This window comes from Methylophaga sp., assembly GCF_009711715.1.
Taxonomy (GTDB): Bacteria; Pseudomonadota; Gammaproteobacteria; order Nitrosococcales; family Methylophagaceae; genus Methylophaga.
Genome location: NZ_VENF01000012.1, coordinates 57,672 through 106,682, shown reverse-complemented (window position 1 = coordinate 106,682; position 49,011 = coordinate 57,672). Strand labels below are relative to the sequence as shown.

At 50.9% G+C, this 49,011-nt stretch carries 54 protein-coding genes, 1 rRNA gene, 1 pseudogene and 1 riboswitch (1 of these 57 cut by a window edge); of the genes and pseudogenes, 10 read left to right on the top strand and 46 right to left on the bottom strand.

The window, feature by feature from the left end; all coding sequences use genetic code 11:
• Positions 1 to 9: 9 nt before the first annotated feature.
• Positions 10 to 124 (top strand): 5S ribosomal RNA (gene rrf, locus FH755_RS10130).
• 273 nt (positions 125 to 397) lie between these two features.
• A protein-coding gene (locus FH755_RS10125) for an IS3 family transposase (RefSeq protein ID WP_292440999.1) occupies positions 398 to 1,647 on the top strand; the annotation gives its coding sequence in 2 pieces (ribosomal slippage) (positions 398 to 758 and positions 758 to 1,647; 1,251 coding nt in all).
• A gap of 706 nt (positions 1,648 to 2,353) precedes the next feature.
• On the opposite strand, the gene FH755_RS10120 is transcribed toward FH755_RS10125, so the two are convergent.
• Positions 2,354 to 3,127, bottom strand: coding sequence for a methyltransferase domain-containing protein (locus tag FH755_RS10120; protein WP_292440998.1), 774 nt, complete (start codon positions 3,125 to 3,127; stop codon positions 2,354 to 2,356).
• Positions 3,128 to 3,313: 186 nt separating this feature from the next.
• Positions 3,314 to 3,877, bottom strand: coding sequence for an HPF/RaiA family ribosome-associated protein (locus FH755_RS10115; RefSeq protein ID WP_292440997.1), 564 nt, complete (start codon positions 3,875 to 3,877; stop codon positions 3,314 to 3,316).
• A 183-nt stretch (positions 3,878 to 4,060) separates the two neighbouring features.
• On the opposite strand from FH755_RS10115, the gene FH755_RS10110 reads away from it, so the two are divergent.
• A complete protein-coding gene (locus FH755_RS10110; RefSeq protein ID WP_292440996.1) occupies positions 4,061 to 4,495 on the top strand; it encodes a hypothetical protein in 435 nt (144 codons plus the stop codon).
• A gap of 3 nt (positions 4,496 to 4,498) precedes the next feature.
• On the opposite strand, the gene FH755_RS10105 is transcribed toward FH755_RS10110, so the two are convergent.
• Positions 4,499 to 5,002, bottom strand: a complete 504-nt coding sequence (locus FH755_RS10105; protein WP_292440995.1) for a hypothetical protein — start codon at positions 5,000 to 5,002, stop codon at positions 4,499 to 4,501.
• Positions 5,003 to 5,093: 91 nt separating this feature from the next.
• On the bottom strand, positions 5,094 to 5,495 hold the full coding sequence (locus FH755_RS10100; RefSeq protein WP_292440994.1) for a cupin domain-containing protein: 402 nt from the start codon (positions 5,493 to 5,495) through the stop codon (positions 5,094 to 5,096).
• A 98-nt stretch (positions 5,496 to 5,593) separates the two neighbouring features.
• On the opposite strand from FH755_RS10100, the gene FH755_RS10095 reads away from it, so the two are divergent.
• Positions 5,594 to 6,319: an alpha/beta hydrolase gene (locus FH755_RS10095; RefSeq protein ID WP_292440993.1), complete on the top strand. Its 726-nt coding sequence runs from the start codon at positions 5,594 to 5,596 to the stop codon at positions 6,317 to 6,319.
• A 56-nt stretch (positions 6,320 to 6,375) separates the two neighbouring features.
• Here FH755_RS10095 and pqqA read toward each other — a convergent pair whose 3' ends face one another.
• The 27 genes from pqqA to FH755_RS09965 all read right to left on the bottom strand — a co-directional run bounded on the left by pqqA (position 6,376) and on the right by FH755_RS09965 (position 29,985).
• The gene (gene pqqA, locus FH755_RS13970; protein WP_366658753.1) at positions 6,376 to 6,447 is read right to left on the bottom strand and encodes a pyrroloquinoline quinone precursor peptide PqqA; all 72 of its coding nucleotides are present in this window, start codon (positions 6,445 to 6,447) and stop codon (positions 6,376 to 6,378) included.
• A gap of 128 nt (positions 6,448 to 6,575) precedes the next feature.
• Complete coding sequence (gene cysK, locus FH755_RS10090; protein WP_292440992.1) at positions 6,576 to 7,529, bottom strand: cysteine synthase A; 954 nt, start codon at positions 7,527 to 7,529, stop codon at positions 6,576 to 6,578.
• A gap of 104 nt (positions 7,530 to 7,633) precedes the next feature.
• Entirely contained in the window at positions 7,634 to 7,849 is a 216-nt protein-coding gene (locus FH755_RS10085) for a DUF2007 domain-containing protein (RefSeq protein WP_292440991.1), read from the bottom strand.
• Positions 7,850 to 7,953: 104 nt separating this feature from the next.
• Entirely contained in the window at positions 7,954 to 8,418 is a 465-nt protein-coding gene (locus FH755_RS10080; protein ID WP_292440990.1) for a CBS domain-containing protein, read from the bottom strand.
• Positions 8,419 to 8,436: 18 nt separating this feature from the next.
• A complete protein-coding gene (nqrM, locus tag FH755_RS10075; RefSeq protein ID WP_292440989.1) occupies positions 8,437 to 8,634 on the bottom strand; it encodes a (Na+)-NQR maturation NqrM in 198 nt (65 codons plus the stop codon).
• Positions 8,635 to 9,852, bottom strand: a complete 1,218-nt coding sequence (nqrF, locus tag FH755_RS10070; protein WP_292440988.1) for an NADH:ubiquinone reductase (Na(+)-transporting) subunit F — start codon at positions 9,850 to 9,852, stop codon at positions 8,635 to 8,637.
• Positions 9,852 to 10,460 (bottom strand): NADH:ubiquinone reductase (Na(+)-transporting) subunit E, encoded by a 609-nt coding sequence (gene nqrE / locus FH755_RS10065; protein WP_292440987.1) that lies wholly within the window; start codon positions 10,458 to 10,460, stop codon positions 9,852 to 9,854. The genes nqrF and nqrE overlap by 1 nt, the downstream gene beginning before the upstream one ends.
• Positions 10,461 to 11,123 (bottom strand): NADH:ubiquinone reductase (Na(+)-transporting) subunit D, encoded by a 663-nt coding sequence (locus tag FH755_RS10060; RefSeq protein ID WP_292440986.1) that lies wholly within the window; start codon positions 11,121 to 11,123, stop codon positions 10,461 to 10,463.
• A gap of 3 nt (positions 11,124 to 11,126) precedes the next feature.
• Positions 11,127 to 11,951: a Na(+)-translocating NADH-quinone reductase subunit C gene (locus tag FH755_RS10055; RefSeq protein WP_292440985.1), complete on the bottom strand. Its 825-nt coding sequence runs from the start codon at positions 11,949 to 11,951 to the stop codon at positions 11,127 to 11,129.
• Complete coding sequence (locus tag FH755_RS10050; RefSeq protein ID WP_292440984.1) at positions 11,944 to 13,164, bottom strand: NADH:ubiquinone reductase (Na(+)-transporting) subunit B; 1,221 nt, start codon at positions 13,162 to 13,164, stop codon at positions 11,944 to 11,946. The genes FH755_RS10055 and FH755_RS10050 overlap by 8 nt, the downstream gene beginning before the upstream one ends.
• Before the next feature lie 2 nt (positions 13,165 to 13,166).
• A complete protein-coding gene (locus tag FH755_RS10045; RefSeq protein ID WP_292440983.1) occupies positions 13,167 to 14,516 on the bottom strand; it encodes a Na(+)-translocating NADH-quinone reductase subunit A in 1,350 nt (449 codons plus the stop codon).
• Between the two features lie 122 nt (positions 14,517 to 14,638).
• A complete protein-coding gene (locus FH755_RS10040) occupies positions 14,639 to 15,808 on the bottom strand; it encodes an MFS transporter (protein ID WP_292440982.1) in 1,170 nt (389 codons plus the stop codon).
• Positions 15,809 to 16,903, bottom strand: coding sequence for a chorismate synthase (gene aroC, locus FH755_RS10035; RefSeq protein WP_292440981.1), 1,095 nt, complete (start codon positions 16,901 to 16,903; stop codon positions 15,809 to 15,811).
• 13 nt (positions 16,904 to 16,916) lie between these two features.
• On the bottom strand, positions 16,917 to 18,275 hold the full coding sequence (mgtE, locus tag FH755_RS10030; protein ID WP_292440980.1) for a magnesium transporter: 1,359 nt from the start codon (positions 18,273 to 18,275) through the stop codon (positions 16,917 to 16,919).
• Between the two features lie 158 nt (positions 18,276 to 18,433).
• On the bottom strand, positions 18,434 to 20,182 hold the full coding sequence (ptsP, locus tag FH755_RS10025) for a phosphoenolpyruvate--protein phosphotransferase (protein ID WP_292440979.1): 1,749 nt from the start codon (positions 20,180 to 20,182) through the stop codon (positions 18,434 to 18,436).
• Positions 20,179 to 20,448, bottom strand: a complete 270-nt coding sequence (locus FH755_RS10020) for an HPr family phosphocarrier protein (RefSeq protein WP_292440978.1) — start codon at positions 20,446 to 20,448, stop codon at positions 20,179 to 20,181. Before FH755_RS10020 ends, ptsP begins: the two co-directional genes overlap by 4 nt.
• Complete coding sequence (locus FH755_RS10015; protein WP_292440977.1) at positions 20,445 to 20,852, bottom strand: PTS mannose transporter subunit IIA; 408 nt, start codon at positions 20,850 to 20,852, stop codon at positions 20,445 to 20,447. Before FH755_RS10015 ends, FH755_RS10020 begins: the two co-directional genes overlap by 4 nt.
• A 149-nt stretch (positions 20,853 to 21,001) precedes the next feature.
• On the bottom strand, positions 21,002 to 21,514 hold the full coding sequence (locus FH755_RS10010) for a serine kinase (protein ID WP_292440976.1): 513 nt from the start codon (positions 21,512 to 21,514) through the stop codon (positions 21,002 to 21,004).
• A gap of 3 nt (positions 21,515 to 21,517) precedes the next feature.
• On the bottom strand, positions 21,518 to 21,979 hold the full coding sequence (locus FH755_RS10005) for a PTS sugar transporter subunit IIA (RefSeq protein WP_292440975.1): 462 nt from the start codon (positions 21,977 to 21,979) through the stop codon (positions 21,518 to 21,520).
• Positions 21,980 to 21,999: 20 nt separating this feature from the next.
• Positions 22,000 to 22,326, bottom strand: a complete 327-nt coding sequence (raiA, locus tag FH755_RS10000; protein ID WP_292440974.1) for a ribosome-associated translation inhibitor RaiA — start codon at positions 22,324 to 22,326, stop codon at positions 22,000 to 22,002.
• A 35-nt stretch (positions 22,327 to 22,361) separates the two neighbouring features.
• Complete coding sequence (locus tag FH755_RS09995; protein ID WP_292440973.1) at positions 22,362 to 23,816, bottom strand: RNA polymerase factor sigma-54; 1,455 nt, start codon at positions 23,814 to 23,816, stop codon at positions 22,362 to 22,364.
• 139 nt (positions 23,817 to 23,955) lie between these two features.
• The gene (locus FH755_RS09990) at positions 23,956 to 24,948 is read right to left on the bottom strand and encodes an ATP-binding cassette domain-containing protein (protein WP_292440972.1); all 993 of its coding nucleotides are present in this window, start codon (positions 24,946 to 24,948) and stop codon (positions 23,956 to 23,958) included.
• Positions 24,945 to 25,637 (bottom strand): ABC transporter permease, encoded by a 693-nt coding sequence (locus tag FH755_RS09985; protein ID WP_292440971.1) that lies wholly within the window; start codon positions 25,635 to 25,637, stop codon positions 24,945 to 24,947. Before FH755_RS09985 ends, FH755_RS09990 begins: the two co-directional genes overlap by 4 nt.
• A gap of 20 nt (positions 25,638 to 25,657) precedes the next feature.
• The gene (gene metF, locus FH755_RS09980) at positions 25,658 to 26,512 is read right to left on the bottom strand and encodes a methylenetetrahydrofolate reductase [NAD(P)H] (protein ID WP_292440970.1); all 855 of its coding nucleotides are present in this window, start codon (positions 26,510 to 26,512) and stop codon (positions 25,658 to 25,660) included.
• A gap of 60 nt (positions 26,513 to 26,572) precedes the next feature.
• Positions 26,573 to 27,883 carry an adenosylhomocysteinase gene (gene ahcY, locus FH755_RS09975; protein WP_292440969.1) on the bottom strand — a complete coding sequence of 437 codons (1,311 nt, stop codon included), beginning with the start codon at positions 27,881 to 27,883 and terminating at the stop codon, positions 26,573 to 26,575.
• Between the two features lie 13 nt (positions 27,884 to 27,896).
• On the bottom strand, positions 27,897 to 29,060 hold the full coding sequence (metK, locus tag FH755_RS09970; RefSeq protein WP_292440968.1) for a methionine adenosyltransferase: 1,164 nt from the start codon (positions 29,058 to 29,060) through the stop codon (positions 27,897 to 27,899).
• An 85-nt stretch (positions 29,061 to 29,145) separates the two neighbouring features.
• A riboswitch (S-adenosyl-L-homocysteine riboswitch) is annotated at positions 29,146 to 29,222 on the bottom strand.
• Between the two features lie 70 nt (positions 29,223 to 29,292).
• On the bottom strand, positions 29,293 to 29,985 hold the full coding sequence (locus FH755_RS09965) for a SprT family zinc-dependent metalloprotease (RefSeq protein ID WP_292440967.1): 693 nt from the start codon (positions 29,983 to 29,985) through the stop codon (positions 29,293 to 29,295).
• Positions 29,986 to 30,062: 77 nt separating this feature from the next.
• Between FH755_RS09965 and dusA the strand changes: the two genes are divergently transcribed.
• Positions 30,063 to 31,046 (top strand): tRNA dihydrouridine(20/20a) synthase DusA, encoded by a 984-nt coding sequence (dusA, locus tag FH755_RS09960; RefSeq protein ID WP_292440966.1) that lies wholly within the window; start codon positions 30,063 to 30,065, stop codon positions 31,044 to 31,046.
• Positions 31,047 to 31,220: 174 nt separating this feature from the next.
• On the opposite strand, the gene FH755_RS09955 is transcribed toward dusA, so the two are convergent.
• On the bottom strand, positions 31,221 to 32,003 hold the full coding sequence (locus FH755_RS09955) for an ABC transporter permease (RefSeq protein ID WP_292440965.1): 783 nt from the start codon (positions 32,001 to 32,003) through the stop codon (positions 31,221 to 31,223).
• Complete coding sequence (locus FH755_RS09950; protein WP_292440964.1) at positions 32,000 to 32,920, bottom strand: ABC transporter ATP-binding protein; 921 nt, start codon at positions 32,918 to 32,920, stop codon at positions 32,000 to 32,002. The genes FH755_RS09955 and FH755_RS09950 overlap by 4 nt, the downstream gene beginning before the upstream one ends.
• A 74-nt stretch (positions 32,921 to 32,994) precedes the next feature.
• Here FH755_RS09950 and mutH point away from each other — a divergent pair, with 74 nt between their 5' ends.
• Positions 32,995 to 33,666 carry a DNA mismatch repair endonuclease MutH gene (gene mutH / locus FH755_RS09945; protein ID WP_292440963.1) on the top strand — a complete coding sequence of 224 codons (672 nt, stop codon included), beginning with the start codon at positions 32,995 to 32,997 and terminating at the stop codon, positions 33,664 to 33,666.
• Positions 33,667 to 33,709: 43 nt separating this feature from the next.
• Positions 33,710 to 35,041: a diguanylate cyclase gene (locus FH755_RS09940; RefSeq protein WP_292440962.1), complete on the top strand. Its 1,332-nt coding sequence runs from the start codon at positions 33,710 to 33,712 to the stop codon at positions 35,039 to 35,041.
• A gap of 6 nt (positions 35,042 to 35,047) precedes the next feature.
• Here the strand turns inward: FH755_RS09940 and prmB are convergent, their stop codons facing one another.
• The 7 genes from prmB to hxlA (FH755_RS09905) all read right to left on the bottom strand — a co-directional run bounded on the left by prmB (position 35,048) and on the right by hxlA (FH755_RS09905) (position 41,294).
• Positions 35,048 to 35,974, bottom strand: a complete 927-nt coding sequence (gene prmB / locus FH755_RS09935; RefSeq protein WP_292440961.1) for a 50S ribosomal protein L3 N(5)-glutamine methyltransferase — start codon at positions 35,972 to 35,974, stop codon at positions 35,048 to 35,050.
• Positions 35,971 to 37,380 carry a 3-isopropylmalate dehydratase large subunit gene (leuC, locus tag FH755_RS09930; protein WP_292440960.1) on the bottom strand — a complete coding sequence of 470 codons (1,410 nt, stop codon included), beginning with the start codon at positions 37,378 to 37,380 and terminating at the stop codon, positions 35,971 to 35,973. Before leuC ends, prmB begins: the two co-directional genes overlap by 4 nt.
• A 135-nt stretch (positions 37,381 to 37,515) precedes the next feature.
• Positions 37,516 to 38,055, bottom strand: coding sequence for a 6-phospho-3-hexuloisomerase (gene hxlB / locus FH755_RS09925; protein WP_292440959.1), 540 nt, complete (start codon positions 38,053 to 38,055; stop codon positions 37,516 to 37,518).
• An 11-nt stretch (positions 38,056 to 38,066) separates the two neighbouring features.
• On the bottom strand, positions 38,067 to 38,702 hold the full coding sequence (gene hxlA, locus FH755_RS09920) for a 3-hexulose-6-phosphate synthase (protein WP_292440958.1): 636 nt from the start codon (positions 38,700 to 38,702) through the stop codon (positions 38,067 to 38,069).
• A 169-nt stretch (positions 38,703 to 38,871) separates the two neighbouring features.
• Positions 38,872 to 39,864, bottom strand: a complete 993-nt coding sequence (locus FH755_RS09915) for a transaldolase (protein WP_292440957.1) — start codon at positions 39,862 to 39,864, stop codon at positions 38,872 to 38,874.
• Positions 39,865 to 40,013: 149 nt separating this feature from the next.
• Positions 40,014 to 40,307, bottom strand: coding sequence for a hypothetical protein (locus tag FH755_RS09910; RefSeq protein ID WP_292440956.1), 294 nt, complete (start codon positions 40,305 to 40,307; stop codon positions 40,014 to 40,016).
• A 345-nt stretch (positions 40,308 to 40,652) separates the two neighbouring features.
• Entirely contained in the window at positions 40,653 to 41,294 is a 642-nt protein-coding gene (gene hxlA / locus FH755_RS09905; protein WP_266237736.1) for a 3-hexulose-6-phosphate synthase, read from the bottom strand.
• Positions 41,295 to 41,488: 194 nt separating this feature from the next.
• Between hxlA (FH755_RS09905) and FH755_RS09900 the strand changes: the two genes are divergently transcribed.
• From FH755_RS09900 to FH755_RS09890, 3 genes and pseudogenes are all read left to right on the top strand, one after another.
• Positions 41,489 to 42,340: an HAD-IIA family hydrolase gene (locus FH755_RS09900; protein ID WP_292440955.1), complete on the top strand. Its 852-nt coding sequence runs from the start codon at positions 41,489 to 41,491 to the stop codon at positions 42,338 to 42,340.
• A 15-nt stretch (positions 42,341 to 42,355) separates the two neighbouring features.
• Complete coding sequence (gene dhaK, locus FH755_RS09895) at positions 42,356 to 43,345, top strand: dihydroxyacetone kinase subunit DhaK (protein ID WP_292440954.1); 990 nt, start codon at positions 42,356 to 42,358, stop codon at positions 43,343 to 43,345.
• Positions 43,305 to 43,793: pseudogene (locus FH755_RS09890) on the top strand (GxxExxY protein). The gene dhaK and the pseudogene FH755_RS09890 overlap by 41 nt, the downstream one beginning before the upstream one ends.
• Before the next feature lie 21 nt (positions 43,794 to 43,814).
• Here the strand turns inward: FH755_RS09890 and dhaL are convergent.
• The 6 genes from dhaL to FH755_RS09860 form a co-directional block, all read right to left on the bottom strand.
• Entirely contained in the window at positions 43,815 to 44,441 is a 627-nt protein-coding gene (gene dhaL / locus FH755_RS09885) for a dihydroxyacetone kinase subunit DhaL (RefSeq protein WP_292440953.1), read from the bottom strand.
• A gap of 305 nt (positions 44,442 to 44,746) precedes the next feature.
• Entirely contained in the window at positions 44,747 to 45,919 is a 1,173-nt protein-coding gene (locus FH755_RS09880; protein WP_292441001.1) for a porin, read from the bottom strand.
• Between the two features lie 24 nt (positions 45,920 to 45,943).
• Complete coding sequence (locus FH755_RS09875; RefSeq protein WP_292440952.1) at positions 45,944 to 47,155, bottom strand: site-specific integrase; 1,212 nt, start codon at positions 47,153 to 47,155, stop codon at positions 45,944 to 45,946.
• Positions 47,156 to 47,318: 163 nt separating this feature from the next.
• The gene (locus FH755_RS09870) at positions 47,319 to 47,501 is read right to left on the bottom strand and encodes a hypothetical protein (protein ID WP_292440951.1); all 183 of its coding nucleotides are present in this window, start codon (positions 47,499 to 47,501) and stop codon (positions 47,319 to 47,321) included.
• A gap of 66 nt (positions 47,502 to 47,567) precedes the next feature.
• The gene (locus FH755_RS09865; RefSeq protein ID WP_292440950.1) at positions 47,568 to 48,242 is read right to left on the bottom strand and encodes an AAA family ATPase; all 675 of its coding nucleotides are present in this window, start codon (positions 48,240 to 48,242) and stop codon (positions 47,568 to 47,570) included.
• A gap of 63 nt (positions 48,243 to 48,305) precedes the next feature.
• On the bottom strand, positions 48,306 to 49,011 hold the 3' portion of the coding sequence (locus FH755_RS09860; protein WP_292440949.1) for a hypothetical protein. It continues 86 nt past the right edge of the window; the window shows 706 of its 792 coding nt (coding positions 87-792); the start codon falls outside the window, past its right edge; the stop codon is at positions 48,306 to 48,308.

The following is a 49,011-nucleotide window of genomic DNA, read 5'->3' as shown; positions in this document are numbered from 1 at the left end:
CCGTTTATGCCTGGCGGCCATAGCGAGTTGGCACCACCTGATCCCATCCCGAACTCAGAAGTGAAACAGCTCAGCGCCGATGATAGTGTGGGAGTTCCCATGTGAAAGTAGGTCACTGCCAGGCTTTAATATAATAGAAAAGGCCACTCCGATAGGGGTGGCCTTTTTTATTATTTGAAGTTTAGAAAGTGTGACCTACTTGAACGAAGTGACAAGATTGCAGGAGCAATCTTGGACTGCCGGAGGCAGGTCGCGTAGCGATTTGCCCCAGGGATGGGGCAAACAAAGTAGGTCACTGCCAGGCTTTAATACAAAAAAAAGAGCCCATCCAATCGGATGGGCTTTTTTTTGTTCAAATGTCCCGTCCTGAAATACGTTGTCATCTGGAGTAAAGAAGATGAACAACGTCATTTCTACCCGCAGGAAACGCAGTCAGCGTGATTACAACCTTGGCTTTAAATTGGCTGTTGTCGAGCAAGTCGAAAAAGGCGAGTTGACATACAAACAAGCACAGAAAATTTATGGTATCCAAGGTCGTAGTACAGTTCTCAACTGGCTCCGCAAGCATGGTAAATTAGACTGGTCCTGTTCGAGGATCGCGTCAATGAATGATACTCAGGAAACACCCGAACAAAAGATCAAACGTCTGGAACGAGAATTGGCAGATGAGCGTGACCGTAACCTCCTGCTCAATGAGATGATTGATATTGTGGATCGAGATTACGGAGCCGGCCTGCGAAAAAAGTATTTATGCAGGGAGCACTCAATCTCCAAGCGCAAAGCAAAGTAAGCTTAAGCAAAAGCTGCAGACTCTTTGGTGTATCACGCCAAGGGTTCTATCAACGACTCCAGCGTCGAAGGCGGCGCCAGGTTCAGCTAGAGCCGGTCAAGGAGCTTGTGCAACGTGTTCGAAAGCGACTGCCGAGACTGGGAACCCGTAAGCTATATTACCTGTTAAAAGAGGAGTTCCAGCATCACGGCATCAAACTCGGCCGCGATGGTCTGTTTGACTATCTCCGCCAACAGCGATTACTGGTTCGTCCAAAGAAAAACTATACGAAAACCACAAACAGCCGTCACTGGATGAAGAAACACAGCAATCTTTATGCAGGGTGCAAGCTGTACCGGCCTGAACAAGCCTTCGTGAGTGATATTACCTACGTTGAAACGGATGAAGGCGTTCATTATTTATCACTGGTTACTGACGCATTCTCACGTAAGATTGTGGGTTACCATCTCAGTCACGAAATGAAGGCTGACGATGTGATTCCTGCCTTGAAACAGGCCATCAGCCAAAGAGCAGGTAGGCAGCCTTTGATGCACCACTCTGATCGAGGTCTTCAATACTGCGCTTATTCATATCAAAGTCTGTTAGAAAAGCATCAGATCCAACCCTCCATGACGGAGGGCTATGACTGCTACCAGAATGCCCTGGCTGAGCGGGTAAACGGTATCCTTAAACAGGAGTTTTTACTTTATCGTTGCAGTACTTTTGAGGAACTGAAGGTGTTAATAAGAGAATCTGTTGAAGCGTACAATGTCTTTAGGCCGCACCTGAGCTTGAATATGAAAACACCTCAAGAAGTGCATAATAAAGCCAGCGACATAATACCGCTGGCTGTGATGAATACTGTCAACGTATTTTAGGACGGGACAAAATGATTTGTAATGGCCTCACCCGAGCATGTGAACAACCCATGTGACAAAAACGCCGGGAGCGTTTTTGAATGAGCGAAGCGAACCCGAAGGGTCAGCCACAGGGATGTGGCTGATAAAGTAGGTCACCGATAACTGCATCCTGTGTTATCGGCATATGATGGACAGGATGTCCAAATGCCGCGATAGCAGGGATAGCGATAGCGGCCATTACATCCATGTCAATAACTGCCAGGCTTTTTATATCTAAAATCCTTGATTGTTCTATCTTGAATCGGGAAAGCCCCATGTGACAAATCTGTCTGGAACAGATTTGGACGCCGTCAGGCGCCCGAAGGGTGAGGTGCATGGATGCACCTCATCAAAGTAGCTCAAGAGACATGAAGATAGGCCTTCCTCAACGAGGGTGGCCTTTTTTATTATCTGAAGTTTAACCGTGAACTACTTGAACGAAGTTGCCGCCCATTGCGCCTGAAATGGCGGCATACGATGAACAGGAATATTCAAGTGTCGAACTGGCAGGATAGTGACAGCGGCTCGTTCCCATCCATGCACATAACAAAAACGTCTGGAACCTTTTTGAATGAGTGAGGCGAACCCGAAGGGTCGCCTATAGGGATGCAGGCGATAACGTAAGGTCATCACTATGCATAATCCCGGACAGGGTATGAACTTTACCCTGAATAGACTGGCGTATTCAGTCTAGAGGTTTTCTAAACCTCAGGGTCATGCGATCGCTCTCACCGATAGCCAGGTATTTCTCATTCTCCTGCTCACCCATACGTAAGGTTGGTGGTAGTGTCCACACCCCGGCAGGATGATTTTTACTGTCTTTAGGGTTACTGTTAATTTCTGATTTTTCTTCAAGAACAAAGCCAGCCTGCCGAGCAAGGTCAATGACAAGCTGCTCGGTGAGATAACCCGAAGCATTCATTGTGTCGATGTCTGCACCGGGCCTGGCCCGGTGATCCGTCAACCCCAGAATGCCCCCCGGTTTGAGTACATCAAACATTGCCTTAAAGACCCTGTCTGCATACTCCCCCTTGACCCAGTTATGCACATTCCTGAAAGTGAGTACTGCGTCAACGCTGTTATCTGGACCCAACCGCCAGTTTCCGGGGGGGCCAAACTCTACTACATCGACTTCATTGAACCTGTCTGGGAAACGATCTAACCAGCTTTCGTATTCTGCCTGCATATTTTGGCGCCATTCGGGGCCGGTATCCTGAGGAAAACCAGCCGCAATAAATTGTCCATCTCCCTGTTTGATCCATGGTGCAAGCACTTCTGTATACCAGCCTTTGCCTGGCCAGATTTCGATAACCGACATGTCAGCTCTGATTCCGAAAAACGAAAGGGTCTGTGCTGGATGGCGATACTTATCACGCAGGGCGTTGCTGGCATTACGATCAGGATGCTGGAGTATGCTTTGAATATCGGCACTGAAGCCTAATTGAGGAACGAGCGTCATAGTGACACTGAGAATAATGTATGTCAGTCGCTTCATTGGGTCATATCCTGTTAAGGCATCATCATTGACTGTATGTTAGGCAGATAGTTACTTAGTAAGGGAAGGAAATGCTATCGCTCAGCATTTTTTAACCTTGATAGCGATCGATATTTTGTCGGACATATTGATAATCATCGCTTCAAGTTGTTAAACCACATGATGCTTCCCAACCAGTTTCACGGTACTCGCCTGCGGTCCTTCCTCGCCCATTTCTTCGCTGAAACGGACTTCCATCCCTTCCTCAAGATCCTCAAAGTCGGCATCCAGCACGCTGTTGCGATGAAAATAAATATCGCGGCCATTGGGTGTCAGAATACGGCCGTAATCTTCCATCGGGAATAGGACACTGATGCGACCATGAGGGGGGATATCGTGAGTTTTAACCTCTCGACGCTGCTGCTTGGCATATGATTTCAGCTGGCGTTTGATCGCTTCAAAGGCATCACGAACAGCAACATAAGGATCTTCATGGGCGTGATTTTTGATTGGGTCGCGACTGACGACCAGTTCTTTGCCAGGTACACGCAGATCAATGCGGACATGGAACAGGTTACCTTGGTGATGATTACGGTTGCTTTGTTCGACAATGACATCACAGCTCATGATGCGATCGAAGAATTGTTCCAGCCCGGCTGCTTTTTCGCGGATTTTCGTCTCAAGTGCTTCGGAGGGTTCCATTTGGCGGAAGGTGATTTGGATAGGCAACTGCATAAGAATTAACCTCCAGTATCGTTTTCAGATAGGGCTGTCAGACATGTGTGGTGACTGAAGCAGTCACAATTTTATGATGCGCTCAAGCTTAGGCGATATGCAAGCATGGATGAGGGGGACACGGTAATAACCGGTCACGCTGTTTGTTATGATGGTGCAATATCTGTTACCGAGCGGGGAGTCATGGCGCATATTCAAAAGGCTGATCCTGTCGCGCGGCGCAAGGCGATTAAATCCATTCTGATTGGCCTGGCTGTGGGCGCGGTGCTGTTTCTGTTGTTCGACGGCCTGATTGGCAATGTGAATGTCTGGATTGAAGACAATGCCGAGCTGTTAGTTGAGCATCATTACCTGGCTTTCCTGCTCATGCTGATACCCGTGGCACCGGTTATCGGCTTTAGCATTTACCTGCTTCGTTATGCTGGCAGAATCGTCCAGGCTGAGCGATTCCCTCCTCCCGATACACAGGTGATACGCGATGTGCGCATCATAGAAGGAAAAGCCGCTGTCTGGCGCGGGCGAATCGCCCAGATATTGTGCTGGATTATCCTACTCGCTTCAGTAGCTATACCACTGCTGATCTGGATTATCTTTTACAGCGTAAGCTGTGTCAGCTGAATATCAATGATGGCGCGCCTGCTGGGCTTTTTCGATATTTTCTTTCCGGGCTCTTTGCTGCGCCGCAGTCGGTTTGTCTTTTTCCGGCACGTTGCGTCGCGGCTTGGATTCGAAAATATCACCCTTCACCCGCCGCGGCACGCTACGCAGGTTACGGAGCACTTTCTGCACAGGTTTTCTGTCACTGCGAAGATAGCCCTGATCATCGACATAGGAATCGTCTTTATGAATCAACCAGGCATGGGTGGCCCAGGAACCGCTGGAACGGTGGCCTGACAATCGCAGGGTATGACCGCCGCGTCCAACATCATGACTGCGAAAACTAGTGAACTGGTTCTTGGGACGTACAATAACCCGGTAATAGTCACCTTCACCTTTTGTACCCACGTCGGCACGTTCATCGCCTTCCGGCTGGGCGAGCGCGCGCTGGCGAGATGTCATCTCCTGCCAGGCTTTTTGTGCTTTTTTGATGTTTTCTCTGGCGGCTTGTCTTTGTTTCTGAGTCATGCTGACCTCCTTTAAGGATGTCTATCTAACCCTTACATATTCAGCCTAACAGATAATATTGATGGTTAAAAATGCGGCAGTCGTCAATCTATCAACTGTCAATATAATGCTTTTCCTGAAAACGCGGAGAACAGATAGCCAGGAAAATCAGATCTTTATCACCGGGATTACTGATTCGCTGTCTGATTTGGGGCGGAATAGTGACCACATCACCGGCTTTAACCCTTTTTGGTGCGCTATCACCCACTTCGACCTCGCCTTCGCCTTCCAATATGACATAACGTTCTGTCGTCCCGCTGAGCCGATGCCATGCGGTTGTGACACCCGGCGTCACCTTGACACGGGCAATCGACACATTCGGATCATGTGGGTCATTGGATAATTCGTTGATAAAGCAGCCTTCAACAAAGAAATACTCACGGCCCGGATCGAAGTATTTGATATAACTGGTCATGCGCTGATAGTAATAGGTTTTTACAGGGATGAGAATCAAAACTTCGCAGTCTGATTCTGTATCGTACTGATAGCACTGACAATGTTGGCATCAGTTATGCAAAACCTTGTACGACACAACTCTTTGAGAGGTGCGCTATGAGATGGTTTTTACTGCTCATGATCCTGGTTTTCCCCAGTGTGCATGCGGACGATTTCATCCCCTGGAGTCGGGTTGTTTTATCCGGAGGCGTTCACACCATGATGGGTTTTGCGCCGCCGGAACTGCGCCGTGCTGATGTGCTTAATATTTTTATTGAAGGCGACGGCATGCCCGGTGTTGCACTGAAACTGGCACAGGATATCGGTGGCAACAGTGTTTATATTGGCCGTCCCTGCCAATACCTGCGCGCAAACCGTATGAATACCTGTGGTAAGGATGTGTGGACCTCGCACCGATATTCCGGACAGGTCGTTCAGTCGATGAATCGCGCTATCTCAGCGATGAAAATCCGTTATCAGGCCAAGGAAATTCGTCTTATCGGTTTTTCAGGTGGTGGCACGGTGGCCAGTATCGTGGCGGCGATGCGGGGGGATGTGGATTTACTGGTGACCGTGGCCGGTAACCTAGATCACAAGCGCTGGACGGACTTTAATCAAATTGACCCGCTTGCAGGCTCACTGAATCCGATTAATTTCAGTGAGGCGCTGGAATCTGTACCTCAGATCCATCTCATCGGAGAACGCGATAATGTGGTGCCGGGATCGATCCTGATGTCTTATCTGGCACATATGAAGTCGCTGGATAATGTGCAGAGCTATATCGTGTTAGGGGCTGACCACACCTGTTGCTGGTCGCTGACGCTGGCAGACGTACTGGACTAGAAAAGAAAAAGCCCCTCGGGAAGGGGCTTTTTCAGGGTGAAAAGGATATGAAGTAATTAGCGGTTACAGATATACATGGTTACTTCGAAACCATAACGCATATCTGAGTATTCTGGTTTAGTCCACATGGTTTTCTCTCCTCCTAAGGTTAGTCTCAACGCCGGGTTGCTCCTCAAGCGCTGGATAAATTATGACGCGGACTAATAAGCAAGTCTAACGATTAAAAAAGATTAATATCATCGTTAAAGTCGATTGATTACTGACTGTTCAGCCAGTCATCATCTGATTCTTCATTCATGCCTTCAAACAGGTAGGTGGACAGATAACGTTCACCCGTATCTGGCAGCATGGCCAGAATGGTCGAGCCGGATTCGGCTTTTTCTGCCACCTTCATCGCGGCAGCAAGCGTACCGCCACAGGACAGGCCGACAAAAATCCCTTCTTCACTTGCAAGTCGAAGCGCCCAGTCTTTGGCTTCTTCATCAGTGACCGGATACAGCTCGTCGTGAAGGTTACGGTTCAGTACATCGGGAATAAAGTCCGGGGTCCAGCCCTGAATCTTGTGCGGGTTCCAGTCACCGCCAGCCAGCAGTGAAGCCGCAGCAGGTTCCGTGGCGACAATTCTGGTGTCAGGACGGGCCAGTTTGATCATTTCACCGGCCCCGGTCAGAGTGCCACCGGTACCCCAGCCGGAGACCCAGTAATCCAGCCGTTTGCCGGCAAAGTCACTTAAAATTTCGGGACCGGTGGTATTGCGGTGATAAGCGGGGTTAGCCGGGTTTTCAAATTGACGGGCCAGAAACCAACCGTGTTTGTCAGCCAGTTCTTGTGCTTTTTTCACCATGCCGGTGCCTTTTTCGGCGGCCGGTGTCAGGATCACTTTAGCCCCCAGCGCGCGCATGATCTTGCGACGTTCTACGGAGAAGGTTTCAACCATGGTGGCAACAAACGGATAGCCTTTGGCCGCACAGACCATCGCCAACGCGATACCCGTATTACCGGAAGTGGCCTCAACCACTGTCTGCCCCGGTTTGAGCACACCACGCTTTTCAGCATCATCAATCACCGCAAAAGCGAGCCGGTCCTTGACTGAGCCCATCGGATTGAAGGATTCGACCTTCACATACATGTCAACGTGATCGGGGGCGATGTTATTGAGACGGACAACCGGGGTGTTGCCGATAGTGTCGAGAATGCTGTTGTAGATCATAACTAAATTTTCTTGTTGGCAAGTTGAGTTGCAAGCTTACATCAATTTACGCCGTGGGAAAAAATGTCAGGCTTATCATCATGCCGATGACGGCTCCCGCGGACTCAGAGTTCGCCATTTTCATAATCTTCAATCAGTGTCTCAGCCCGCGATTGATCCGCTTCGTCGACAAAGACATGAGCAAAATCTGTAGCGGGCAAATCACCGACCGCTCCCTGAAGATAATGACCACCGACATGGCAGTCTATACCATGACTTTTAAGCATGCCTGCGACGATATGGGCTTCGAGAATATTGTTGGCACGAAATACCAGTTGCATGAAGAGCTCCGGTTATTGGGCCTGTGTGGTCAGTGTAGCGCGTCTTTCCATACAAAAACAGCTACCGGAGTAGCTGCTTTATGTCTTATGGGCCGATGCTGTATTCAGTTCGGGGTGCTGACATGAATCTGTTGCTTGGTGGATTGTTTGGCCGGCTTTTTGTGGCTTTCGATATTAGAGGTTGTTTCCAGTGCCTTGAGAATATTCTGGCGAGTGATGGAACCGACCAGACGGTTGTCTTTGACAACCGGCAGACATTTGAATGCGGTTTTCAGGAAAGTTTCAGCCACTTCGATAATCGATGCCTCAACATCAACGGTCTGGCAGCCTTCATGCATGAACTCGGCGACTTTGCCGGCTGCTTCGCCCTGGTAGGCGGCGTTGAGCGCCACCTGCATGCAGTCTTTTTCCGACAGAAAACCGATCAGGTTGCCGTGATGGTCGATCACCGGTGCACCGGAAATTTTGAATTCAATCAGTTGATGAATCGCACGCAGCACATCCATATCCGGTGTGAAGGTGATTTTGGTGCCATTCATATAGTCTTTTACTTTCAACGGTGCGAGCATGGCTTCTCTCCTGTGACCTTATTGTTGTTCTGCTTTACGGCGGGCACATTCCTCTTTTTCTTCAAGAGAACAGGCACCACCGCAGCTACCACCCAAGCCAACTTGGTTGAGACCGCCGCAGCTGCCCTTGATCGATGAACGACCGAAGATGACGCCGATGGCCATACCGGCAACGACTAGCAGCAGTATTAAAAAAGCGGCGATAAAGGTGGTCATTTAGCCTCCGAAGTCATCAAGCAGGATATTCTCGCGCTCGACACCCAGATCTTCCAGCATGCTGATTACAGCAGCATTCATCATCGGCGGACCACAGATATAAAACTCGCAGTCTTCCGGTGCCGGATGATCTTTCAGATAATTGTCATACAGCACGTTGTGTATAAATCCAGTGTACCCCTGCCAGTTATCTTCGGGAAGAGGATCGGACAGGGCGACATTCCAGGTGAAGTTGTCGTGTTCGGCAGCCAGCTGGTTGAAGTCCTCGGTATAGAACATTTCGCGCAGGCTGCGGGCACCATACCAGAAGGTCATCTTACGTTTGCTCTTCAAACGACCCAGCTGATCGAAAATATGCGAACGCATCGGGGCCATACCGGCGCCACCACCGATGAAGACCATCTCCTTATCAGTATCTTTGGCAAAAAACTCACCAAAGGGACCGGAAATGGTGACTTTATCGCCCGGTTTCAGATTGAAGATGTAGGAAGACATCTGACCCGGTGGAATATCGTCCTGATCCGGTGGCGGCGAGGCAATCCGGACGTTGAGCATGACGATGCCTTTTTCCAGCGGATAGTTGGCCATGGAGTAGGCACGAACCACATCTTCCTTGACCACTGACTTGTAACGCCACATATCGTAGCGATCCCAGTCACCACGATAGTCATCTTCGATGGTGAAGTTTTTATATTCAACCGTGTGTGGCGGACATTCGATCTGAATAAAACCACCGGCGCGGAATTTCACGTCTTCGCCTTCCGGCAGTTCCAGCACCAGTTCCTTGATGAAGGTGGCGACGTTATGGTTGGAGCGAACAGTGCACTCCCATTTTTTGACACCGAAGACCTCTTCCGGCACTTCGATTTTCATATCCTGCTTGACTGAGACCTGGCAGGAGAGACGCTCCCCATCCTGCGCTTCACGCTTGGTGATATGCGATTCTTCAGTCGGCAGAATAGAGCCGCCGCCTTCGAAAATCTTGACCTTGCACTGACCACAGGTACCACCACCACCGCAAGCGGAGGACACGAACAAATCCGCGTCAGCCAGAGCGCCCAACAATTTGCTGCCCGGCTTGGTTTTAATGGTCTTCTCGTCATTGATGATGATATTCACATCACCGGTGGAGACCAGTCGTGAGCGGGCGCCCAGGATCAGGAACACCAGAGCCATGATGATCAGCGTGAAGAGTACGATACCGAGTATGATTTCCATTACAGCTGTATCCCCGAAAATGACATAAATCCAAGCGCCATCAGACCTGCGGTGATAAAGGTGATACCCAGACCCTGCAGTCCGTCAGGTACGTCGGAATATTTGAGCTTCTCGCGAATACCGGCAATCGCGGTAATCGCCAGCGCCCAGCCGAAGCCACTGCCCAGACCGTAAGTGACACTCTCTGCGAAGTTGTAGTCGCGTTCGACCATGAACAGGGTACCGCCGAGAATGGCGCAGTTCACGGTAATCAGCGGCAGGAAGATACCCAGCGCGTTATACAAAGCCGGCACATATTTATCCATCGCCATTTCCAGGATCTGGACCATGGCGGCGATCACGCCGATGTAACTGATAAGACCCAGGAAGCTCAGGTCGACTTCCGGCAGACCGGCCCAGGCCAGCGCACCGTCTTTCAGCAGATATTGATAAATCAGGTTATTGGCCGGTACCGTGATGCTCTGTACCAGCACCACAGCGATACCCAGACCCAGTGCGGTTTCAATTTTTTTGGAGACCGCCAGGAAGGTACACATACCCAGGAAGAAAGCCAGGGCCAGGTTCTCGACAAAAATCGAGCGAATAAACAGGCTCAGGTAATGTTCCATTTACAGCACCTCCGTACGGTGAACCTGGTGAATCTGATAGTCCGGTTTTTCCACCTGCTCTTTCTTCCAGGTACGAATCGCCCAGATCATCAGACCGATAACAAAAAAGGCACTTGGCGGCAGCAGCATCAGGCCGTTAGGGATATACCAGCCGCCTTCACTGGCAACCGGGATCACCGTCATCCCAAACAGTTTGCCAGCACCCAGGAGTTCGCGGAAAAAGGCGACCGACATCAGGATAAGGCTGTAACCGAGGCCGTTACCCAGACCATCCAGGAAACTCAACAGCGGCGGGTTTTTCATCGCATAGGCTTCAGCCCGGCCCAGTACGATACAGTTGGTAATAATCAGGCCGACGAAGACCGATAATTGCTTACTGGCCTCATAGGCATACGCCTTGAGCACCTGATCCACGATGATGACCAGTGAGGCGATGATGGTCATCTGCACGATGATGCGGATATTGCCCGGTATATGTTTACGGATGGCACTGATAAAGGCGCCTGAGAAGGCGGTCACTGTGGTCAGTGCGATACACATGATCAGCGAGGCCATCATGTTGGTAGTCACCGCCAAAGCCGAACAAATACCCAGCACCTGAAGAGTGATAGGGTTATTGTCGATTAACGGATCGATAACATTGGTTTTTGCTTGACTAGCCATCTGTTACTTCCCCAATTCGGTACGCATGTTTTTCAGATAAGGTCCGAAGCCGTGATCACCCAGCCAGTATTGCAGCAGGTTGGTGACGCCGTTACTGGTCAACGTGGCACCAGACAGGCCGTCGACTTTATGTTCGGCATTGGCCGTTTTCTCATCCACATAACCGCGGATGACACGGATTTCGACATTACCCTGTTCATCAAAGACTTTTTTGCCATCCCATTTGGCGCGCCATTTCGGATTGTCCACTTCACCACCCAGACCCGGGGTTTCGGCATGTTCATAGAAACGCAGACCGGTAATGGTGTTGAAGTCACCCTCCAGGGCCAAAAAGCCATAGAGGGTGGACCAGAGACCGTAGCCGTGGACCGGCAGTACTACCTGCTTGATGGTATCGCCTTCAGTCAGCAGGTAAACCGGCGCCATATTGGCGCGGCGGCTGATGCCGGCAATATCCTGTCCACCGGGCAATTCTACGCTCATCATCGGGTCGGCAGACGCCTTACGCTGGTCATAGATGACCGGGTCAATATCAGTATGGGCATAGAGGCCGGTATCCAGATCAACCAGTTTGACTTCAAATTGGCTGAACAACTCATCCAGACTGCCTTCCTGATCGCTCAGGCCGGTCACAGCAAGAATATTACGTTTGATATCGTCTTTCTTGTTGCTGGTCTGTAACGGTTTCAGCGAGACCGCTGCGGTTGATACCAGGATCGAACACACCAGGCACAACAGGATTGCCACAAACAGGGTTTTCTTGGGATTGTCATTGGGCAGACTCAGAAAGCTGCCTAATAATCCTTTTTTCTCAGTTGACTCAGCCATTGACTTCACTTCGTTTCAATCTGCGTTTAATGTTGGCCTGCATCACAAAGTGATCGATCAGCGGTGCAAACATATTACCGAACAGGATCGCCAGCATGATGCCTTCCGGGAAGGCGGGGTTAACCACACGGATCAGCACCGCCATAAAACCAATCAGGAAGCCATAAATCCAGCGGCCTTTGTCGGTCATGGCCGCAGAGACCGGATCAGTGGCCATAAACACCATACCGAAGGCGATACCGCCAATCGTCATATGCCAGTACCAGGGCACACTGAACATCGGGTTGGTGTCGCTGCCGACCAGGTTGAACAGCAGGGTGGTGGCAACCATGCCAAAAAATACGCCGAAAATAATCCGGTAGTTAGCCACCCGGGTATAAATCAGGAACGCGGCCCCTATCATGATTGCCAGTGTCGAGGTTTCACCCAAGGAGCCGGGAATCATGCCGAAGAAGGTTTGTGACCAGGTATAGCCAGCTTCTTTAATCGCTTCCACGCCACCGCTTGCGGCGAGTGCCAGTGGTGTGGCGCCGGTGTAGCCATCAACGGCAGTCCAGACGGCATCCCCGGACATCGCGGCCGGATAGGCAAAATAGAGAAAGGCACGACCTGTCAGGGCCGGGTTAAGGAAGTTTTTGCCGGTACCACCGAACACCTCTTTACCTAACACGACACCGAAAATGATCCCCAAAGCGACCATCCACAACGGGGTGGAAGGCGGCAAGGTCAGGGTGTAGAGCATCGAGCTGACCAGGAAACCTTCATTGACTTCATGGTTCCTGACAGCGGCAAAAATGACCTCGAACAGCCCGCCGGCCGCCAGTGTGACGATATACATTGGCAGGAAGTAGAGCAGGCCGTGAAACATATTGGCGAACAGACTGTTGGGGTCGTAAGCGATACCCAGCGTGCTCATCAGCCATTGACGCCAGCCTTCAGTTTCGGTCATACCGATTTGCGCCATCGCCGAATTGGCCTGGAAACCAGTATTCCAGAGCATGAGCAGCAGCACCGGGAAGGTAGCGACAACGACATAACTCATGACCCGCTTGAGGTCGATGGCATCGCGTACATGCGGTGAACCGCGTGTGACATCTGCCGGCGTGTAGATGAAGGTATCGACCATCTCATACAGGGCGTAATACTTTTCGTATGGACCGCCTTTCTGGAATTGCGGCTCGATACGATCAAGGAAACGTCTTAAACGCGCCATGATTATCCTTCTTTCTCAATTTGTGTCAGGTTGGTCCGTAGCGCCGGGCCATAATCGTATTTGCCGGAGCAGACAAAGGAGCAAAGAGACAGGTCTTCTTCGTCCAGTTCCAGACAACCCAGCGCCTGGGCAGAGTCAGTATCCTTGACCAATAACGCGCGCAACAGTTGCGTCGGCAGAATATCCAGTGGCATCACCCGTTCAAACACCCCGACCGGCACCATGGCTCTCGGGCTGCCGTTCTGCGATGTCGTCAGCGCCAGATCTTTTTTCGGAAACAGGCTGGAAATAAATACATTCAGGGCCGAAAACTTGTTTTTGCCACCCGGACGAATCCAGCCCAGCAGTTCACGTTCAGTGCCTTCAGCAATCACCGACAACTGGTTATGGTAACGCCCCAGATAGGCTGCCCAGTTGTTAGCTGTATGGCCGTGCAATACCGAGCCGGAAATAATCCTTGCCTGTACGTTCTGGATTTCTCCAAAAACAATATCTTCAGTGCTTGCTCCGAGACGAGTGCGGATCAGACGCGGTTTATTTACCAGCGGACCGGCAAATGCAATGACCCGTTCGGTCCAGAGGCGGCCGGTAGTGAACAGTTTGCCGATGGCGATAACATCCTGGTAGTTGATGGTCCAGACCGTTTTACTCGCGCTGACCGGATCCAGGTAATGAATGTGGGTGCCCGGCAGACCGGCAGGATGCGGCCCGGAAAAAGTATGAATTTCAAGATTTTCACAATGGCTGGCCGGCAGGGCTGTATCCGGCGCCTGGCAGAGAAACAGTTTGCCATCGGTCAGTTGGCTGATGACCGTCAGGCCATGCTTAAAGTCATCCGGGTATTCATTGATAATCACGCTGGGATCAGCGGCCAGGGGATTGGTATCAATGGCCGTGACAAAAATCGAATGCGGGGTTGAATCAAGCGCCGGAGAGCGGCTGTAGGGACGGGTTCTGAAGGAGAGCCAGAGACCGGAATCGACCAGGTTCTGTTGAATGGCCTGCCGATCCAGCTTATCAAGGCCTGCGACATCGTATTGCTGGAAGCTGACCTCTTCATCGCCTTCCAGGTCAATCACGACGGATTGCAGGACCCGCTTGGCGCCGCGGTTGATGGCGCGGACCGTACCGGCCCCTGGGGCGGTGAACATCACCCCGGGATTTTTCTTGTCTTCAAACAGCGCCTGGCCCAGCTTCACCTTCTGGCCTTCCTCGACCAGCATGGTGGGACGCATGCCCACATATTCATTACCCAAGACCGCTACCGATTTGACAGGGTTGCCGTCAAAGATAGATTGTTCGGGTTTACCCGAGATGGGCAAATCCAGCCCTTTCTTAATCGAGAAATGCATGATTTCACCTGGTTGAGACAACGGACGTGTCTGCTGTCTGAATGTCGCTAATTTTTTCAGCCCAATAGTATAAGTAATGGGGGGTGTGAAGGGAAGTGAAAAAGCCGGAGAAAAAGAGGTATTTACAGCGCCGGATTTTTATGGCGGTCATCTTCCTTGAGCCAGATAAGAGAAATCAGTAGGGCGAGCAGGGTGAGGCCACTGGCCAGAAGATAGGTCCACATCGGTCCCGGTGTCTGCCACAGATAGCCACTGATAAGGCTGCCCAGCGCCCCCCCGGCTCCAAAGCTGACACTGCTGTAGAGTGCCTGCCCGCGGCCCTGGGTTTTACCGATAAAGTGCCGGTGCACCCAGGCAATGGCGGCCGCATGATAGGTGCCGTAACTAGCCGCGTGCAGCAGCTGGGCAAAGATAAGCACAGGCAGATTTTGCGGAAACAGGGCGATCAAAATCCAGCGTAGCGCACTCAGCAGTAAACTGACCAGTAGCACATAACGCAAGCCAAACCGTGGCAGCCAGCGATGCATAAACAGGAAAATGATGACTTCAGCAAACACGCCCAGTGCCCACAGCTGACCGATCAACCCGCGGCCGTAGCCATATTGTTCCAGATAAATGGTGTAGAAAGTGTAGTAGGGGCCATGGCTGGCCTGGGCCAGAAAGCACATGGCCAGAAAGGCGATAACGGCCGGTCTTTTCAACAAGGCTCCCAGCGACACCGGTTCCAGACTCATATGGCGTGAAGCCGACTCTGGCACCATCAGACTGACCAGCCAGATGCCGGTTGTACTGAGCAGCAGCGCGATGGGCACGATGCCCGGATCAAAGATTTCCAGCAGCCAGCCCAGGCTCATGACGATGACAATAAAGCCGACAGAGCCCCAAACCCGCACTTTGCTGTAATGATGACTGTGGTCGCCGAGATGCTGCAGGGTGGTGACTTCAAACTGCGGCAGCGAGGCGTTCCAGAAAAAGCTGAACAGCAACAGCGTGCCGGCGACCCAGAGATAGGACTGGTCAATAAAGATGCCGGCAAATACCAGCGTGGCAGCGAAACTGGCTGAGCGCACGATGCGCATACGCTGACCTTTATGGTCGGCAATCCAGCCCCACACGTTGGGCGCCACAATCCGTGACGCCAACAGGATGGCGGTCAGTTCACCGATCTGGCTGGCTGAAAAGCCTTCCCATTGCAGATACAGGCTCCAATAGGGAACCAGCACGCCCAGACAGGCAAAATAAAAGAAATAAAATCCCGACAGGCGCCAGTATGGAACTTGGGATAAAGGCACTTAGGGTTTTTGAGCCGGGATGATCGGTGTGTCAGTCTTTACATCCATGTTCTGGGCACGGTGACGCAGCACGTGATCCATCAGCACCAGTGCCAGCATGGCTTCGGCAATCGGTGTTGCCCGGATGCCGACACAGGGATCATGACGGCCTTTGGTGACAACCTCAATCGGCTTGCCTTCCTTGTCGACACTGCGGCCGGGAATGCTGAGGCTGGAGGTGGCTTTCAGTGCCATAGAAACCAGAATGTCCTGACCACTGGTGATGCCTCCGAGCGTACCGCCGGCATTATTTGTGAGGAAACCTTCCGGTGTGATTTCGTCGCGGTGTTCGCTCCCTTTCTGGGTCACGGCATCGAAGCCGGCGCCGATTTCGACCCCCTTGACGGCATTGATGCTCATCATCGCATGGGCGATATCAGCATCGATGCGGTCAAAAATCGGCTCACCGAGGCCGGGGGGGACATGGCGTGCCACGACATTGATACGGGCACCAATCGAGTCACCTTTCAATGACTTCATATAGTCTTCCAGGGCCTGTTCTTTATCCGGGTCCGGACAGAAGAAGGCGCTCTGGTCGATGTGGTTCCAGTCGATCTTTTCAATTTTGACCGGACCCAGTTGGGCAAGGTATCCCTGAATTTCAATACCGTAACGTTCCCGCAGGTACTTTTTGGCGATGCCGCCAGCGGCTACGCGCATCGCGGTTTCACGGGCCGAAGAACGGCCACCGCCACGATAATCGCGGACGCCGTATTTCTGATGATAGGTGTAGTCCGCATGGGCCGGGCGGAACTGATTCATGATATTGCCGTAATCTTTGGAGCGCTGATCCGTGTTTTCGATCAACATCCCGATTGGTGTGCCGGTGGTTTTGCCTTCAAAAACACCGGACAGGATTTTCACTTCATCGGCTTCTTTCCGCTGGGTGACATAGCGGGTCTTACCGGGCTTGCGACGATCCAGGTCGTTTTGCAGATCGGCTTCGCTTAGTTCCAGTCCCGGCGGGCAGCCGTCAACGATACAGCCGATTGCCGGACCGTGGCTCTCGCCAAAGCTAGTGACAGTAAAAAGTTTCCCAAAAGTGTTACCAGACATAAATAGTTCCGAGCTAGATAATAAACAGCGTGGCAAAACCGAGGAAGGCCATAAAACCGACCACATCAGTCACGGTGGTGAGCAAAACGCTGCCCGACAAAGCCGGGTCGATGCCAATCCGTTTCAGAGCCAGCGGAATGGTCACGCCGGCGACGGCAGCAGCAAATAGGTTAATGATGATAGCAAGTCCAATCAGGATAGCGATCGATGCCTGCTGAAACCAGACATAGGTGACCAGCGCAATCGCAAGTGCCCAAATCACCCCGTTACTGATCCCGACCAGAATTTCCTTGCGCAATAGCCAGCGCTGGTTTTTGTCATTAAGCTGACCCAGTGCCATTGAGCGGATTACCAGCGTCAGAGTCTGGCTGCCGGCGATTCCCCCCATGCTGGCGACAATCGGCATCAATACCGCCAGTGCCACCACTTTTTCGATAGTGGTATCAAACAGCCCAATGACCCAGGAGGCCAGAAAGGCGGTCAGCAAATTGACGCCCAGCCAGACCGAACGGCGATTGACACTGCGTTTGACGCCCGCAAAGGTGTCTTCGTCTTCGCCCAGACCGGCCATGCTCAGCATCGAATGCTCGGCATCATCACGGATAACGTCAACCACGTCATCGATGGTGATACGACCGAGCAGGTGATTATCCTTATCGATAACCGGCGCTGAAATCAGGTCATGTTTCTCGAAGCGACGGGCTACATCGCGATCCGACATATTGGCCGGAATCGGCTCCACCTGATGCGACATTACTTCACTGACCAATAAAGAACGGCTGCGACTGACCACCTGTGACAGCCTGAGAGTGCCCAGATAATGATCATTATGATCGACGACATACAGGCTGTCGGTATTTTCAGGCAGCTCCCCCAGCATGCGCAGGTAACGCAGCACCACTTCCAGTGTGATATCGGTACGCACCGTGATAACGTCGGTGTTCATTAAACCACCGGCGGTGTCCTCCTCGTAGCCGAGTACGGCTTCAACCCGACGTCGGTGCTGACTGTCCATGGCGCGCAGCACTTCATGCACGATGTGATCGGGCAGATCCTGCAGAATATCGGCCACATCGTCCGTATCCAGATCTTCGGTGGCGTTGATGAGGTCGGCGGTGTCCATTTCCGTCATCAGATCGGTACGGACTTCCTCGCCCATATAGGACAGCACGTCACCACGCAGATCGGGGTTAATCAGCGGCCAGCAGATTTTACGTTCGTTGGGGGGAAGCGACTCCAGCAAATGCGCCGTTTCCGCCGGGTGCAAACCGGCCAGCAATCGACGCATGCGCACAAAGCGACCGCTCTGCAACGCATCGGCAAGGGTATCGATTGAATGGTTCAGCGTGTGATGTTGGTCCAGCTCTGACATTTCCAGGTCTCAACGGCGGCGGTGATTCGGATCCGTGCTTCGGCCGCTATTTTAGCCTGCTTGCCGGCAACTGAATAGCGCCGGCCCCGGATTAGATTTAATACAGAGCGATGTCAGAACAAGGTAAGCCGGCTTCGGGAGAGGTCCCGAAGCGGTCTTTAGTGGTCGGGGCCGTTGATTTGCTCCAACAGCATGTCGACTTCGAGCGGATCCGTCGCGTTCATGATTTCCAGCGTATTGATCGGTAACTGGTTCAGGTCGGTTTCATTGATCACCTGCTTGACCTCCAGCAGGGCGTTGGGGTGCATACTGAAACTTTCCAGTCCCATGGCCAGTAACAGGCGGCTGTAGCGGGGGTCACCGGCCATTTCACCGCACATCGATACCTCGACATTATGTTTCTTGCCGGCGCGCAGCGTCATGTGGATCAGACGGAGCACAGCTGGATGCAAGGGATCATAGAGATAGTTGACGTGATCATCGATACGGTCGATCGCCAGTGTGTACTGAATCAGGTCATTGGTGCCGATGGACAGGAAATCGACATGGCGCGCGAACATTTCAGCGCAGACGGCGCTGGCCGGAATTTCGATCATCGCACCAATCTTGATGTGATGATCGTATTCAAGATGCTCCATATCGAGTTCATGCTTGCACTGTTCCAGTATGTGCCGCGCCTGTAGCAGTTCGTGCATGGTTGAGATCATCGGAAACATGACTTTGATTTTGCCGTAGGCCGATGCCCGCAGAATGGCCCTCAGCTGGGTGCGGAACATGGCAGGTTGACTCAGGCACAGTCGAATTGCCCGCAGACCCAGTGCCGGGTTAGTGACCACAGTCTGGTTCAGGTGACGGCCGCCATCGACCGTTTTATCCGCACCCAGGTCAAAGGTCCGGATAGTTACCGGCTGGCCGTTCATGCCCTCGACCACATCGCGGTAGGCGGCGAGCTGTTCTTCCTCTTCCGGCGGTGCCAGCCGGTTCATATATAGAAACTCGGTCCGGTAGAGACCGATGCCCTGCGCGCCGGCTGCACTGATAGTCGTGATATCTTCCGGCAGCTCAGCGTTGGCCAGCAAAGTAATCGGTTTGCCGTCCCGCGTTTTGGTCGGCTGCGATTTATAGCGGCTGAGTGAAGAAATATGTTCGCGGAAAGCAACCAGACGACGTTCGTATTCTTCCTGGGTGGTTTCATCGGCGCCCAGCAACATAATGCCGGTTTCACCGTCAACAATCAGCGGTTCGTTGTCCTGCACATAACGGCGGACAGACTCGACACCGACGATGGCGGGAATACCGAGGCTACGCGCCAGAATCGTGGTATGTGACGTCGCGCCACCATGTTCGGTGACAAAGGCGACTATGCCCTGATGTTGCATCAGCACCGTATCGGCCGGGGTTAAATCCTCGGCAATAATGATATGGCCCTTGAGACGACCATCCGGGATTTCATGATCTGCCACTTCCTGGTCTGTCAGGATGCGGTGGATCCGGTTGACCACATGATCGACATCATCGCGGCGGGTCCGGAGATAGGGATCATCCATCTCATTAAAGACGTTGATCAGGGCATCCCGCTGGAGCTGCAAAGCCCATTCGGCATTACAGCGGCGCTGACGGATCATATCCACCGGCACCTTGTTCAGGGAGGAGTCACCGAGCATCAACAGATGCGTATCAATAAACGAGGTGACGTCGGCCGGTGCATTGGCCGGGATATGGTTACGAATCGATTTGAGCTGTTGCCGGGCCTGCTCGATGGCGTCCTGAAAGCGATCGACTTCCTGTTCGATGGCAAAAGCCGGAATCAGATATTCGCGGACATCGGGCTGGTTGTGAAAAAGAATATGGGCGCGGCCCATCGCAATGCCACGAGAGACGCCGATACCCTGCAGCTCAAGTGTCATTCCCCTTCTCCGAAATAATCATTGATGAGGGTGCCGATGGCAGCCAGTGCGGCTTCTGCATCATCACCGACCGCATTGACCCGGATTTCCGTGCCTTTAGCAGCGGCCAGCATCATCACGCCCATAATGCTTTTGCCATTGACGCTGCGGCCATCGCGCGAAACGGTAATTTCTGACTGATAGGCCGAGGCTGTGGTCACAAATTTAGCGGCAGCGCGGGCGTGCAGTCCGAGTTTATTAATAATTTTATATGTCTGTTCCATCATTTACTTGAGTATCCCGAGTGATGACAGCGGACCACACCTTCCTGGCCGCCACTCAGTGCTTTTACTTCCAGTTCATCCAGACTCAAAGCCGGGTAATTCAGTACCCGAATCAGCATTGGCAGATTGAGTCCGGAAACCACGCGGATATCAGTGCGATCTGACACCGCACAGGCGATATTACTTGGCGTCGAGCCGAACATATCGGTAAGAATCAAAATGCCATTACCCTGGTCCAGGCCCTTCAGGTCTTCATCCAGTTCCAGCCGAATGGCTTCCGGCCGGTCTTTGGACTCAATCGACAGTACTTTGGTGGGCAAAGGACAGCAGGACAGCATCTGGCGTGCCGTGTTGATCAACTCGGTGCCGATGTTGTTATGTGATACGAGTAAAATGCCTACGGTCATCTCATCTCTCTGTAAAAACAGCTGCTGCAGTTGTCAGTTCTGGCACAGCGACAGCCTTATGACGGCTTTGAATGTAATGGATATCCTCTGCACAGGCAAATATTAACGGCCTGCAGAGTCTGATAGCGCGGTCCAGCCATGAGCAGGATTCATGATTGCATTCGTGCAGCCTGACGGCGGCGGAGTTCCTCATTGGCATCAGCCTGGTGCTGCAGTTTGAGCCAGGTCAGCAGCCGCGATGCGACGCTGGCGGCAGAGCGGGGGTTAAGCCTGATACTGGTGACGTTTTGCTGCATGAGCCTGGTGGTCTGTTGCTGACCTTCCAGTTGAGTCGGCAGCGGACTTTCGTTGAGTTCGACGATATATTGCAGTGGCGCTGATTCAACCGTAGCGCTGATGCCGAACAGCTTCTCAATATCAATAGTGCCCAATTCGCGGCTGTTGAGCAGGCCCTTGAGCATATTGGGGCAGTGACCGAAGAGCTGATTATCACTGCAACTGACTTCAATCACATCATCAGCCACCAGTTGATGGCCTTCGGCGACCAGCTCCAGCGCCAGGCTGCTTTTGCCGATCCCGGCTTCACCGGTAATCAGCACACCCTGGCCATGAATACAGACCATGACACCATGACAGGATTGGGTATCGGGATGCGGAATCATGGCTTAATCATCATCAATCGACAGCAGCAGCTCGAAAATCGCTTCAGCACTGTCGGCGTGGCGGATTTTGTCGCAGATCTCCGGATCGCGGAACAGGGCGACCAGACGGGAAAGATGCTGCAAGTGGTGGTCGGTATCTTCTTCCGGTACCAGCAGACCGAAAGCAATATCGATGGGCTGATTGTCGGCAGATTCGAAGGCGACCGGCGTCTCCAGGGTGAGCATGGCGGCGATGGTATGCGTCAGACCGGGCACACGGGCGTGGGGAATCGCCACGCCCTTGCCCAGTCCGGTACTGCCGAGCCGTTCACGCTCGAGTAGAACCTGGAAGATTTTCTCTGCCGTTGTCGCGGTTGTGTTGGCAGCCAGTTTCTGACTCAGGTTTTCCAGCACTTTTTTCTTGCTGGAGGCCGGGTCGCGATAACTGATGCTGTCAGCGTTAACCAATAAGGCGGCAATGAGCATAGAAAGTCCTGTGAATAGAGTTAATTGCTTCTGTGCTTCATATCGGCACCGACCGCCTGATGGTGATCAGTGATTTTATCTTTATGCTTGATGATTTGACGATCCAGTTTGGCGACGAGGTTTTCGATCGCGCTGTACATGTTTTCGTTTTCATCGGAGGCGAACAGATCCGCGCCACTGACGTGGACTGTGGCTTCTGCTTTCTGGCGCAGTTTCTCCACAGAGAGAATCACGTGAACATTGGTCATATTATCGAAATGACGAGTCAGTTTTTCGAATTTTTTGTTGACGTGATCACGCAGGCTGTCAGTAATTTCGACGTGTTGTCCGCTTAAATTTAATTGCATAACTTAAGACTCCTTTTAGAGTGGTGATGACTGGATCAGACCAGTCGTTTTCGCTCGTTCGATGGCGCGATGGCCAGCGTCTCGCGATACTTTGCAATCGTCCGTCGAGCGACGTTGATACCCTGATCGCCCAGAATAGCGGCGATCTTACTGTCACTCAGTGGTTTGCGCGGATTTTCGGCCGCGACCAGTTTCTTGATGATAGCGCGGATTGCCGTGGCTGAACATTCACCCCCGGCCTCAGTGCTGACATGGCTGGAAAAGAAATACTTCAGCTCGAAAATACCACGCGGTGTATGCAGGTATTTGCGGGTGGTAACCCGGGAAATCGTGGATTCATGCATTTCCACTGCCTCGGCAATATCGGCCAGCACCAGCGGTTTCATCGCTTCTTCACCGTGATCGAGAAAGTCTTTCTGCCGATCGACAATCGCTTCGGTGACCTTGAGCAGGGTTTCATTGCGGCTTTGCAGACTTTTCAAAAACCAGCGGGCTTCCTGCAGATTATTCTTGAGATAGGTGTTTTCAGCACTGTTATCAGCACGATTAACCAGTTGTGCATAGTGCTCGGCAATTTGCAGCCGCGGCGCATTGTCCGGGTTCAGGGACAGTTGCCACTTACCTTTATATTTGCGTGCGTAGACATCGGGCACAATATATTCGGTAGTGTCAGTCTGAATTTGACTGCCGGGACGCGGGTTGAGCAGCTGAATCGAGCGCACCAGTTCGGTCAGTTCATCGTCTGAGACTTTAAGTGCCCGTTTGATTTGGGCGTAATCACGTTTGGCGAGGGTATCGAGATGTTTGTCGACCAGCTCGCGCAGCAGATCGATATGCGGAAGACCGGAAGCTTCATAAACGCGCAGTTGAATCAGCAGGCATTCGCGCAGATCACGGGCTGCCACACCCACCGGATCAAAATGCTGAATCCGATGCAGTACGGTTTCAATTTCATCCAGCTCCAGATCCTCAAACTCTTCGCTCAAACTGTCGTGAATGTCTTCCAGCGTGGTTTTAAGATAGCCGTCATCTTCCACTGAGTCGATGATCATGGTGGCGATGGCGGCTTCGGTTTCTGAAAAGGGAGTCAATCGCATCTGCCACAGCAGATGCTGTTGTAGGGTGTCGGTACTTTCGTCCTGATTGTCCCGTTCCAGATCACTGTCACCCATCGGGCTGCTGCCTGTATTCGAGACAGGCTGGTGGTCATACATATCTTCCCACTTGGTATCGACAGGCAAATCTTCGGGTATGTCCTGATTTTCCAGCTGGCTGATATCACGGCTGGCCTGATCATCGTCACTGCGACTGGCCGCATTCTCGTCATAGTCGTAGTCTTCCTCGACTTCCAGTAACGGGTTGGTTTCCAATGCTTCCTGGATTTCAGCCTGTAGTTCCAGCGACGACAGTTGCAATAAGCGGATCGCCTGCTGCAGCTGCGGAGTCATCGACAGACTTTGGCCTACACGTAGCTGTAATGAGGGTTTCACAAGTGTTTTGGGACTAATGTTGCGACCATGAGTTTATGTTACCGCAAGTCTTATGCCATTGCCTACAGGATCACGACAAAATGTTCTGTGAACTGAAAAACAATCTGCTTTGTGTGCCGGTCATTGCGCGGCAAAGCCATCAGAACACACTGACGGCACTGGCTTTAAAATTAACCCAGACCGTATCTCCCAGTTGCAGCGCGAGGTTGTGCAGCGAAGTCGGGGTGATGACGGCATAAAACGGCTCGCCGCAATCGATCATCAGCCGGACTTGTCCGCCTTCCTCGGCAATCTGCGTCAACCTGCCAGCGAAACTGTTGAGCATGCTGGTGTGATGCAGTGGTTGATCAGACACAATAATCTGTCGTGGATCGATTGCGATATGACGGGCGTCGGCATCGGTTTCACCAATATGAATCAGCAGATTGCCGGTGTTAAATAACTGCTGCTGGCTTCGGCCATGATAGAGATTCAGCAGTGGCGCATTGGTAACTCGGCCATTGACCAGATTGATCGAGTTGTCGGCAACCGCCATCGCCTGCAGCCGGTCATGAGTCGAGAAAATCACGGTCTTACCGTCCTGGGAAGCAAACTGACGGATGCTGGTTTCCAGTTGGCGGATATGACGCTGATCCAGATGTGAAAAGGGTTCATCCAGAAGCAGAATATCCGGTTCATACACGATCGCCCGCGCGATCGCCGCACGCTTGAGTTCACCGCCGGACAGTGTTGCTGCATCCTGATCAGCCTGCGGCATCAGATTGACCATGGCCAGGGTCTTTTCTATCAGCGTGTGATGTTGCGGGCGCGGGATCTGCTGCAGTCTGAGTGCCAGTTTCAGGTTGTCTCGAACCGTGCCATTGAGCATATAAGGTTGCTGCGTGACATAGCCGATCCGCCGGCGCTGTGCAGCGGTCAACCTGGTACCGACGGTTTCCTGTAACAGGATAATTTGTCCCTGATCAGGGGCTTGAACAAAGGCCAGACAATTCATCAGCGTGGATTTACCGGCACCGTTTTCACCCAGTAGCGCCGTGCTTTGATTAAGGCTGAGGCTCAGTGACGGTATATTCAGTACTTCACGGCCATCAAAACGAACCTGTATGTCATTGAGTTGATAGGCCGGGATCATGATCTGGCCTTATTGAGGGCTGATAAAAGAAAGTTGAGTACAAAAGCGATCAACAGCAGCACCATGCCCAGTGCCAGTCCCAGTTCGAATTCGCCCTTACTGGTTTCCAGCGCAATGGCCGTGGTCATGGTGCGGGTAAAACCCTCGATATTACCGCCCAGCATCATCGCCGCGCCGACCTCACCGATAGCCCGGCCAAAACCGGTAATTACGCCTGCCAGAATCGCAAAACGGGTGGTACGGATAACCTGTAGCATCATCGGCAGAGTGCGTGCCCCGAGGCTTCTCAAGGTGGGTATCAGTCTGGGATCCGCCGCGTTCACCGCGGTGACGGTCAGGTTCATCATGATCGGAAAAATTAATATCGCCTGGGCGATAATAATCGCGGTCGGGGTGTAAAGCAGTCCCCATTCGCCAAGCGGACCGGCGCGGCTGAACAAACCATAAAGCAGCAGACCGATAACCACGGTAGGCATGGCCATCAGCGTGTTAAGTAAATGCTGGATTATCCGCTTGCCCCTGAAGCGGTTTAAAGCCATTACGACGCCAGCCGGGATGGCCAGCACAGCGGCAATTACCGATGCTGACAGGGAGATAAATACCGATGTGAAGACAATCCGCATAATTTCCGGATCGAGCTGCCATATCAGCGCAAAGGCAGCAGCGAAAGAATCAGCAAAATAATTCATCGCTCAGCCACCTTTCTGCATTATTGCTTAATCAGGTTCAGTCGCTGACAAATGGTCAGAGTCGGCTCGGTCTTGTTCATGGTGTAGAAGTGCAGTCCCGGCACATCGAGCTCAATCAGCTGACGGGTGAATTCAGTCAGAAAATCCAGGCTGAAGGCTTTCATCGACTCGGTATCGTCGTAAAATTCTTCCAGCCGTTTACGCAGCCAGCGCGGGATTTCAGCACCGCAACTGGCTGAGAAACGTGCCAGCTGTGCAAAGTTATTGATCGGCATAATGCCCGGAATAATCGGAATATCAATACCTTTCTGCACACAGCGGTCGAGGAAGAAGCGGTAAGCATCGATATTGTAGAAATACTGGGTAATGGCGCTGTTTGCACCGGCATCGACCTTACGTTTGAAGTTATCCAGATCAAATTCAGCGGTCTGAGCCTGTGGATGCACTTCCGGATAGGCGGCGACCTCGATATCGAAATAATCACCGGTTTCCCTGCGGATAAATTCGACCAGTTCACTGGCATAGCGGAAATCGCCCGGATCCCGCATACCCGAAGGCAGATCGCCGCGTAAAGCAACGATACGGTGAATGCCGTTTTGTTGATAGATATCAAGCATTTCCCGCAGGCGGTCAGCACTTGAACCGACACACGACAGATGTGGCGCGGCATCAATTCCAGTCGAGGGTTGCTGCTCCTGGATTTCCAGCACCGCTTCCATGGTGTTGTCCTGGGTTGAGCCACCGGCCCCAAATGTCACTGAGTAAAACTCGGGCGCAAGCGGGATTAGTGCCTCACGAACACGGCGCAGATTCGCCACACCTTTTTCGGTTTTTGGCGGGAAAAACTCACAGCTGAGCGTCAGATTTTTGGACATGTTTTTGTCTTGAATAAAAAAATGGGCTGAAAAAATCAGCCCATTTTAACTGATAAGAGATTAATACCTGTAGTGATCAGGTTTGTAAGGTCCTTCCTGTTCCAGACCGAGGTACTTCGCCTGTTCCGGGGTCAGCTGGGTCAGGCTGGCACCGATACGGCCCAGATGCAGCTGGGCGACTTTCTCGTCCAGCTTCTTGGGCAGCACATAAACACGGTTTTCATAGTTGTCACTATGTTGCCACAGTTCGATTTGTGCCATGACCTGATTGGTGAAGGACGCAGACATCACAAAGCTCGGATGACCGGTAGCACAACCCAGGTTCACCAGGCGGCCTTCGGCCAGCAGAATGATGCGCTTGCCGTCAGGGAAGATAATATGGTCAACCTGCGGTTTGATGTTTTCCCATTCGTATTTACGCAGTGACGCGACATCAATTTCAGAATCAAAGTGACCGATATTGCAGACGATGGCTTCGTTCTTCATCGCTTTCATATGATCATGGGTGATGACATCGATATTGCCGGTGGCGGTGACAAAAATATCAGCCATTGCCGCCGCTTCGTCCATGGTGACGATGCGGTAACCTTCCATGCTCGCCTGCAGCGCGCAAATCGGATCGATTTCGGTAACCAGTACGGTCGCACCCATGCCGCGGAATGCCTGTGCACAGCCTTTACCGACATCACCGTAACCCAGTACGACGCAGATTTTACCTGCGATCATCACGTCGGTGGCGCGTTTGATACCGTCCAGCAGTGACTCACGGCAACCGTAGAGGTTATCGAACTTGGATTTGGTGACCGAATCATTGACGTTGATGGCCGGCACTTTCAGTGTGCCCTGTTTCATCATTTCGTAGAGACGGTGCACGCCGGTGGTGGTTTCTTCCGACAGGCCTTTGACATCATCCAGCAGTTCCGGATATTTCTCGTGCATGATCAGGGTCAGGTCACCGCCATCGTCCAGGATCATATTCGGACGCCAGCCGTTGGGGCCGACAATGGTTTGTTCAATGCACCAGACCGCTTCCTCTTCAGTTTCGCCTTTCCAGGCAAACACCGGGATGCCCTGATCAGCAATGGCTGCTGCGGCATGATCCTGGGTTGAGAAGATATTGCAGGAAGACCAGCGGACTTCAGCTCCCAGCTCGATCAGGGTTTCGATCAGTACCGCGGTCTGGATAGTCATATGCAGACAGCCGGCGATACGGGCACCTTTCAGCGGCGCCTGACCGGCATATTCTTCACGCAAAGCCATCAGGCCGGGCATTTCGCTCTCGGCGATTTTGATTTCCTGATGGCCCCACTTGGCCAGAGAGATATCAGCGACTTTATAGTCGGGGTTGAGGTTTTCGATTGCAGATTCCATGATAATTCCTTGATTATTTCAGACCGGCGGCGTCGCGTAATACGTCTGCCATATCGGTATTTTCCCAGCTGAAGCCGACACCTTCACGGCCGAAATGGCCATAGGCAGCAGTTTGCTGGTACATCGGTTTGATGAGGTCGAGCATTTTGATAAGACCGACCGGGCGCAGATCAAAATGTTCCCTGACCAGCAGTTCCAGCCGTTCCTGCGGAATTTTGCCGGTGCCGAAGGTCTCGACGCTGATCGAGGTCGGCTCAGCCACACCGATGGCGTAGGAGACCTGAATTTCACAACGGTCAGCGAGGCCGGCGGCAACAATGTTCTTGGCCACATAACGACCGGCATAGGCTGCACTGCGGTCGACCTTGGACGGATCCTTACCGGAGAAAGCACCGCCACCGTGACGTGCCATGCCGCCGTAGGTATCCACGATGATCTTGCGACCGGTCAGGCCGGCATCACCGACCGGACCGCCGATAATAAAACGGCCGGTCGGGTTGATATGGATATGGGTTTTTGGCGTCAGCCATTCCTGCGGCAGAACCGGTTTGATGATGTGTTCCATCACCGCCTCACGCAGATCCGCCTGAGAGATTTCCGGACTGTGCTGGGTGGAAAGCACCACGGCATCAATACCGACCGGTTTGCCGTCCTGATAGACAAAGGTCACCTGACTTTTGGCATCCGGACGCAGCCAGCTCAGTTCACCGCTTTTACGGATATGTGCCTGTCTTTTCACCAGACGGTGGGCATACGTAATCGGTGCCGGCATCAACACATCGGTTTCATTACTGGCATAGCCAAACATCAGCCCCTGGTCACCGGCTCCCTGATTTTCTTCAGTATCACGGTCCACGCCCATGGCGATATCGGAGGATTGTTTACCGATCAGTGACATGACGGCACAGGTCTGACCATCGAAACCCACTTCAGAACTGTTATAGCCGATATCGGTGATAGTTTTACGGACCACATCTTCCAGGTCGACCCAGGCTGAAGTGGTGATTTCACCGGCGATAATTGCGGCGCCGGTCTTGATCAGGGTCTCGCAGGCGACCCGGGCTTTGGGATCCTGTCGCAGAATCTCGTCCAGGATGGCGTCAGAAATCTGATCAGCGACTTTATCCGGATGACCTTCTGACACGGACTCAGAAGTGAAAAGATAGTTACTACTCATAGCCAGCTTCCTCATTACATCAGTTCAAGGTAATGATAGTGGTGCCATGAGTCGGGAACAGTGCTCATTACTATCAGTTACCTGTTAATAATGAACGCAGTTAGATGAATACTGTTGGATAAGCCTAGCAGGATGTGCCCTGTTGCAGCGTTCCTTATCCGAAAGTCGACATATTAATCGAAACGGCAGATTTTTCAAGCTTCTAAACCTGGTTGTCGGGTTTAGTCAGGGTTTACAGCTGAAGCTGCTGTCCGTTTATTTTCAACCATGCCCGATGCTGCGTGAAGTCCGGGTCAAATTGTTCAACCAGTCGCCAGAAAGCAGGCGAGTGGTTGTGCTGTCGCAAATGACACAGTTCGTGAATGATGACGTAGTCAATGATTTTGGCTGGTGCCATTATCAGTTTCCAGTTGAGCTGTATTTTGCCGGACAGGGTACAACTGCCCCAGCGGGCCCGGTAGGTTTTGACTTCAATGGTGCCGGGTTTAAAACCGGTCTGCCGTGCCAGCAGTTCACATCGCTCAGCCAGCCAGCTTTGTGCCTGCTGTTTGTACCAGTCAGTGATTTGTTTTTTCAGCGCGACTTCGCTGGCTTGCCGACCGCGATGCTCGACACAGAATCGCTTATCGATGAGTGTCACTTTCCTGCCAGGCTGTGATGGATACACAGCCAGTTGATAGGGAATGCCCAGGTAGAGCAGGCGCTCACCATTGACGAACTGTTTGGGGGCGACCGGCGGGTGAGCAGCCAGTTTCTGCTGAATCCAGCCACTTTTCTGCTGCACAAAATATTCGGCCTGCTGCATGGGTAAACGCGCCGGGATCCGCAGTTGGACCTCGCCATCGCGAATCGCCAGCGACAGCGTCTTACGCCGTTTGCTGCGGATAACCTCAACCTCGACACCGTTGCAGTGGATGCTTTTCATCGCGATATTGTGCGTAACAGGAAGATTTTTCGCCAGTTATTTGCGAAAATATGGCGTTTTAGACTTTGCTAATTAAGATGTCATCAGCTACCGCTTTTCACCCTTCCCGACGCTTGTCAGTCGCCCCGATGATGGACTGGACTGACCGTGACTGTCGTTATCTGCTGCGGCTCATTTCGCGGCAGACACTGCTTTATACCGAAATGGTCACGACCGGTGCGCTAATTCACGGTGACAGGGACCGTTTTCTGGCCCATGATCAACGTGAGTATCCGCTGGCTTTACAACTGGGTGGCAGTGAGCCTGTGGAACTGGCGGAATGTGCCAGGATGGGAGAAGACGCCGGCTATGACGAAATCAATTTGAACGTCGGCTGCCCCAGTGACCGGGTGCAATCCGGTCGTTTTGGTGCCTGCCTGATGGCTGAACCGGCGCTGGTGGCGGAAGGCGTTGCTGCGATGCAGGCAAAAGTGACTATTCCTGTGACAGTCAAAACCCGGCTTGGCATTGATGATTTTGATAGTTATGAGTTTCTGACTGACTTTATCGATAAAGTCTCTGCCGCTGGCTGTGAGATTTTTATTCTGCATGCCCGTAATGCCTGGCTTAAAGGTTTGAGCCCCAAGGAAAATCGCGATGTGCCGCCGCTTAACTACGAGCGGGTTTATCAGGTGAAGCGGGACTATCCGCATCTGCATATTGATATCAATGGCGGTATCCAGACGCTGGATGAAGCCGGACAACATCTGCAGCATGTCGATGGCGTGATGATGGGCCGCGCGGTTTATCACAACCCTTACCTGCTGGCGGCCGCCGATGAAACTGTGTTCGGTGAGGCTCAGCCGATACTGTCACGGCATGAAGTCATTGAAGTCATGCTGCCCTATATTGAACAGCGGATGCGGGAGGGCAGACCATTGAAATCGATTACCCGGCATCTGCTGGGCCTGTTTCAGGGCCAGCCCGGCGCCCGCCGCTGGCGTCGGCACTTAAGTGAGAATGCCCACTTGCCGGGAGCAGGGATTCAGACGCTTAAGGATGCTCTGGCGCTGGTAGGTTAGCTTTTTGGTTATCCGCAGATTACGCTGATTCCACAGCTTATTGAGAAGCTTACTATTTACTAATCAAGCGCGTGTATGTTGACCTTAGCTGTGGATCTGGGCCTCAGTTTTGAGCCTATATTTACTCAATCTGCGAAATCTGCAGATTCATGTATCTCATATCGCGACTGTGAATCAGTTCCTGAGCCCGGTACCTTTGTGAAGCAGGTAGAGAGCAAAAGCTGTCAGTCCGCCAATAAACAGCAGAATAATGCTGAATGCGGCGACAACCGGAATATCCGATACCCCCAGCATGCCAAAGCGGAAAGCGTTGACCATATAGAGAATCGGGTTCAGTAGAGACACATTCTGCCAGAACTCCGGCAGCAGGCTGATCGAATAAAACACGCCGCCGAGATAGGTCAGTGGTGTCAGGATAAAAGTCGGAATAATCGAAATTTCATCAAAACTGCGGGCATAGACCGCATTGATAAAGCCGCCGATAGCAAACAGGACGGCGCTCAATACCACCATGCTGATAGTGATAAAAATATGCTCAATCGGCAGCCGGGTGAAAAACAGTGAGACGATGGTGACAATAATGCCGACGCAGAGACCACGCGCTGTGCCGCCGGCAACATAGCCGGCCAGGATCAGGTAATTGGGCACCGGCGCAACAATCAGTTCCTCGACGTGGTTCTGGAACTTGGCGCTGAAAAAGGATGAGGCTACATTGGCATAGGCATTATTGATGACCGCCATCATGATAATGCCGGGCACAATGTACTCCATATAGGTAAAACCGCCCATTTCACCGATACGACTGCCAATCAGGTTGCCGAAGATAATGAAATAGAGCGTCATCGTAATCGCCGGCGGTAACAGTGTCTGCGGCCAGATGCGGAAAAAGCGACGGACTTCGCGGGTGACCAGCGTTGATAAGGCGACCCAGTGACGTTGATGACGGCTTGGGTTCATGCGCTTTGCTCCGATGTTTCAACCAGATTCAAGAACAACTCCTCCAGTCGGTTGGCTTTGTTTTTCATGCTGACAACTTCGACACCATGCCGGCTCAGTATTTCAAACATACTGTTGAGTGACTCGCCACGGCTGATTTCGACTTCGATGGTGGTGTCATCCAATCGTTCGAAGTCGAGTCCATCAAGGTCGTTATTCAACAGTGGATACTTGAGATCGAGAATGAAAGCTTCCTTGTCCAGCCGGTTGAGCAGGCTTTTCATATCGGTGTTTTCGATAATCTCACCCTTGTCGATAATCGCGATGTTACGGCACAGACTCTCTGCTTCTTCCAGGTAATGGGTAGTCAGGATAATCGTCGTGCCGGCGGCATTGATCTTGCGCAGGAAAGTCCACATTGAACGCCGAAGTTCAATATCGACACCCGCTGTCGGTTCATCCAGAATCAGCAATTTGGGATTGTGTACCAGTGCTCTCGCAATCATCAGACGGCGTTTCATGCCACCGGATAAAGAGCGGGAAGGCGAATGACGTTTTTCCCACAGACCCAGCTGTTTGAGCAGTTCATCAGCGCGGGGTTCGGCTTCATGTGCCGGCATGCCGTAATAGCCAGCCTGGGTAATCAGGATATGTTTAACCTGTTCGAAACCGTTAAAGTTGAATTCCTGCGGCACCAGGCCGATATAACTTTTAGCCTGTTCTGGATCGTCATCCAGATCGGTGTCAAAGACTTTGACGCTACCGGCTGTTTTGGTGACCAGCGAGGTGACAATACCGATAGTTGTCGTTTTGCCGGCTCCATTAGGTCCTAACAAGGCAAAGAAGTCGCCTTGCTGGATATCCAGGCTGACCGCTTTCAGGGCCTGCACACCATTGCGGTAAGTTTTGCTCAGCTTGTTGATGGATAAGGCTTTCACAGCACCTCACAACGACAGAATAAAGGACGCTAGGTTACCATGACCGGACCGCTGTTGAGAATTTGGAATAGAGAATGAAATTGATAAAAGCCCCTGAAACCGAAGCGGAATTAGTGGAACGGTGTCGGCTGCTGGCGGGCAAAACACTGGGGCAAGTGGCGGCGGAGCTGGGACTGAGCGTGCCCGATAATCTGCAACGGCATAAGGGCTGGGTAGGCCAGTTGCTGGAGACCTACCTTGGCGCTGATGCCGGTAACCAGGCAGAACCCGATTTTACCGGTCTGGGCATCGAACTGAAAACCCTGCCGCTCAACGCCCAGGGACAGCCGAAAGAGTCCACTTATGTCTGCACCGTCTCTCTGACCGAGTCCGGTCGCCTGCAATGGGATAACAGCTGGGTCCGGAAAAAGCTGGCAAAAGTGCTATGGTTACCGGTAGAGGCGGATTCGGCGATACCGCTGGCTGACCGTTACGTCGGACACGGCTGGATCTGGCATCCTACACCGGCACAGGAACAGCAACTGAAGCGTGACTGGGAAGAATTAATGGACCGGGTCGTACTCGGGGAACAGGCTGAAATCACGGCCCGAGAAGGTGAGTTTTTACAGATACGGCCCAAAGCCGCCCATAGCCGGGTGCTGGCAAAGACCTGGTCGGAAACCGGTGAGAGTACCCAGATTAATCCCAAGGGGTTTTATCTTCGTACCAGCTTTACCCGGCAATTACTCGCGACACAGTTCAATTAATGGTAATGTTGCCAATTTAGTCAGTCCTCGATACATGGAGAGTATGGATAGCAATAGCAGTAAGGCACAGAGCATGTTAAACGCGCTGGTGATAGATAGTTCGAGTTATTTCAGCGAACAGTTGAGCGACTTACTGACGTCTGCCGGTTTCCAGGTGGATATTGCGCACTCCGGGTACGATGGTCTGGACAAGGCCGCTGCCGGCCGGTATCGCCTGGTCTGTTGTGCCGATAACCTGCAAGACTATGCCAGCAGTGAGTTCTGCAGTCAGCTTCGGGCTATCAGCGGCTATGAGTTCGCCACACTCCTCGTACTGACCGAGCAGGATAACGCCAAAATTCTAAAACAGGCCCTGTTGGCCGGTGCCACCGATATCTTCAGTAAACACGACATCACCGAGATGGAAACCTATCTGACCCGCCTCAGCCAGCGTGAGTCGCGACAGTTATCAGGGCGGGTGTTATTTATTGAGGATTCCCGTGTTTTGCAGACTATTGTTATCGACCTGCTTACGGATATGGGCCTGGATGTTGACGCCTATAACTATGCCGAGAGTGCCTGGGAGGCATTCCGCAATGGGGATTATGACCTGGTAATTACCGATATCATGCTGGAAGGCATCATGAGTGGTATCACCCTGGTCAGGAAAATCCGCCGGATGCAGAGCGAATACGGCAATGTGCCGATCATCGCGACCTCCGGCTTCGACAATATGTCACGCAAGATCGAGTTGTTCCATCTTGGCGTCAATGATTACGTATCCAAGCCGATAGTGCGTGAGGAGCTGCGCCAGCGTGTGTTCAACCACATCACAAGTTATCAGACACTGAGAGAACTGCGCACCCAGCAACAGTCGCTATACAGCCTGGCCATGCTGGATGAGACTTCCGGACTCTTTAATCGCCATGCGTTGCGAGAGTTTGCCGGTAAATACTTCAGCGAGGCTTATCGTTTCGATCGTACCTTGTCGCTGGCAGTGATGGATATTGATCATATGAAGCAAATCAATGAGAGCCACGGCTTCCTCATAGGTGATCAACTATTATCAGAGCTGGGCGCCTGGCTCAAACGGCATGTTCGCGATGTCGATATGATTGCCCGCTGGGCCGGCGATGAGATGGTGTTTATCCTGCCCGGCTGTGACCTGGCCTCAGCCAATGGTTTGATGGACCGCATGCTGGATCGCTTGCGTAAGTTTAAACCGGCCGGCCTGGAGACTGCGGTCACGGTCAGTGTCGGGATTGCTGAATTATCCAGGGAAAACAATGACACGCTCAACAGCCTGTTCGAGCGCGCAGATAAAGCCATGTACCAGGCCAAGATGGCAGGCAGGGATTGTGTTGTGACCTACCAGGAAGAAAGCGAAACAGCCTAGTTTCCGCTATCCGTATTTTCGCCTGAATTCGATGCACTGGGGCTTATCCAGCATAAAAATTCCGTGACCGCCAAGCTCAAATTCCAGCCATAGGAATGCCATCTCCGGCCAGGCGGCGTCGACCGCCAGATCACTATTGCCAACTTCCACAAACAGTAAGCCTTCATCGCTCAGATAATCCGCGGCATGGAGCAGGATCTCCCTGACTAAAGCCAGACCATTATCAGCCGCTTCCAGCGCGGCAGTTGGTTCATGACGGTATTCTGCAGGTAAGCCAGCCATTTCATCAGCACCGACATAGGGCGGATTGCTGATGATGAGGTCATATTGCTGCTTGGGTGACAGTGACTGCCAGCAATCGGACTGAATGGCCTGAACCTGATCCTGCAGATCGTGTTTGTGAATATTAATCTGGGCCACAGCCAGTGCGTCAGCACTGATATCCACTGCATCGACCTGGGCCTCAGGAAATGCCAGTGCCAGCGCAATCGCGATACAGCCGCTACCGGTGCAGAGATCCAGAATGCGGTTAACGCTGGCTGGGTTTTCCAGCCAGGGCTGGAACTGATTGTCGATAAGTTCGGCAAAAGGTGAACGTGGAATCAGTACTCTTTCATCTACATAAAAGGGCAGGCCGGCAAACCAGGCTTCATGTGTCAGGTAGGGCAGGGGAATGCGCTGTTCAATGCGCTTTTGAACAAGCGCCAGCAGATGGCTTTTTTCGCTGCTGCTGAGACGAGCATCGAGAAACAGCTCGGGTAACTCATGCACCGGCAGATTCAGGCTGCTCAGTATCATTTGCGACGCTTCATTAAAGGCGTCATCATTGCCATGCCCATAAAACAATCCCGCTTCCAAGAAGCGGGATGTGGTCCAGCGCAGAAAATCACGCAGAGTCAGTAGTTCAGCCTGTACTGCCGTGTAATCGGTCATGTGCTTTGCTGGGTGATATCCACAAAGTGACCGGCAATCGCCGCCGCAGCGGCCATTGCAGGGCTGACCAGATGGGTTCTGCCCCCCTGACCCTGGCGACCTTCAAAGTTACGGTTCGATGTCGAGGCACAGTGCTCGCCTGATTCCAGACGGTCAGCGTTCATCGCGAGGCACATCGAACAGCCCGGATCACGCCATTCAAAACCGGCTTCAATAAAGACTTTATCCAGCCCTTCCTGTTCCGCCTGTTGTTTGACCAGACCGGATCCGGGTACCACCATTGCCTGTTTGACGCTGGCGGCGACCTTGCCACCCTTGATGGCAGCGGCCGCTTCGCGCAGATCTTCAATGCGTGAATTAGTGCAGGAGCCAATAAAGACCCGGTCCAGGTGAATATCGGTAATCGGCTGATTGGCATTGAGGCCCATATATTTCAGGGCTTTTTCCATCCCGTTTCGCTTAACCGAGTCAGACTCTGCGGCCGGATCAGGGATCGTTGCGTTGACCGGCACCACCATTTCCGGTGATGTACCCCAGGTGACCTGCGGTTTAATCTCTTGCGCCTTGAGCACCACGACTTTGTCAAAATGCGCACCGTCATCCGAGTGCAGATCGCGCCAGGCGTCGACAGCCTTATCCCAGTTCTCACCCTGAGGCGCAAAAGGCCGCTCTCTGAGATAATCAATGGTGGTGTCATCGACTGCGATCATACCGGCGCGGGCACCGGCTTCGATCGTCATGTTACAGACAGTCATACGGCCTTCCATGCTCAAAGCCTGGATCGCTTCGCCGGCGAACTCAATGGCATATCCTGTGCCGCCGGCGGTACCGATTTCACCGATAATCGCGAGCACAATATCCTTCGCCGTGATGCCGGGGTTCACATGACCTTCGACGCGAACCTGCATATTTTTGGATTTGCGCTGAATCAGGCACTGGGTAGCCATGACATGTTCGACTTCGGAGGTGCCGATACCAAAGGCCAGTGCACCGAAAGCGCCATGAGTCGAGGTATGGGAATCGCCGCAGACCACGGTCATGCCCGGCAGGGTGGCCCCCTGTTCAGGGCCGACCACATGGACAATACCCTGTCGCAGATCATTGAGGCCAAACTCGGTAATGCCGAACTCGTTACAGTTCAGGTCGAGTGTTTCTACCTGCAGACGTGAGACCGGGTCGGCGATGCCTTTATCGCGGTCAGAGGTTGGCACATTATGATCCGGTGTCGCCAGAATGGTGTTCAGGCGGTACGGTTTACGATGCGCCAGACGCAGTCCTTCAAAAGCCTGAGGAGAAGTGACTTCATGAACCAGATGGCGATCGATGTAGAGCAGCGCTGTGCCGTCTGCATCGCTGCGCACCACATGTTGTTCCCAGAGTTTGTCGTAAAGCGTTTTGGCAGACATAGAATTCTAAATCAATAAATGGATAACTATTTATTATAGCGTTTTCGGCCGCCAAGCTCTATCTATATGACGGACATAAAAAAACGGGTAACCTGAAGGTTACCCGTTTTCTGACTTTCTGCTAAGGAAAAGTGGTTATTCCATATTAGCGTGTCTGTATTTCATCTCTTCTTCCGGAATGCCTTTTTCGTGAATCAGGTGAGACACGATGGCTTCCAGGAAAATCAATGTAGACAATTCAAACATGGTTCCCATAGGCATGCCCTTAGTCGGGGCAAAGCTATTATCGTTACCAATTTGAATAGTTTTATCCGCTATATCACCAATGGTGGAGCTTGATTTTGAGCAAATCAGAGCGACTTTAGCGTTTTCAGACTTGGCTTTATTCGCGAATGAAACCAGCTGGGTTGTTTCACCGGAACCCGAGATCACGATCAGCAGATCGCCTTCACGGATGCTTGGTGTGCTGATTTCACCCTGAATATAGACAGTATAACCACTATGCATCAACCTCATACCGAGGAAGTTACCAACCAGTCTTGAGCGACCCGCACCAGTGATGAAGATGCGCTTGGCATCATCACACATAGCAACGAATTCTGCTTCAAGGGAGTCGTCAGTAGCACCCAGGATATCAGTGATTTTGTTAATAACTAGATCACGATGCATTGTCATTTTACTAATCCTTATGCTGCGTCAACCAGAGCGCGCAGTTCTTTAGCAGATTCAGCTGGTGAAGGCGCACCGTAGATAGCAGCACCAACAACAACGATAGCAGCGCCAGCTTGTACACAGCTTTGGATGGTGTCTTTGTTGATACCACCGGCAACTGAAACTTTAACGCCCAGGTTCAGACCAGTAATGGTTTTCAGGTCTTCAAAAGGAGTTTGGCCAGCTGCTTGCGCGTCCAGACCGGTGTGAACACCGATGATGTGCGCACCGCTTTGGGCGGCTTCTTTAGCTACTGCTGCTTTGTCTTCAACACCGATCAGGTCAACTTGTGCTTCAGCGTTGTTAGCGTTTGCTGCTTTGATAACGCCCTTGATGGTCGCCATGTCAGAAGCACCCAGTACAGTAGTGATGTCACCACCGGCTTCAAAGAAAGGAGTGGCTTCGTATTCACCAGCGTCCATTGTTTTCAGGTCAACCAGGATTTTCTTGTCTGGGTGAGCAGCTTTCAGTGCTTTAACCAGTTTCAGACCGTTGTACTTGATGCATGGTGTACCAATTTCCAGAATGTCGACGTAAGGCGCGACTTGTTCAGCCAGAGCCATTGTTGCGTCGAAGTCCAGAGAGTCGAGTGCCATTTGGATTTCAGCCATGTTACATACTCCTAAATATAGTAAAAATGATTGTTCACGCTTAACAATAAAGTGAAGCGGGACTATATGCAGAAAACGGCATCAAGTCAATGAAGCCGTTTTCCGCTGCATTCCCGCCCGCTCACAATGGAGCGAGCTGAATACGTGAGAAAGCGAGTGTAGCCTGAGACTACGCTTTGACGCTTTCGAGGCTTGCCAGACGATCGGCAAGCAATTCTTCCAATGTTTCCAGCGCTTTGGCGAAGCCGTCGATACCTTCGGTCAGTTTTTCCTGAGCCATGCGGTTTTCTGCATGCATTTTATCGAAGGTGTCTTTGTCCATTGAGATTTTCTCAATGTCAGACTTGGCCGAGATTTCCGGAGACAGTTTACGCTCCAGTGTGCCCTCTGTGTTATGCAACTCTTCCAGCAGTTTCGGAGAGATGGTCAGCAGGTCAACACCGGCGAGTTCAGTGATTTCACCCATGTTACGGAAGCTTGCACCCATAACTTCTGTTTTGTAACCGAATTTCTTGTAGTACTCATAAACTGCGGTGACAGACAATACACCTGGATCTTCGTGTGGCTCGTAGGAGTCACGACCGGTGTCTGCTTTGTACCAGTCCAGAATACGACCAACGAACGGTGAAATCAAAGTAATACCGTTTTCAGCACAAGCAATGGCTTGGTGCAGGCCGAACAGCAGTGTCAGGTTACAGTGAATGCCTTCTTTTTCCAGAACTGCGGCGGCCTGAATACCTTCCCAGGTAGAGGCGATTTTGATCAGGATACGGTTGCGATCAACGCCGGCTGCTTCATATTGAGCGATCAGGTCACGACCTTTAGCGATAGTGGCTTCAGTGTCGTAAGACAGACGCGCATCAACTTCAGTCGAAACACGACCTGGAATGATGTCCAGGATTTTCAGGCCGAAAGAAACAGCCAGACGGTCAAATGCCAGTGAGACCACTTCAGAAGCCGGCGCGTCATCACCCAGTGATTCACGAGCAGCTTTCAGCGTATCATCCACAATGTCTTGATACTGTGGCATTTGAGCGGCAGCAGTAATCAGAGATGGGTTGGTTGTTGCATCACGTGGGGTGTACTTCTTGATTGCTTCAAGATCACCCGTATCAGCAACAACAACGGTCATTTCCTTTAGCTGATCAAGTAAATTTGCCATGTTATGTACCTTTAGTTTTCAAAGTTAAAAACGTCAGTCCTGCTTAGCTAAAAGCAGACTGAGAGTTTGAAATTGTTCGGGATACGTCACGTTGGGCTGGCTGAGCCAAGGACGCAGCCACGTATCACCTTGATGGGGTTAAAGGCCGGTTAGCCTTTGCTTTGGATGTAACGCTCTACACCCGTCATTGGTTTCGCTTGAGACTGGTTACGAATATATTGTTCGACTCCAGTCAGCGGCTTACCGTTCGTTGTTTTTTTTCTGATGTATTGTTCAACACCAGTCAGGTTGGAGCCACCTTGCGACTTGTTTCTGATGTAACGCTCGACACCAGTCAGACCATCGGCAGGTGCGGCCGGCTTACTTTCAGCTGCCGGGCTTGATGAGAACAAGCTTTTAAAGAAGCCACAAATCGAAGCAAATAGACCTTTATTTTCATTCATGATTGTACCCCTGTTACATTTTTAAACCCCATCTGCCCAACATAACGAGGTTGGTGCAACGGGTAAATTACTATTTTCGTTATTGTGTGGCAACCCAGAAGCATTATCATGATTGTGTCAGGATGAATCGATTCCGGTGTGTCGCCACATGCTTGTTTTTATTCAGTCCGCCTGTGCCAGACACAGGTTCTTTTCTGACTGGCATCAACACTTTAACCCATCTTGTAAAGCTTTTGACACTAGGGCTGTAAAGATAATCTAGACAGACCCTGATGTAGCACTGAAAAAAAACGAGTGGCCGGGGCCACTCGTTCTTTTCTTTGCTCAGTGCAAATAATTTTCCGCTTAGGCTGCGTCAACCAGAGCACGCAGTTCTTTAGCAGATTCTGCTGGTGAGTCTGCACCGTAGATAGCAGCACCAACAACAACGATGGTGGCGCCGGCACGGACTGTATCCTGGATGGTGTCTTTGTTCAGACCACCAGCAACAGAGATACGAACACCCAGGTTCAGACCAGCGATGTCTTTCAGGTCAGCAAATGGTGTTTGACCAGCTGCTTGTGCGTCCAGACCAGTGTGAACACCGATGATTTGCGCACCGTTTTTAGCTGCTTCAGTAGCAACCGCTTTTTTGTCTTTAACGCTGATCAGGTCGATTTGCGCTTCTGCATTGTTCGCGTTGGCTGCTTTGATAACGCCGCCCATAGTGGCTTTGTCAGAAACACCCAGAACAGTACAGATGTCAGCACCTGCTTCGTAGAATGGAGTCGCTTCGTATTCGCCAGCGTCCATTGTTTTCAGGTCAACCAGGATCAGGTTGTTAGGGAATTTGTTTTTCAGTGCAGTAACAATTTCCAGACCGTTGTATTTAATGCAAGGAGTACCGACTTCCAGGATGTCAACGTATGGCGAGACTTGTTCAGCCAGTGCCATTGTTTGATCGAAATCCAGTGAGTCCAGTGCCATTTGAATAAGTGCTTTTGCCATGCTGACATGCTCCTAATGTTGGTTTGAATTATAGGTAATACGTTAAGAAATACGCTCGCAGACTATAAAGCAGTTGTATCGAATATGTCAATTTTTGAGCAAAAACCAACAAATTCCGTCTTTTTAGCTGCTAGACAGGACGATTTGATGTGTGCGACGCTTTGAACCCTATTTCGACAATCAGAGGGCGTGCTTTGACGACGGGGAAAACCACGATACTGGAAAACATCGGCGGACTCATTATAGATATGGACGGCGTGCTCTGGCATGGCAAAAAGCCCTTGCCCGGACTGGAAGCTTTCTTCGCACTGTTAAGAGAGAAGCAGCTGCCGTTTGTGCTCGCCACCAATAATGCCAGCCTGACCCAACAACAGTACATCGACAAACTCGCCGACATGGGGGTGTCGGTCAGCAGCGAGGAAATTCTGACCTCCAGCATGGCTACGGCCACCTATCTGCACGAAAACCTGCCAGCAGACAAAAGGCGTGTTTTTGTTATTGGCGAAGATGGACTCAGGAAACCGCTGGAGGCAGAGGGGTTCATTCTGACCGACTTGTACCAGGTCAACCAGCCGGCAAAAGGCATCACTGAGGAAGGTGCCGATATTGTGGTTTCCGGTCTTGATCGTACGCTGAGCTGGGACAAACTTGCCACCGCAACTCTCAATATCCGGGCTGGTGCCCTTTTTTATGCGACCAATGCGGACACTACCTTGCCGACTGAACTCGGTGAAGTGATTGGTAACGGCGGTATTTTGGCAGCATTACAGGCTGCGACGGGAGTGGAGCCAATATGCATCGGCAAACCGGAACCGATTCTTTACCAGCAGGCCTTGAAGAAGCTGGGTACGGACCTCAGCAATACCGTCGCCATTGGTGATCGTCTGAACACCGATATACTGGGGGCTGTGAATGCCGGCATCAGAAGTATCATGGTGCTGACCGGGGTGTCCTCAAGAGAGGATTTACAGCATATCGACTATCAACCGACCTGGATTTTACAGGATCTGGAAGCTGTCACTGAGGCACTCAAACAAGCTTTATAGGAACGGGAGAGAATGATGAAAAAAATGATCAATGGTGTGGAAAGTGTATTGGAAGAGAGTCTTAACGGTTTCGCGAAAGCGCATCAGGACATCATCACCCTCAATCACCAGCCGCACTTTGTCACCCGCAAGGCACCGGCTGACGGCGCCAAAGTGGCTCTGATTTCAGGCGGTGGTTCTGGTCATGAGCCGCTGCATACCGGGCTTGTTGGCAAGGGAATGCTGGATGCCGCCTGTCCCGGCCAGATTTTCACCTCGCCGACACCGGATCAGATGATGATGGCGGCTCAGCAGGTGGAGAATGGCGCAGGTGTACTGTTTATAGTGAAGAACTATGCCGGTGACGTGATGAACTTCGAAATCGCTGCCGAAATGCTGGAATGTGAACACGATACAGTGCTGGTGAGCGATGATGTTTCCTTGCCAAAAGACCACAGCACTGGTCGCCGTGGTGTCGCTGGCACACTGATAGTCGAGAAAATTGTCGGTGCTGCAGCCGAAGCAGGCGCAGACCTTGCGACCTGCAAAAAACTGGGTGACAAAGTTGCCACATCAACGGCTTCGATGGGCGTAGCGCTGAGTAGTTGTACCGTTCCTGCACTGGGTAAACCGACCTTTGATATCGGTGACAACGAGATCGAGATGGGCGTCGGCATTCACGGTGAACGCGGTCGTGAACCGATGGATCTGAGCAGCGCCAGTGAGATTGTTGAGCATCTGGCAGGCGCCATAGATAAAGAGTTAACGCCGACCAGGGACCAGAAAATCCTGCTGCATGTGAATGGTTTCGGTGCGACACCGTTAATGGAACTCTACCTGGTTTATGATTTGGCGGCGCAGTTCTTTATGGAGCGTGGTGTCGAGGTCACACGCTCGCTGGTTGGTAATTTCACCACCTCATTAGATATGGCCGGCTGCTCCGTGACAGTGACTTTACTGGATGATGAAATGATTCAGTACTGGGATGCGCCGGTGCATACAGCAGCACTTCGCTGGGGATGCTGAAGTTATAACCACTGAGGCACAGGGAGCGTTGCCTATGAAAAGTTATCCGCAGATTACACAGAAGAACGCAGATTTATCAAATGACGCACAGACATATGCAATTACAGGTGCAGCCATGTCTGTGCATTCCTCACTCGGTTGTGGTTTTCTTGAACAAGTTTACCAAGAAGCACTTGAAATGGAGTTTGAAGTCAGAGGAATTCCACATGTCCGAGAAAAGGAGCTGCCAATCACATATCAGGGCGTGCGGTTATGAACATTTTATAAGGCCGACTTTGTCTGTTTCGAAAAAGTGATTGTCGAACTCAAAGCATTACAGAAATTGTCAGGGACTGAAGAAGCTCAAGTCATTAACTATTTAAAAGCATCCCGATTACAAAAAGGCTTAATTCTTAACTTTGGTTCCAAAAGCCTGCAATATAAAAGGTTGGTCTTTAATCTGCGTTAATCCGTGAAATCTGCGGATTAATTAGTTTTGCTCAATCACATCCGCAATCGCACAAATCATCAATTGACTGGTTCGAGCGCCGGCATCGATATGACCACGGGCACGTTCTCCCAGAAATGAAGCCCGGCCCTTGGTCGCCAGCATATCTTTGGTCGACAGCATGCCGTCATAAGCAGCTTGTTTGATCGCATCCAACACATCAGAAGCACCAGCATCAGCTTTGACATTCAATGCATGTGAGGCGGGTATTAATGTATCCAGCATGGTTTTTTCGCCGAGTTCAGCTTTACCCCGGGTTTTTACCGCCTGCACCCCAGCATGGAAAATATCGGCCAAACCCTGAAGGCTCATTTCATTATTCTTGGCTTCCTTACCCATCGCCACAAACAAGCTGCCATACAGCGAGCCCGATGCGCCGCCCATGGTCGACATCAGCGTCATACCGATTTTCATAAACGCAGCAGACCAGTCCAACTCAGATAATTCTGCAGCCTGCTTTTCCAGCGCTTCCAGTCCACGAAGCAGGTTAGTCACATGATCACCATCACCAATGGCCTGGTCCAGGGCGGTAACCTCATCTGCGTTGGTGGCAATTTCGGCTTTGATGGCCTCAAGAAAAAGCGCGATAGATTGTGTGCTGATGTTCATTGTTTATCCTTATTCAACAGTTATAAGGATTATAAAGGCTTGTTGCTTTCAATCAAATGAACCACAGAGGCATAGAGTACAGAGAGAAAATAATAATCACTCTGTCATTTCGAGCGAAGTCGAGAAATCTTTTTCGCTACGCCCGGTAGGATAAAAAAGTGAGTACAAAAACCTCTTTGACCTCTGTATCCCTCTGTGGTTAATCGTGAGTAATTTTCAACAGGCAAAAAAAAGCCCCAACCCAAGGTTGAGGCTTTTTTCAGTTTTTTATATCAAATCCGGAGATTTGATACTGAAACTACTGACTACCAGGTTACGAAACCACCCAGAGAGATGACGTCAACTTCATCTTCATCAGATTGGATGTAGTACTCAGTTTCCATTTTTGAGTATTCAGCAACCAGTTTCAGGTTAGCTGTAACGTCGTGGTAGATACCAACAGTAACCATTTCGTTGGCATCCAAGTCGCCAAAACCACCGGCAGTGACGTTGTTGTTATCACGGTCCAGTGTAGACTCACCGTAAGAAGCGGCCAGGAAGGTTTTACCTGCGAAGCGGTAACCAGCTTGTACGTAGTAACCGTCACCTTCACGAGCATCGCCGTTAGTTTCAAAGCCACCCAGGACACCGAAACCACCAATACCTTGACCTTCATTGTCATAGTATGTAGCGACAGCTTCAAAACCGCCTAGGATCAGTTGACCACCAACAGTGTAAGCATCAATTCTGTCTTCAGCAACTTCAACGCCGCCAGTTTCGCCGTCAATTTTTTGAGACATATAGTCAGCCCACAGCTTCATTGAACCGCCATCAAAAGCTGTTGCATAACTCAGTTGTGCTTCGTAGCGTGGATCTTTCTCAAATTTGGTGGTGGCGCCTTGATATGCGTAGTCTTCAGCATCAACGATTGCAAATGCTGCTTTAAAGCCGTTCATGTCAGGAGTGGTGTAACGGAACTGTGAACGCCAGTTAGCGTAGTCATAACCCCAACCGATACGACCCAGAGTGGTCACAGCTGAATTTTGGTCACCAGAGGCAATAAGGCCAGTCGCACCAACACCGAACAGAGTTTGATCCAGCAGGATGTTGTTAGACGAATACAGACCCAAAGCTTTACCAGCCAGGATTTGACCGAAAGAACCGTCAACAGTAGCAAAAGCTTCACGTTGCTCCATTGCACCGCCGCCTTGTTCAAGGGCGCCGCCGAAGTAGCTACCATCATTGGTTGATGGAGAAATTGAAACACGTGCACCAACTTTCAGGCCGTTGATTTCTGGAGCTGATACGTTAAAGCCAAAGAAAGTAGGCAGCAGGCCATTAGCGATTTGAGCATTTGATTGATCAAGGCCAGCAGCAGTAGCGCTGTCTTGGTCGCTGTAAATGTAGAATTGGTTAATGTTACCGTCTACGCTGAACTCGTAGCCGTTTTCGCCACCGACAACGATGGCTGCGTTAGCAGCACCGGCGCCAAAGGCGATGTAACCTTCTGAAATATATGTGGTTTAATATTTTTGTTTTGTAGTCGATGAATAGCAATCTAGCAAGTACTGACTCCACCAGTTCATCATATCTTTTCTTTCAGATAAGTATTGTGCTCTGTTGTATGCTCTTCTTACTCTATTTCTCTCTAAATGAGAAAGCTGCCTCTCGATAGCATCTGCATTAAATCCATGCTCATTCAATACTGAGCTAGCAATAGCTCTAAAGCCGTGTGTGCTCATTCGCTTTTTATATCCGAGTTTATGCAGCATTTTTATCAGTGAGTCAGGTGCTAGTTTCTGAGTGGAGTTGAGTCTATTAAAGACGTAGTCAGATTTGCTGAAATCCTCTCGTATATATATAAGGAGTGAGATGACGTGATTTGATAACGGTACAATGTGCTCTACACCCATTTTCATACGCCTTGCAGGGATTAACCAGACTCTGTTTTCAAAATCTATTTCGGACCAGGTTGCACCTAAAAGCTCGCTTGTCCGTACAAAAGTGTGTGCAATCACTTCAAGTGCTAAACATTTTATTTTGTCATTAAGTGTTTGTTCGGCCGTTATTTTACTCATCAGCATAGGTAATTCTTCAGCACTCACTGCATGCTGTTGTCCGTAAACAGGGCTTTTTAGGGCGATTGTTAAGTTGAGAGTAATGTCTCTATTGCAATTGCCAGTTGCAATTGCATATTGCCATATGGATTTACAATCTCTGAGTAGCCTATGCTGAGTATGAGTTATGCCTTTCTTATCAAGCTTTTTGAGAGAGGACAGTAACTCTGTCTGAGTTATTGCTTTGATGGGCTTTGCCGCTAAGTCTTTGAGCAAATACTTTTCTATTCGGTTACGAACATTTCTTGTATGTGCTTGCTTCCATTTCGATGACTTCAGCTCGAACCATTCTTCATAGGTTTCCAAAAAGGTTTTCTTTGCTTTGCTGCTAGTCAGAGTAGTTGATGCTGGGAGTGATATAGGAAGGCTTTCTACGTGTGATGGATGTGAATATTTTGCGAGCAGTATTTGTTCATAAAAGACAATCGCTGTTTTGAATGCTTCCAGCTTGTCTGTGGTTTTAGTACTTTTTCGGTATGTTTTTCCTCGCTCCCAGTACACTGCTTGCCAAAACGGCGAAGCATTAGTCAGGTAGACTTTTAGTTTTTTAGGGTAGTGGGGGACAGGTGTGACGGTGCCGATTATTGCAGCAGTTTTATGACGCTGTTTCTCTCTCATCTACAAAGCTTATTTTCATGTAGATGTTTAGTCTACGATGTTGAGCAGTAGTCGAATCGCCTATCGACAACAGGTCGACTAAACTGTCGTTTTACCCGACAGCATTCATAATGCGATGTATTGATAAGTCTGATGCAATAGAATGCTTAAAACCAACCGTTATTTAGCGTATTGAAGCAAGGCTGTTTTGTGCCTTAGCCATGTTTTTCACTGCTTTGCGTCTTTTTTGCACCGCTCGCTCCCTTTTCAGTGCATCAGCTGCTTGCTTTTTGCGTGTTTTCAGCGCTTCGATGCGTTGCTGCTCCGGGGTTTTCGGTTTGTGGTTTTCAATTTCTGCTATTTTCATAAAAGTATTTATCATAAAAAAGCCAGCAATTTAATTGCTGGCTTTTGATTAGCTGATGGCTTGGAGTTAAAGCCGTGTGTCTATTCTTATGACATTGCTTGATGAAATGATAGATGATTTGATGCTTGATATCGCGTCAATAATAGATCGAGCAGAACCGCCACACTCATCAATGATCTTTAGAAGCTTTTCATCACTGATATTTTTGACATTGTTGTCTGTCAGGATTTTATTGGCAAGAGGCAGCCAAGCTTTGGAGGGAGCAGCATTAAAATCAACGATAATACTTCTGTTTTGCACGCCTTTATCGATTTTATTTAGATAGTTAGTAGTCATAATAAAAATGGTGTTGGGCATATTCATCGCAGCCTTTAAGGAGCTCATGGCTGTGCTGGTTAAAATGTCTATTTCGTCAAGCACAAAATAATGGTAACCAGAAGCGTTGAAGTTTTGAACCAAGCTGGCTTGATGAGTTATTTTTGTTATCAGTGCACTGCCATTTTCACCGGTTATGCATTGAATAAATTCAGCATTAGCCTCCTCGCCGCCTTTAGTTTGTTCAATTAAGTTGGGCAGCATCCGCGCTAAAGTAGTTTTCCCTGTGCCCCATGTGCCAAACAATAAAATTCCATTTTTACCGGCAGCTGGAAACGGTTTGTGCTTGCTAAGAATATTATCAATTCTTGCTTTTTCTTCCTCAGATTTAAAAACGATATCGTCAATATTTTTGGGTGTGTACATGATTGTCCTTGTTTAAAATAACTCGAAAAAGAGTGGCGCAGTCTAGCTACGCCACTAGGATAGTTAGGCTGCAATTTGTGCTTCTTGGGCGGCATTACTGATAGCTTCGTCGAGCCCTTTTTGTTTTTCTTCACTCTTTTGTTCTTCTGCTTTTTGATCTTGTGCTTTTTTAGTTTGTTGGTGGTATGCGGCTAGAGCGGCAGTTGTTGCTCCAGCACTCTCAACTACACCATTAATTGAAAAGCTACCGTCGGCATTCTGTACAGCAAGAAGAACAACTTGCTCGCCCACATTTTCAGGGTTAGTGGCTTGGCTCAGTTTTTTGCTTTTTACTTTTGCGATCTCATCAGATTTTTGTAGCGCTTGCTGCCCAAGTTCAGCTTTTTGTTTTGCAGTTTTCGCATTCGGGGACTTGCTCAGGCGCACCTGCTCAACCCCGCCCATTTCCTCAACCCACTCTGCAAGATTTTCAGGCTTGATTTCTTGCTTGATTGCCTCGCGGATGACGATGCTATAAGCACTGACGCGGCGGCGATCTACACCAAACACGCACTTGACGACTTTTGTGACAAGCGGAGTGCTCTCCATAAAACGATAATTATTTTGCACACATACTTGCTTAAGTGCCTTACGCGCCAGAATGCCTGCTTTGTCACGTTGGGACATGACTTCATAGGTTTCATAGCATTTGGCCAGAATTGCATAGAGCGCTTGGTTACTTTTTCGAAGCAGGGTGTTTTCCCAGTTTTTACGCTCGCTTGTCAGCGCA

Excerpts from the sequence above, each read along its gene's own strand:
- FH755_RS10020 (WP_292440978.1), bottom strand. The coding sequence starts at position 20,448 with ATGATGGAACAGACATATAAAATTATTAATAAACTCGGACTGCACGCC.
- nqrF (WP_292440988.1), bottom strand. The coding sequence starts at position 9,852 with ATGGAAATCATACTCGGTATCGTACTCTTCACGCTGATCATCATGGCT.
- hxlA (WP_292440958.1), bottom strand. The coding sequence starts at position 38,702 with ATGGCTGAAATCCAAATGGCACTCGACTCTCTGGACTTCGACGCAACA.
- FH755_RS10015 (WP_292440977.1), bottom strand. The coding sequence starts at position 20,852 with ATGACCGTAGGCATTTTACTCGTATCACATAACAACATCGGCACCGAG.
- hxlB (WP_292440959.1), bottom strand. The coding sequence starts at position 38,055 with ATGACAATGCATCGTGATCTAGTTATTAACAAAATCACTGATATCCTG.
- dusA (WP_292440966.1), top strand. The coding sequence starts at position 30,063 with ATGTCATCAGCTACCGCTTTTCACCCTTCCCGACGCTTGTCAGTCGCC.
- leuC (WP_292440960.1), bottom strand. The coding sequence starts at position 37,380 with ATGTCTGCCAAAACGCTTTACGACAAACTCTGGGAACAACATGTGGTG.
- raiA (WP_292440974.1), bottom strand. The coding sequence starts at position 22,326 with ATGCAATTAAATTTAAGCGGACAACACGTCGAAATTACTGACAGCCTG.
- dhaL (WP_292440953.1), bottom strand. The coding sequence starts at position 44,441 with ATGAACATCAGCACACAATCTATCGCGCTTTTTCTTGAGGCCATCAAA.
- FH755_RS09915 (WP_292440957.1), bottom strand. The coding sequence starts at position 39,864 with ATGGCAAATTTACTTGATCAGCTAAAGGAAATGACCGTTGTTGTTGCT.
- mutH (WP_292440963.1), top strand. The coding sequence starts at position 32,995 with ATGAAATTGATAAAAGCCCCTGAAACCGAAGCGGAATTAGTGGAACGG.
- ptsP (WP_292440979.1), bottom strand. The coding sequence starts at position 20,182 with ATGACACTTGAGCTGCAGGGTATCGGCGTCTCTCGTGGCATTGCGATG.
- hxlA (WP_266237736.1), bottom strand. The coding sequence starts at position 41,294 with ATGGCAAAAGCACTTATTCAAATGGCACTGGACTCACTGGATTTCGAT.
- FH755_RS10120 (WP_292440998.1), bottom strand. The coding sequence starts at position 3,127 with ATGACGCTCGTTCCTCAATTAGGCTTCAGTGCCGATATTCAAAGCATA.
- ahcY (WP_292440969.1), bottom strand. The coding sequence starts at position 27,883 with ATGGAATCTGCAATCGAAAACCTCAACCCCGACTATAAAGTCGCTGAT.
- FH755_RS09990 (WP_292440972.1), bottom strand. The coding sequence starts at position 24,948 with ATGATCCCGGCCTATCAACTCAATGACATACAGGTTCGTTTTGATGGC.
- metK (WP_292440968.1), bottom strand. The coding sequence starts at position 29,060 with ATGAGTAGTAACTATCTTTTCACTTCTGAGTCCGTGTCAGAAGGTCAT.
- FH755_RS10010 (WP_292440976.1), bottom strand. The coding sequence starts at position 21,514 with ATGATTCCGCATCCCGATACCCAATCCTGTCATGGTGTCATGGTCTGT.
- FH755_RS10045 (WP_292440983.1), bottom strand. The coding sequence starts at position 14,516 with ATGCATTTCTCGATTAAGAAAGGGCTGGATTTGCCCATCTCGGGTAAA.
- FH755_RS10115 (WP_292440997.1), bottom strand. The coding sequence starts at position 3,877 with ATGCAGTTGCCTATCCAAATCACCTTCCGCCAAATGGAACCCTCCGAA.
- dhaK (WP_292440954.1), top strand. The coding sequence starts at position 42,356 with ATGAAAAAAATGATCAATGGTGTGGAAAGTGTATTGGAAGAGAGTCTT.
- FH755_RS09985 (WP_292440971.1), bottom strand. The coding sequence starts at position 25,637 with ATGAATTATTTTGCTGATTCTTTCGCTGCTGCCTTTGCGCTGATATGG.
- FH755_RS09910 (WP_292440956.1), bottom strand. The coding sequence starts at position 40,307 with ATGAATGAAAATAAAGGTCTATTTGCTTCGATTTGTGGCTTCTTTAAA.
- FH755_RS09940 (WP_292440962.1), top strand. The coding sequence starts at position 33,710 with ATGGATAGCAATAGCAGTAAGGCACAGAGCATGTTAAACGCGCTGGTG.
- FH755_RS10055 (WP_292440985.1), bottom strand. The coding sequence starts at position 11,951 with ATGGCTGAGTCAACTGAGAAAAAAGGATTATTAGGCAGCTTTCTGAGT.
- FH755_RS09870 (WP_292440951.1), bottom strand. The coding sequence starts at position 47,501 with ATGAAAATAGCAGAAATTGAAAACCACAAACCGAAAACCCCGGAGCAG.
- cysK (WP_292440992.1), bottom strand. The coding sequence starts at position 7,529 with ATGATCTACAACAGCATTCTCGACACTATCGGCAACACCCCGGTTGTC.
- aroC (WP_292440981.1), bottom strand. The coding sequence starts at position 16,903 with ATGTCTGGTAACACTTTTGGGAAACTTTTTACTGTCACTAGCTTTGGC.
- nqrE (WP_292440987.1), bottom strand. The coding sequence starts at position 10,460 with ATGGAACATTACCTGAGCCTGTTTATTCGCTCGATTTTTGTCGAGAAC.
- mgtE (WP_292440980.1), bottom strand. The coding sequence starts at position 18,275 with ATGTCAGAGCTGGACCAACATCACACGCTGAACCATTCAATCGATACC.
- FH755_RS10050 (WP_292440984.1), bottom strand. The coding sequence starts at position 13,164 with ATGGCGCGTTTAAGACGTTTCCTTGATCGTATCGAGCCGCAATTCCAG.
- FH755_RS10105 (WP_292440995.1), bottom strand. The coding sequence starts at position 5,002 with ATGACTCAGAAACAAAGACAAGCCGCCAGAGAAAACATCAAAAAAGCA.
- nqrM (WP_292440989.1), bottom strand. The coding sequence starts at position 8,634 with ATGACCACCTTTATCGCCGCTTTTTTAATACTGCTGCTAGTCGTTGCC.
- FH755_RS09875 (WP_292440952.1), bottom strand. The coding sequence starts at position 47,155 with ATGAGAGAGAAACAGCGTCATAAAACTGCTGCAATAATCGGCACCGTC.
- FH755_RS10085 (WP_292440991.1), bottom strand. The coding sequence starts at position 7,849 with ATGCAACTGGTATTTCGTGCCAACAATATTCTCGAAGCCCATATCGTC.
- FH755_RS09965 (WP_292440967.1), bottom strand. The coding sequence starts at position 29,985 with ATGAAAAGCATCCACTGCAACGGTGTCGAGGTTGAGGTTATCCGCAGC.
- FH755_RS09955 (WP_292440965.1), bottom strand. The coding sequence starts at position 32,003 with ATGAACCCAAGCCGTCATCAACGTCACTGGGTCGCCTTATCAACGCTG.
- prmB (WP_292440961.1), bottom strand. The coding sequence starts at position 35,974 with ATGACCGATTACACGGCAGTACAGGCTGAACTACTGACTCTGCGTGAT.
- FH755_RS10060 (WP_292440986.1), bottom strand. The coding sequence starts at position 11,123 with ATGGCTAGTCAAGCAAAAACCAATGTTATCGATCCGTTAATCGACAAT.
- FH755_RS10080 (WP_292440990.1), bottom strand. The coding sequence starts at position 8,418 with ATGCTCGCACCGTTGAAAGTAAAAGACTATATGAATGGCACCAAAATC.
- FH755_RS10110 (WP_292440996.1), top strand. The coding sequence starts at position 4,061 with ATGGCGCATATTCAAAAGGCTGATCCTGTCGCGCGGCGCAAGGCGATT.
- FH755_RS10005 (WP_292440975.1), bottom strand. The coding sequence starts at position 21,979 with ATGCTCATTGCCGCCTTATTGGTTAACGCTGACAGCATCAGTTATCGC.
- FH755_RS10095 (WP_292440993.1), top strand. The coding sequence starts at position 5,594 with ATGAGATGGTTTTTACTGCTCATGATCCTGGTTTTCCCCAGTGTGCAT.
- metF (WP_292440970.1), bottom strand. The coding sequence starts at position 26,512 with ATGTCCAAAAATCTGACGCTCAGCTGTGAGTTTTTCCCGCCAAAAACC.
- FH755_RS09865 (WP_292440950.1), bottom strand. The coding sequence starts at position 48,242 with ATGTACACACCCAAAAATATTGACGATATCGTTTTTAAATCTGAGGAA.